At 56.2% G+C, this 45,531-nt stretch carries 39 protein-coding genes and 1 pseudogene; 18 read left to right on the top strand and 22 right to left on the bottom strand.

The features are described from left to right. Positions 1-104: 104 nt before the first annotated feature. Positions 105-794: a hypothetical protein gene (locus AABZ39_12140; GenBank protein MEK6795523.1), complete on the top strand. Its 690-nt coding sequence runs from the start codon at positions 105-107 to the stop codon at positions 792-794. Here AABZ39_12140 and AABZ39_12135 read toward each other — a convergent pair whose 3' ends face one another. Both AABZ39_12135 and mtaB read right to left on the bottom strand, forming a co-directional pair. Then, a complete protein-coding gene (locus AABZ39_12135) occupies positions 795-1,511 on the bottom strand; it encodes an MBL fold metallo-hydrolase (GenBank protein ID MEK6795522.1) in 717 nt (238 codons plus the stop codon). A 68-nt stretch (positions 1,512-1,579) separates the two neighbouring features. Next, positions 1,580-2,833, bottom strand: a complete 1,254-nt coding sequence (gene mtaB / locus AABZ39_12130; GenBank protein MEK6795521.1) for a tRNA (N(6)-L-threonylcarbamoyladenosine(37)-C(2))-methylthiotransferase MtaB — start codon at positions 2,831-2,833, stop codon at positions 1,580-1,582. 103 nt (positions 2,834-2,936) lie between these two features. On the opposite strand from mtaB, the gene thrS reads away from it, so the two are divergent. The 6 genes from thrS (at position 2,937) to AABZ39_12100 (ending at position 7,448) form a co-directional block, all read left to right on the top strand. Next, the gene (gene thrS / locus AABZ39_12125) at positions 2,937-4,862 is read left to right on the top strand and encodes a threonine--tRNA ligase (protein ID MEK6795520.1); all 1,926 of its coding nucleotides are present in this window, start codon (positions 2,937-2,939) and stop codon (positions 4,860-4,862) included. Continuing rightward, positions 4,862-5,389: a translation initiation factor IF-3 gene (infC, locus tag AABZ39_12120; protein MEK6795519.1), complete on the top strand. Its 528-nt coding sequence runs from the start codon at positions 4,862-4,864 to the stop codon at positions 5,387-5,389. Before thrS ends, infC begins: the two co-directional genes overlap by 1 nt. 21 nt (positions 5,390-5,410) lie before the next feature. Beyond that, complete coding sequence (gene rpmI, locus AABZ39_12115) at positions 5,411-5,620, top strand: 50S ribosomal protein L35 (protein MEK6795518.1); 210 nt, start codon at positions 5,411-5,413, stop codon at positions 5,618-5,620. A gap of 10 nt (positions 5,621-5,630) precedes the next feature. Next, on the top strand, positions 5,631-5,987 hold the full coding sequence (rplT, locus tag AABZ39_12110) for a 50S ribosomal protein L20 (protein MEK6795517.1): 357 nt from the start codon (positions 5,631-5,633) through the stop codon (positions 5,985-5,987). Positions 5,988-5,993: 6 nt separating this feature from the next. Further along, a complete protein-coding gene (locus tag AABZ39_12105) occupies positions 5,994-7,136 on the top strand; it encodes a hypothetical protein (protein MEK6795516.1) in 1,143 nt (380 codons plus the stop codon). A 117-nt stretch (positions 7,137-7,253) separates the two neighbouring features. Then, positions 7,254-7,448, top strand: a complete 195-nt coding sequence (locus AABZ39_12100) for a hypothetical protein (protein ID MEK6795515.1) — start codon at positions 7,254-7,256, stop codon at positions 7,446-7,448. Here AABZ39_12100 and AABZ39_12095 read toward each other — a convergent pair. The 3 genes from AABZ39_12095 to AABZ39_12085 are packed head-to-tail and all read right to left on the bottom strand — an operon-like array spanning position 7,445 to position 9,773. Next, complete coding sequence (locus AABZ39_12095; protein MEK6795514.1) at positions 7,445-8,203, bottom strand: hypothetical protein; 759 nt, start codon at positions 8,201-8,203, stop codon at positions 7,445-7,447. The two genes, AABZ39_12100 and AABZ39_12095, sit on opposite strands and share 4 nt — an antisense overlap. 1 nt (position 8,204) lies before the next feature. Continuing rightward, positions 8,205-8,870, bottom strand: a complete 666-nt coding sequence (locus tag AABZ39_12090) for an RNA polymerase sigma factor (GenBank protein ID MEK6795513.1) — start codon at positions 8,868-8,870, stop codon at positions 8,205-8,207. A 21-nt stretch (positions 8,871-8,891) separates the two neighbouring features. Next, positions 8,892-9,773 carry a DUF1732 domain-containing protein gene (locus AABZ39_12085; GenBank protein MEK6795512.1) on the bottom strand — a complete coding sequence of 294 codons (882 nt, stop codon included), beginning with the start codon at positions 9,771-9,773 and terminating at the stop codon, positions 8,892-8,894. A gap of 187 nt (positions 9,774-9,960) precedes the next feature. On the opposite strand from AABZ39_12085, the gene gltX reads away from it, so the two are divergent. Then, positions 9,961-11,511, top strand: coding sequence for a glutamate--tRNA ligase (gltX, locus tag AABZ39_12080; protein ID MEK6795511.1), 1,551 nt, complete (start codon positions 9,961-9,963; stop codon positions 11,509-11,511). A 279-nt stretch (positions 11,512-11,790) separates the two neighbouring features. Here the strand turns inward: gltX and AABZ39_12075 are convergent, their stop codons facing one another. The 4 genes from AABZ39_12075 to AABZ39_12060 form a co-directional block, all read right to left on the bottom strand. Then, positions 11,791-11,955 (bottom strand): hypothetical protein, encoded by a 165-nt coding sequence (locus AABZ39_12075; GenBank protein MEK6795510.1) that lies wholly within the window; start codon positions 11,953-11,955, stop codon positions 11,791-11,793. A gap of 27 nt (positions 11,956-11,982) precedes the next feature. After that, positions 11,983-12,255 (bottom strand): carbon storage regulator CsrA, encoded by a 273-nt coding sequence (gene csrA / locus AABZ39_12070; GenBank protein MEK6795509.1) that lies wholly within the window; start codon positions 12,253-12,255, stop codon positions 11,983-11,985. Positions 12,256-12,262: 7 nt separating this feature from the next. Further along, a complete protein-coding gene (gene fliW, locus AABZ39_12065) occupies positions 12,263-12,706 on the bottom strand; it encodes a flagellar assembly protein FliW (protein ID MEK6795508.1) in 444 nt (147 codons plus the stop codon). A gap of 177 nt (positions 12,707-12,883) precedes the next feature. Then, the gene (locus tag AABZ39_12060; GenBank protein MEK6795507.1) at positions 12,884-14,203 is read right to left on the bottom strand and encodes a glycosyltransferase family 39 protein; all 1,320 of its coding nucleotides are present in this window, start codon (positions 14,201-14,203) and stop codon (positions 12,884-12,886) included. Positions 14,204-14,342: 139 nt separating this feature from the next. Between AABZ39_12060 and AABZ39_12055 the strand changes: the two genes are divergently transcribed. Both AABZ39_12055 and AABZ39_12050 read left to right on the top strand, forming a co-directional pair. Next, complete coding sequence (locus tag AABZ39_12055) at positions 14,343-15,764, top strand: HD domain-containing protein (GenBank protein ID MEK6795506.1); 1,422 nt, start codon at positions 14,343-14,345, stop codon at positions 15,762-15,764. A 74-nt stretch (positions 15,765-15,838) separates the two neighbouring features. Then, entirely contained in the window at positions 15,839-16,540 is a 702-nt protein-coding gene (locus AABZ39_12050; protein ID MEK6795505.1) for a carbonic anhydrase, read from the top strand. Positions 16,541-16,546: 6 nt separating this feature from the next. Here AABZ39_12050 and AABZ39_12045 read toward each other — a convergent pair whose 3' ends face one another. Beyond that, a complete protein-coding gene (locus tag AABZ39_12045) occupies positions 16,547-17,077 on the bottom strand; it encodes a cyclic nucleotide-binding domain-containing protein (protein ID MEK6795504.1) in 531 nt (176 codons plus the stop codon). Between the two features lie 187 nt (positions 17,078-17,264). Between AABZ39_12045 and AABZ39_12040 the strand changes: the two genes are divergently transcribed. Next, positions 17,265-18,023: an aldolase/citrate lyase family protein gene (locus tag AABZ39_12040; protein MEK6795503.1), complete on the top strand. Its 759-nt coding sequence runs from the start codon at positions 17,265-17,267 to the stop codon at positions 18,021-18,023. 62 nt (positions 18,024-18,085) lie between these two features. Here the strand turns inward: AABZ39_12040 and AABZ39_12035 are convergent, their stop codons facing one another. The 7 genes from AABZ39_12035 to AABZ39_12005 form a co-directional block, all read right to left on the bottom strand. After that, positions 18,086-19,348 (bottom strand): GDSL-type esterase/lipase family protein, encoded by a 1,263-nt coding sequence (locus tag AABZ39_12035; GenBank protein ID MEK6795502.1) that lies wholly within the window; start codon positions 19,346-19,348, stop codon positions 18,086-18,088. A gap of 19 nt (positions 19,349-19,367) precedes the next feature. Beyond that, on the bottom strand, positions 19,368-21,461 hold the full coding sequence (locus AABZ39_12030; GenBank protein MEK6795501.1) for a beta-agarase: 2,094 nt from the start codon (positions 21,459-21,461) through the stop codon (positions 19,368-19,370). Between the two features lie 100 nt (positions 21,462-21,561). Beyond that, complete coding sequence (locus tag AABZ39_12025; GenBank protein MEK6795500.1) at positions 21,562-24,486, bottom strand: SNF2-related protein; 2,925 nt, start codon at positions 24,484-24,486, stop codon at positions 21,562-21,564. Positions 24,487-24,498: 12 nt separating this feature from the next. Beyond that, positions 24,499-25,383, bottom strand: a complete 885-nt coding sequence (locus AABZ39_12020; protein MEK6795499.1) for an AraC family transcriptional regulator — start codon at positions 25,381-25,383, stop codon at positions 24,499-24,501. A gap of 12 nt (positions 25,384-25,395) precedes the next feature. Continuing rightward, a complete protein-coding gene (locus tag AABZ39_12015; GenBank protein ID MEK6795498.1) occupies positions 25,396-25,545 on the bottom strand; it encodes a hypothetical protein in 150 nt (49 codons plus the stop codon). A 9-nt stretch (positions 25,546-25,554) separates the two neighbouring features. Next, positions 25,555-27,111, bottom strand: coding sequence for a hypothetical protein (locus AABZ39_12010; protein MEK6795497.1), 1,557 nt, complete (start codon positions 27,109-27,111; stop codon positions 25,555-25,557). 24 nt (positions 27,112-27,135) lie between these two features. Next, positions 27,136-27,741, bottom strand: coding sequence for a hypothetical protein (locus tag AABZ39_12005; protein ID MEK6795496.1), 606 nt, complete (start codon positions 27,739-27,741; stop codon positions 27,136-27,138). A gap of 170 nt (positions 27,742-27,911) precedes the next feature. Between AABZ39_12005 and AABZ39_12000 the strand changes: the two genes are divergently transcribed. From AABZ39_12000 to AABZ39_11985, 4 genes are all read left to right on the top strand, one after another. After that, complete coding sequence (locus tag AABZ39_12000; GenBank protein ID MEK6795495.1) at positions 27,912-28,463, top strand: CPBP family glutamic-type intramembrane protease; 552 nt, start codon at positions 27,912-27,914, stop codon at positions 28,461-28,463. A 120-nt stretch (positions 28,464-28,583) separates the two neighbouring features. Next, complete coding sequence (locus tag AABZ39_11995; GenBank protein ID MEK6795494.1) at positions 28,584-29,930, top strand: trypsin-like peptidase domain-containing protein; 1,347 nt, start codon at positions 28,584-28,586, stop codon at positions 29,928-29,930. Between the two features lie 10 nt (positions 29,931-29,940). Then, positions 29,941-30,714 carry a hypothetical protein gene (locus tag AABZ39_11990; protein MEK6795493.1) on the top strand — a complete coding sequence of 258 codons (774 nt, stop codon included), beginning with the start codon at positions 29,941-29,943 and terminating at the stop codon, positions 30,712-30,714. A 91-nt stretch (positions 30,715-30,805) separates the two neighbouring features. Next, positions 30,806-31,414, top strand: a complete 609-nt coding sequence (locus tag AABZ39_11985) for a response regulator (protein MEK6795492.1) — start codon at positions 30,806-30,808, stop codon at positions 31,412-31,414. 4 nt (positions 31,415-31,418) lie between these two features. Here the strand turns inward: AABZ39_11985 and AABZ39_11980 are convergent, their stop codons facing one another. Then, entirely contained in the window at positions 31,419-32,537 is a 1,119-nt protein-coding gene (locus AABZ39_11980) for a hypothetical protein (protein ID MEK6795491.1), read from the bottom strand. Between the two features lie 64 nt (positions 32,538-32,601). Here AABZ39_11980 and AABZ39_11975 point away from each other — a divergent pair, with 64 nt between their 5' ends. After that, positions 32,602-33,495 carry a FecR family protein gene (locus AABZ39_11975; GenBank protein ID MEK6795490.1) on the top strand — a complete coding sequence of 298 codons (894 nt, stop codon included), beginning with the start codon at positions 32,602-32,604 and terminating at the stop codon, positions 33,493-33,495. 141 nt (positions 33,496-33,636) lie between these two features. Continuing rightward, positions 33,637-34,431: a flagellar basal-body rod protein FlgG gene (gene flgG, locus AABZ39_11970; GenBank protein MEK6795489.1), complete on the top strand. Its 795-nt coding sequence runs from the start codon at positions 33,637-33,639 to the stop codon at positions 34,429-34,431. 59 nt (positions 34,432-34,490) lie between these two features. Here the strand turns inward: flgG and AABZ39_11965 are convergent, their stop codons facing one another. The 4 genes from AABZ39_11965 to AABZ39_11950 form a co-directional block, all read right to left on the bottom strand. Next, on the bottom strand, positions 34,491-35,651 hold the full coding sequence (locus tag AABZ39_11965; GenBank protein MEK6795488.1) for a hypothetical protein: 1,161 nt from the start codon (positions 35,649-35,651) through the stop codon (positions 34,491-34,493). 10 nt (positions 35,652-35,661) lie between these two features. After that, a complete protein-coding gene (locus AABZ39_11960; protein ID MEK6795487.1) occupies positions 35,662-36,984 on the bottom strand; it encodes a CsgG/HfaB family protein in 1,323 nt (440 codons plus the stop codon). 190 nt (positions 36,985-37,174) lie between these two features. After that, complete coding sequence (pbpC, locus tag AABZ39_11955) at positions 37,175-39,184, bottom strand: penicillin-binding protein 1C (protein ID MEK6795486.1); 2,010 nt, start codon at positions 39,182-39,184, stop codon at positions 37,175-37,177. Between the two features lie 183 nt (positions 39,185-39,367). Beyond that, positions 39,368-45,070: an alpha-2-macroglobulin family protein gene (locus AABZ39_11950; GenBank protein ID MEK6795485.1), complete on the bottom strand. Its 5,703-nt coding sequence runs from the start codon at positions 45,068-45,070 to the stop codon at positions 39,368-39,370. Between the two features lie 354 nt (positions 45,071-45,424). Between AABZ39_11950 and AABZ39_11945 the strand changes: the two are divergent. Further along, positions 45,425-45,511: pseudogene (locus AABZ39_11945) on the top strand (type II toxin-antitoxin system HicB family antitoxin). Positions 45,512-45,531: the final 20 nt, after the last annotated feature.

The raw sequence follows: 45,531 nt of genomic DNA, 5'->3' as shown, positions 1-45,531 counted from the left end.
GAATGCGGCATAACTACGTGTTTGTACCGCGCTTGATTTTATCATAGAAGGGGTGAGTTCACCATCACTTTGACAATTTTCCGCATCTCCTGTTATATACAGTCATGAAAAACATACTACTTCTCGTCCTTCCATTCTCACTCTGCGCGCAGACGTTCAACATCACGAACATAACCGTCCCCGCATACGAGCGCTATCTTCTCCGCGATCTGAACGGCGGACAGACTATGGCGCTCGAGATCAACTCGGTGAACGATAAACGCTTCGGACCGTCATGGTCGGTGAACGCGGTGACGACATTCCCGGAGATGAAAAACGAGGCGTCCATGATCATACGCCATGCCGATCTGCAGGTCGTAAGCGCCGCCGAAACGCGTACGTTCAAGGACGGCACGGTACGCGAAACGTTCGAACTCAAGTCACTCACCGCGACGAACGACGATAAGGGTTTTCTTGTGAGCAATCCACAGTCCATCGGGTATATCATGCGCACATTCCCGTTCACATCCGGTGAGCGGCAGATAACGCTCCGTTTCCTCGGGAGCCGCGGCGGCGGGATGAGCTTCTATGTCAAGAACAACGGATTGAAACGTATCGATCTTAAAACACTCGGGCGTATCGATGCGTATGAGCTTGAGCTCGGTGTCGATGCCTCGCTCCTATCCGCGTTCATCCCGAAGACGTTCTACTATTTCAGGAACGACGTGCAGAAAACATTCGTGCGTTTCAAGGGATCGTTCATGCCCGGCGCAAAAGAGAACGATCTTGAGCTTGTGGAATACACGAACCGATAGTTACTGCATTTCGCGTATGCGCACTTCGGTATACGTCTCGCTCTTCGCCGCTTCCTGAAATTTCCTGATATCCGTGTTCCCATAATGATACGGATACGTTATCTTCGGGCGTATCATGCGCATGGCATTGACCGCCTGCGGTATCGTCATCGTGTACGGCTGATTCATCGGAAGGAACGCTATCTCGATGTCCTTGAGGTCCTTCATCTCCGGGATATCCTCGGTATCGCCGCCGATGTAGATATGCGTACCGCCGATAGTGAGCACATAGCCATTATCGCGGCCCTTGGGGTGGAATATCGAACGTCCCGGCGTCGTATTGTATGCCGGCACCGCGCGTATGGTAATACCCTTCACCGCGAGCGACTGCCCGTTCGACAATGCCTGTCCGGTCTTAAGTTTCGCAACCGCGCCTGCATTGCCGATGACGGCGGTATCCTTCTTCATGATGAGGGCAAGCGCGTTCGCATCGCAATGGTCGCCATGCTCATGCGTCACGAGCACGATGTCGGCCTTCGGCTGCTTTTTATAATCGGTGTACTGCTGCGCGGGATCGACGTGTATGACGAGCGCCCCATGCTCGATGACGAGCGTCGCATGCTTGATGAAATGGACCTTGATGTTCCCGCCGGATGCCGGCAGCATATCGACGGTGATTTCGCCGGTATATACGGTAAAACTGAGAATGGCGAAAAGGGAGATGAAATATCGGATCATGGGAAACCTCCGCACTATCGGATGATTTATAATAGTATTACGTCGGGAAATTGCAAGGGATTGTATAATTACAACGGTTCGCACATCATCGTCTCACCATTAACGCGGACATAACGCACCGGCACGAGCGAGCGTTCCGGATGGTCCTCCGCTGTCAGTACCGTGCAGTGCATGTATTCGCTTGCAAGGCCTTCGAAATACCCCTGCCCCTTCGTCTCGACAGCGACCGCTGTCTCGCGTCCGATGAGCGACTCGCGGAAATTCCTCCTGAGCTCGATATCGAGCGCGGCAAGCGTACGCGCGCGTTCGCTCTTCTCCCGATCAGGGAGCTGCGGCATCTGCGCCGACGGCGTTCCCTCGCGGACGGAATAGCGGAACACATGGAGTTTCGCAAAACGCATTTCTTTACAGAAGTCGTATGTCGCCTTCGCATCTCCCCCGCTTTCGAACGGATGCCCCGCCATCACGTCGGTGGTGATGGAAAGATGCCCATCGATGCGATAGAGCTTTTCGATGACAGCACGATATTCCGCCGCGGTATACCGCCGCTTCATACGCATGAGCACGCTGTCGCAGGCACTTTGGAGCGGTATATGCAGATGCCGGCATATCGACGGATGCGCCATGAGCTTGATGAAGCCCTCGTCGATGGAAAGCGGTTCTATCGATGATATACGAAGCCTTGATGGCCCGAGTACGGGCAGCACGCGCTCGATGAGCGCAGTGAGCGTCACGTCTCCGTGCTTATAGGCGCCGATATTGATGCCGGTGAACACGATCTCGCCGAAGCCATCATCGACAAGACGCCTGACCATATCGAGAACAGCCTCGTGCGGTGTGGACCGCGGAACGCCGCGGGCATGCGCCACGATGCAGTAGTTGCAGAACGCGTCGCAGCCGTCCTGTATCTTGAGAAAAGCGCGGCTGTGGAATTGATAATCATCAGCGGTGATGCTCTCGTACGTATCATCGGCGGCATCGGGCAGCACGCCGTGCTTCGAAAAATGATCGATATATACGGGAATGGCATCCTTCTGCTCATTGGGGATGATAAGCGCATCGCCCATCGATTCGTCCCGGTGTATCGAGGCATAACATCCCGTGACAATGATGAGCCGATATGACCGCGCCAACCGCGCATTGTTCATGTACTGGCGGAGCTTCGCATCGCTTTTCTTCGTCACCGTGCAGCTGTTGACGATGAGCACGTCCGCATCATCGCCCTCTGCAACAGCATGCCCGAGCGCGACAAGACGCGAGATGAGCGCTTCGCTTTCGTACTGATTGAGCTTGCACCCGAATGTTTTTATCGCTACTGTCATCGATATTCCCAGCCAAGTATACAATAAACGGCCGCTTCGGCAATCGATGCGCGGCTTGCCTTTTCACCGCCCCGTGATACAATCCCCGCAAAGGTACACACCCATGAATATCACTATTGATGGAAAGCAGTATTCTATCGCCTCAGGCGAAAAACTCTTTGCCGCGCTCAAAGCGGCGGGAGAGAAGACGTCATCCGTACTCGCCGCGTTATACAACGGGACCGCGGTCGATCTCTCGTATGAGCCGACGGCCGACGGCGTTGTTTCCTGGATACGCATCGGCACCCCGGAAGGGCTTGACCTTCTCAGGCATTCGGTGTCGCATATCATGGCTTTGGCGGTAAAGCGTGTTCGCAAAGACGTGAAGGTGACCATCGGGCCATCCGTGAAGGACGGCTTTTACTACGACTTCGATACAACACCGGCGTTCACCGCCGAAGACCTTGTCGGCATAGAAGCGGCAATGAAAGCGATCGTGAAAGAAAGCCTGAAATTCGTCCGCAAAGAGATGTCAAGGAACGATGCCATCGACTATTTCACGAAACTCGGCGAACCATACAAGGTCGAGATAATCCGCGACATCGATGCCCCCACCGTGTCGCTCTATGAGCTCGGCGAGTTCACCGATCTCTGCCGCGGACCGCATATACCGCATGCAGGGCTCGTCAAGGCATATAAGCTCCAGTCGGTAGCCGGCGCCTATTGGCGCGGGAGCGAGAAGAACAAGATGCTTTCGCGCATCTACGGCACCGCCTTCCCCGCACGCGAGGATCTCGACGCATATCTGAAACGCATCGAAGCGGCGAAAGAGCGCGACCATCGCCGCATCGGTAAGGAAATGGACATCTTCTCGTTTCACGATGAAGGGCAGGGCTTCCCCTTCCTTCACAGCAAGGGGATGATAATATGGAACGAGCTTATCACCTACTGGCGCGAGGAGCATGCGAAAGCGGGCTATCAGGAAGTGAAGACACCCGTCATCCTCAACCGTGCGCTCTGGACAACGAGCGGCCACTGGGATAATTACCGCGAGAACATGTACACCACCGTCATCGACGAGGAAGAACATGCGATAAAACCGATGAACTGCCCCGGCGGGATGTTATTGTTCAAGCAGGGCATGCACTCCTACCGCGATCTGCCGCTGCGAGTGGGCGAGATAGGTCTCGTACACCGGCATGAGAAATCCGGCGTGCTTTCGGGGCTATTCCGTGTCCGGGCCTTTCACCAGGACGATGCGCACATCTTCATGCGCGAGGAACATATCACCTCCGAAATACTCGGCGTGCTTACGCTCATCGCCGCGATGTACGGCACCTTCGGGCTTACCTTTCACCTCGAGCTTTCCACCCGCCCGGCAAAATCCATCGGTTCCGATGAAGCATGGGCCATGTCCGAAAAGGCGCTCACCGAGGCGCTTAAGGCCTCCGGGCGCGAATATAAGGTGAACCCCGGCGACGGCGCCTTCTATGGGCCGAAGATAGACGTCCATATCGAGGATGCCATCGGCAGGACATGGCAATGCGGTACGATACAGCTCGACATGAACCTTCCCGAACGATTCGACCTGTCCTATATCGCCGAAGATGCGAAAAAACACCGCCCGGTGATGATACATCGCGTCATTTACGGCTCGATGGAACGATTCCTGGGCATACTTATCGAGCATTTTAACGGTAAATTCCCCTTATGGCTCGCCCCGGAACAGCTCGTGGTCATGACCGTAGGCAATACCGATGCGCAGAAAGCCTTCGGGGATGAGCTCTTCCGCGAGCTTTTCGCGCTTGGCATACGCGTCCGGCGCGATGAGAGCAATGATACGCTCGGGGCAAAAATACGCAATGCTCGCTTGCAAAGAATACCGTATATGGTTATAATAGGCGACCGTGAAGCGCAGACCGGAACGGTCACGCTTCGCAAACGCGCCGGCGATGAGATAAAGGATCTTACCCCCGAAGGGCTCATCGACGGCCTACGCAAGGAGATACGCGAACGAATGAAAGATTCAAACTTTGAAGGTGTGCGCTGATGGCGTTTGGCGGCGGTCGTGACATCAGTGAACGGATGAACGAGGAAATCACTGCGAAGGAAGTTCGGGTGATAGACGAGAATCGGGTGCAGGTGGGCGTGCTTGCCACCGCACAGGCGCTCTCCATGGCGCGTGAACGCGGCATGGACCTCATCGAGATATCGCCCGATGCAAGCCCCCCGGTATGCCGTATCATTGACCACGGTAAATACCGCTTTGAGCTGCAGAAGCGTCTCAAGGAGACGAGGAAAAAGCAGAAGGTCGTGCATCTGAAAGAGATAAAGATGCGCCCGAAGATCGATGTCCATGATTACTCGTTCAAGCTGAACCACATCAAGGAATTCCTCGCCGAGGGCGACAAGGTGAAGTTCACCATCATGTTCCGCGGGCGGGAGATGAGCCACACGCAGATAGGCTTTGAGGTCATGAAGCGTGCGCTTGAGGACCTGAAGGATTTCGCCGTCGTGGAAAAAGAGCCGAAGCTCGAGGGGCGCAATATCACCGCCGTCCTCGGTCATAAGAAATAGATACCGAAAAGGAATGGACCAATGGGCTACAAAATGAAGACCAACAGCGCTGCCAAGAAGCGCTTCAAGGTGACCGCAAGCGGCAAGGTGAAATACCGCCGCGCATTCGGACGACATAATCTTGGAAAGGTCAAAAAGCCGAGCACGAAGCGAAAATACAGGAAGCTCGCCATCATCCATAAGACGAACCATTATGAGATGATCCGCCTTCTCCCCTACATGAACAAATAAGGAGTCATCTATGCCACGGGCACGAAACGGCTCGGTCAGGAAGAACCGGGTAAAAAAAGTACTCTTCCGCGCGAAAGGACATCGCGGCAACCGTTCCACGCAGATACGCACGGCAAAACCGTCGGTCATGCACGGACTCGCCTATGCCTATCGCGATCGGCGCGATAAAAAGTCGATGTTCCGCCGTTTGTGGAACATACGCATCAATGCCGGCGCACGCGCGCACGGGCTTTCCTACAGCCAGCTCATCCACGGACTCAAGAAGGCGAACGTCATCCTTGACCGGAAGATGCTCTCCAATCTCGCCGCCGAGGACGATGCTGCGTTCAAGGAGATCGTCGCGCTCGCCCAGAAGAATCTCGCGTAGTTCAGCATGCACCGCGGTGCGATAGTCCTCGGGCTGTGTGCCGCATTCCTTACCGCAAGCGACCTTATCGATGTAAAATCGGCACGCATCCTTGAAGAGAACCGCCTCGTCATTTCCGCGGACCTTCACCACTACAGCTATGCAAAATCGGTCGATGTCATCTATGTCACCGGCTATTACGCCGGCGACTTCGTCATAACGAACACGAACGCCGTCGTCCACTCCCCGCATGTGACCTATGAGTACCTCTATCTGCCGTTCAAGCTGCAGTACGGGCTCGCCAATCTCTTCGAATTCGATGTCACGTTCCCCATCGTCGCGTACCGCGATTCGGCCCGCGCGAACATGCCGGGCGCAACGGGTCCCGAGGTCATACGCGGATTCTTTTTCTGCGATACGACGCTCGAGGCGAGGATGCGCTTCAACGATTACGACAACCGTGCGGTGTTCAATCTCGCCGTCTCCGTACAGCTCCCGACCGGCGCATCGCACCCGCGTGCGGACGCCGCGCTCCCCTCGCACGCCGTCATCGTCGCGACGAACGCAGCCGTCGGCTCCATCGACCCGAATACCATCGGCGAAAGCGATTATTCGCTCTCCCCGTTCTCACGCGGCGTCGGGGAATTCGCCATCTCCTGCTACTACACAAAGGAGTGGATCGATGACCTTCTCATGCACATCAACTTCAGTTACATCTATGAACTTGAACCCGGCGAGGTGTTCTGGCAGCCGGAGGATTTCGTCACCATGCCGCCTGCGGGGAGCACCGAGCCGCCGGTATTCAAATTCTTCGGCATCGAGAAGCTCCTCAAGAAGCTCTTCTGGACATGGTCGCGCACCGACCCCTGGATGTTCCGGCGCAATGACGCGATAAAAGCGGCCATCGCGTTCGAATACCAGCTCGATACGCCGCTCACCATCGGCGACGCCGCCATCGACATGTCCTATAAATTCTTCCTGGAAATATCGGGTACGCTCATGTGGGACCAGTCATCGTCGCGCCGCAATGAGCTCACGATAACACCCGGCGCATGGATAAAGCTCACCCGCTATGCGCGCCTCCTCGTCGGGTATACCTTCGTCATTCTTGACCGGGAGGACAGGTATTACAATCAGCGTTTCTCGGCGGGCATACGGGTCATACTCTGATCAAGCACTTGTGCATCGCTTGCGCATTATTTGTGCATCACTTGTGCAAGCGCTTGCGCATTCGATTGACAACGGCGTCCATTTCATTACTATACACATAAGGACATGGAGTTCACTATGAAGAAGAACGACGGCATACGGATGCTCGATAAGGGCCACGAGGATCATCTGTGCTATCTGCGCCATATGGGTCTCATTGCGCATGATACCGAAGAGTACAAGAAGCTCGTACGCGGTTCGAAATATCTCTGCGCCACCTGCGGGCGTACGGCGAAGGATAAAAAGAACCTCTGCCGGCCTGTAGCGCTTTAACGCCGCCCCATGCGGATAGTGCCGCTCTCGCACACGATGCGTTCCTCATTCCCCTCGCGCCGCACCGAGAACCGGTAGCCGCGCTCCGCGTATATCCTCTGCCGCGTCGTCGTGATAACGAGCGTATGCCGCGGGCTGTCGGGGAGTTCGTACACCGTGAGCGATCCGCGCATGAGCTCGATAGATGCCTCTGCCGCGGCGCCGCGAATGCGGGACTCGTGCATCACCATACGCGTATTCCTGCCTAAGAGTACCGCCGCACTCCCGATAATAACAGCCCCGGTACCGTTCTCATCGGTAAAGACGGTCTCATCATGCATGAGCGGCCGGCCCGCACGGGTGATGAGCGAAACGTTCCCGGCGGCGTCCTCAACGGCGATGCGCCGCTCCACGAAACCGATGCGGGCATCCGAGGTCGGTGCGAGTATGTCGGTACGCCCTTGTATGGGGAAAAGATAATAGCCGAGCGCAAGCACCACCGCCGCGGCGACCGCGAGCACCGCGAATGCGATGGCACTCATCTTTGCGTATCGGGCGGCTTTCCTCCGCCGATAGGCGCTTTTCACCGCGTCGAACGGGATGCGTTTTTTCCGGTAGCGATCGGTGCCGAGTATGGACGATATCGCGGAGAAGCTCTGTGCAAGCATCTCGTACTCGTTGCGATGCACGGGGTCAGCGAGATATGCATCGACCGTACGCCGCTCCTCATCGCTGAGGAGTCCCCAGTAGTAATAATAGAGCTTCGATTTTTCCATATTACCCACCGCCTGAGAGGATATCTTTGGTGATATTGCGTTTCCCGAGCTCGTCTTCGAGTATCGCGAGCGCGCGCGCCATGCGTGTCTTCACGTGCCGGGACGAACAGCCGACGATGTCGGCGATATCGTCGAATGTGAGCTGGCGGTTCTGCCGGAGGAGGAACACCTCGCGTATCTCGCGGGGCATGGCGGCGACGACGTCCTCGACCGCCTTCATCGCATCGCTTATCGCCATCGATTCCTCGATGTGCTCGTCCTGCCCCTGTATCGTCTCGATGATCTCCTTCTTCCTGCCGTCGGTCTTTGCGTTCATATTGAGCAGGAGCTTCTCGCGGTAACGGAACGATTTTATGTAATTGATGCCCACGTTCGTTGCGATGCGGTACACCCACGCCTTGAACGAGGTCTTCACCACAAAGCGGTGTATGTTCGTATACACGCGGATGATGACCTCGTGGAAGATATCATCGATCATTTCCTTGTCGAATATCATCTTGCCGATATAGTTGTGCAGCGGCACCTCGTAGCGGTCATAGAGCACCTCGAAAAGCGCATTCACCGAATCGGTGGCATCGATGAGCGGGTCCTTGATGCTCCCGCCCTTAAGTTCGGCCTTGATCCGTTCTATTATCTCTTCGTCGCTCAATGCGCTCGTATCTTCCATGCGGTATCTCGCGCGACGCCGTCACTCGACGTTGCGCAGCTGCTCCTTCATCTCTTCGATGGAATTTTTTATGACAAGTGTGGCGCGTATTATCCCGATGTCCTGCGCCTTGCTCGCTATTGTGTTCGTCTCGCGAAGGAGTTCCTGGGCGAGGAATTCGAGCTCTTTCGCCATTGGTCCGTCCCCGGCGAGCATTCCCGATATCTGCGCGAAATGGCTTTCAAGCCGTTTTATCTCCTCGTTGATGTTCACCTTCGACGCGATAAGCCCCGCCTCGAATATCATGCGCTCTTCGTCGTAGGACCGCCCGGCAAGGAGCGAGGCGAGGTTCTCCTTGAGCACGGCGAGCTGACGTTCCGTGTTCTCCGCGGCGCGCCCCCGAATGGTGCCGAGCGCATCGTTCATGACACCGACAATACGGAGTATATCGCGTCTGGTGTTCTCTCCCTCAACGGTACGCATACGATCGGCATCGACGAGCGTTTCGCGGACAAGCGCAAGCACCAGGGCGACCGTTCCCTCGTCAAGCGTTTCGGGTATGATGCTGAAAAGGAGATTGAACGGTATCATCGAGAGCGCCGCTGACAGATCGGCAACACCGGCACGTGCGAGCGAATTGCGCACACCGGCGAGTATCCCTTCGTCCACGGATACCGACACCGGCTGCTCCCCGGATGACACGGCGATAGTGCAGTATATCTTCCCGCGTTTCCTGTGCTCGGCGATGAGCGATCGTATGGCGCCCTCATGCGGAGAAAAAAGCGCCGGGAGCGCAACGGAATATTCCCCATGGCGGTTATTGAAGGACTTTATCTCACAGCGGAGCGTGAGCGGATACTCTTTCGCACCGGCACGGGCGATAATAGCCTTTTCCCTCGCCGCATAGGATGTCATGCTTTTCATCTGCGTTCACCTGATATGCTCATGCATCAATACTATCACGATTATCGGCAAACGCAAGGAAACCGTGCTATCGAAGGCCCGATCGATAGGCCGTCAATACCGCGTGATTGCGACATATCCATTTCCAATATATAACAGCTGCATGAACAATACCGAGCTTGCAGATATCCTCCTGCCGGATAGTACAATGACACCGGCACAGTATGAAACCAAATACCCGCCGCGAAAAGCAGGCATCATCACCCGCTTCGCACCGAGCCCGACGGGGTATCTCCATATCGGGGGGCTGCTCGCGGCGCTTGTCGAGGAACGCATCGCCCATCAGGACGGGGGTATATTTTATCTCCGCATCGAGGACACCGATAAAAAGCGAGAGGTGGAGAACGGCGTCAGCGCGATCATCGAGGCGTTCAGCGGATTCCCTATCGTGTTCGATGAAGGCCCTGTCGATGAGACGAACGAAAAAGGCGCCTATGGTCCGTACGTGCAAAGCAGACGAAAAGCGATATACCAGGCATATTGCAAGGAATTGCTTCGTCAGGGGAAAGCGTACACCTGTTTCCTTTCAGAGGCCGAGCTTGAGGGCATGAAAAAAGATCAGGAAAAGAGCGGCGTAAAGACCGGCTGCTATGGACGCTGGGCACGCCACCGCGATATAACCCCTGATGATGCGAAAGCGCGCATCGAGCGCGGGGAGCCGTACGTGTTCCGTCTCAGATCATCGGGAAGCGACATACGCCGCATCGAATTCACCGATGCCATTCGCGGGCGCATCGAAATGCCTGAGAACGATTTCGACATCGTACTGCTGAAGACCGATGGTCTGCCGACGTATCACTTTGCGCATGCGGTTGACGATCACCTCATGCGGACAACGCATGTCATCCGCGGCGAAGAATGGCTTTCTTCCGTACCCGTGCATCTCGAGCTTTTCGCCTCGCTCGGGTTCAACGCACCCGTCTACGCGCACATTTCCCCCATCATGAAAGAGGACGGCACATCGCGCAGGAAGCTCTCCAAACGGCATGACCCTGAGGCGGCAGTGCATTTCTATCACGAAGCAGGATACCCCGTGTCATCCGTGATCGAATACCTCATGAATTTCATCGATACCGGATACGAGGAATGGCGTGCGAAAAACCCGCTTCTCCCCGTGAACGATTTTCGCATCGACCTTTCCCGCATGAGCGTGAGCGGAGGCCTCTTCGATATGCAGAAGCTCGCATCGGTAAGCCAGGATGTGATCTCGCGCACGACGGCCGAAGATGTATACGAAAGTGCGCTCACTTGGGCGAAGCGCTATGATTCACCGCTCGCCGACATCCTCACACAGCGCCGCGAGCTCATGCTGTCGATATTCGCGAGCGGACGCGGCGGCCCCAAGGCGCGCAAAGACATCGCGAAGTGGTCCGATATACCCTCGCTTTACGATCATTTCATAACGGACGATCTGAACATGCCCTCGCCGATGCACGAGGTGCTTGTCTCCGCGGAATGCAGACGGCTCCTGTCATTCATCCATGAACGCGTTGCGAACACCGCGACGATAGACAGCGCTTTCGTGCAGGGGATCTTAAAGGATGCGCAGAAGGAGATCGGCGTCAAAGGGAAAGCGCTGTACCATCCGATACGCTACGCGCTCACCGCGCGAGAGAGCGGTCTCGATCTCGATGCCATATTCATGATCCTCGGCAAAGAACGCACGCTTTCGCGTCTGAAAAATGCACTCGAGGGATGATCCATTCGATAGCCAATAAACGAGAACGGGGCGGAACCGTTACCGGCACCGCCCCGCGAGATCCTTTTCGGATCTTCGCAACTAGCGTTTTTTCCGCTTCGTCGTCTTTTTTGCTTTTTTCTTTTTCTTGGTCGCCATTGGCGTCCCTCCTCAAATTATGTTAACCCCAGTATACACCCTTTTCGCTGATTTGTAAAGGGGCAAACGCTTTTTTTTACGTTTTTTTTCGGGAAGGACGGTCGGCATGCTGGTTGCGGCGCACGGATATTTTTTCTGCGATCAGCGCCCGGTATATTTTTTCACGAAGTCGACGAACTTGTTCACATCGACGGCTCCCATTTCGACAAGGATCTCTCCGAGCGTACCGCCGCGCTGACGCTGTATCAGCTTCGCGCGTTCAAGATGATCTCGCGTGATGATCCCATTGCTTACGAGCTCCTGCATACGTGTCTCCTTGTATCTGTTGATACATCAATCTATTTTTTTCCCAGTGCCGTCCGACGGATTTTTCTTTTCTCCCGTCTTCAGCAGCGTATTGAGCGCCGATATATCACCGATGTTCTTGACCGCTGCATCGCGGTTCGCACGCACGATATCGTCATACACTTCCTTGCGGAACACCTTCACCGACTTCGGGGCGAGGATGCCGACCTTTATCTGATCGCCCTTGATGTCGACGACCATCACTTCGATGGAATCACCGATGACGATGCTTTGATTCAGTTTTCGTGAGAGTACCAGCATGCCGCGCTCACGTAACCGGAGCCGTTTCGGCCATCGGATGCTTTGTAGAATGTTTTTCGTTGAGCGATATGCACTGCTTCGCCGTTCGCGTTGTCTTGTTGATGACGATAGGCCCCTGGAGGTTCACGGTCATCTCCTGCATGCGCTCGGGGACCGTGACGATGAGGAACACGAACATATCGTTGAGATCGGTTATGCCGAGCTCGGCAAGGTCGTTCGCATGTATGTCGAGGTTGTACCAGGAAAAAATGAGCCCGGGGGCGATGATGATGAAAGCGAGGTCCGCATCGTCGGCCGACTGCAGGATATGGAACATGCCGTCCTTATCCATGTCAAGGAGATAGAATTCGTGGTAGTTCTCGAACCCGAAAAGGCCGAGCGGGAACACGACACGGCGCGATTCGTCTGTCTCCACGACGCCGAGTATCCGGGAACGTATCGATATGACCATGACGGCTTGCTCTCCTTATGCACGAGCGAGGCACTCTGTACCTCGTACTGGAGCCATCGAAAAACCCGTTTTTCGATGGCATCCTTCAGGCACAAATCAAGGTACATACACGAATTTGAAATACAAATTCGTGTATGTCGAGGTGCCCTTTAGATTGTCGGCGTTTCCCGGGGGAGCTTAAGCCATTTTCCCGGGGCGCGTCACTCGCGAAAGGAGGGCAGCCAGGCAGATGAACAATATCGGGAGTATCGGAACGGCGAATCGCGTAGCCCCGAGGGGGCCGGTCGCGAATGCCACATAGAAGATAATGCCGACGGCGAATATCCTGAATTCAAGGCGTACCCGGGGGGAAAAGAGGAATACGCCCGCCCCCGCGATCTTCAGCACATTCCCGAGCATTACCACGATGATGGACACGATGAGCGCCGGCGGCTGCCGGGACAGATAGAGCGCCGCTGCGCGGAAACCGCCGCGCGAAAAATGATAGAGGAGCCCCGTATTGTCCGAGCTCATCCCGAAAAAATTATGGAAATCAAAGCGTCCCGGGTCAAGAAAGAACGTCATCATCCCGCGGGCATGGAACAAGGCATAACCGACGGCCTCAGAACGCAAGAGGGCACCGCATGTACGATGAATGAGCTTCGTCCTGTCGGCATAGCTCTTTTCCCGCGCTGCGGCCGTCTCTATATCCGCGATGGCCGTTTTCGCGTACGCATCGCCTTTTGTTTTTATCAGGAAGTAATAGGTGTTGTAATAGAAAAGACCGAGCGTTTGTATGCTCGAATACTGCGCATACCCGGTCCTCGAATAGTTCCATCCGGTAACGAGAATGACCGCAAGGACAGGGATGATCGCGGCCGTAAGCGGCCGAGCGGTGCGTATCCTGAGCGAAAGCCACGCCCAGTAGAGCAGGCTGGGGATGACAAAAAGATAGAATACCGGCTTGGTGAGCATGGCAGCCACGAGCAGGCATTGATAGCCGATGAGATACCGCATATGTCCGCGGGAAAGAAAAAGGAACACCATGAGTGTCATGCCGAGCACGATCGCCTGCAGCACCGTCTCGGTCATGATGAAATTCGCGTACATGAAATGCGACGGCGTCGCCGCGAGGCACGCGAACAGGATGAGCACGCCCCTGCGGCTCGGGATAATATCGAGCTCTCGCATGAACCGTATCGCGAGGAATGCCGTGCCGATGGCGATGAGCATCTGCAGAAGTATCACGGCGACCTCGGAATGATGGATACGGAACACGCCGGCGAGGATGAGCGGATAGAGTATCGGACGCTTCGTATACAGATCGGTATCGATGGGCTGCGCGCGGTCGCCGCTGTACAGCACCCCCGATGGAAGATTCTCGGCTGCATGGATATATTCGAACGAGTCGGGGCCGAGGAAGAAATGGCGGTGGGACACCTGATATCCGGTATACACCGCATGCATGGCGGCTATCACGGCAATGGCTATGATGATACGGATTCTATCCTGCGACATGACACGCGCTCCTCGGTTGCCGAACGATACATCATCCAAATCACTTTTGCAAGTCCCGCTGCGGGATGCGGATAATGGAGCGGATCGCTTTGCAAAACATCCGTTTTTGTTATACTATCTCAGCGTTCCCCATACCCCAATGCAAACGACATACGAAAAGATAGACATCGCCGTCCCCGCGGCCCTCACCGGAATCGCCCGTGTGTTCGATTCGCACGGCAAGAAGTGCTATCTCGTCGGCGGCGCCGTACGCGACACCTTCCTCGGACGCCCCGTGAGTGAATATGATGTGGCTACCGATGCCCGCCCCGACGAGGTGATGCGCATGTTCCCGCGCACTGCGCCCACCGGCATCGACCACGGCACCGTCCTCGTCATCGAAGGGGGCATGGAGGTTGAAGTGACCACGTTCCGCGCGGACGGGAAATACACCGACGGCCGACATCCCGACGATATACGCTTCGCATCGTCCATCGAAGAGGATGTGTCCCGCCGTGATTTCACCGTGAACGCGCTCGCCTTCGATCTCATCACCCGCGATTTCATCGATCTCTTCGGCGGGATACAGGACCTCCGCCGTCATGTGATACGCACGGTCGGCGACCCGCACGAGCGTTTCGGAGAGGACGGGCTTCGCATCATGCGGGCGATACGCTTCGCATCCGTGCTGCATTTCGTCATCGAAGAAGAGACCTTCGCCGCCATCGGCGGAGCGCTTGCGGTATTCTCGAAAGTGGCCGCCGAACGCATACGCGAGGAATTGAACCGAATACTCGAAAGCGATGACCCGTTCTCCGGCATCGAGCTCATGCGCAAGAGCGGCATATTGAAACTGGTCCTGCCCGAACTCGAAGAGGGCTACGGCGTACGCCAGAACCGTTTCCATGCCTATGACGTGTACTATCACAATCTCAATTCCTGCAAGGCCGTGCCGACCGGCAAGCCGGAAGAGACGCGGCTCATCAGACTTGCGGCGCTCCTCCACGACATCGCAAAGCCGCGGACACAGAAGAAGATCGATAAACAGGAAGAGCTCGTCTACTATAATCACGAAATAGTCGGCGCAGCGATGGCGCGGCGCATCATGAAGCGTCTTAAATATTCCCGCGCGGAAACGGAATTCGTGGAGCATCTGATACGCAATCATATGTTCTATTATCAGGACGAGTGGACGGACGCCGCGGTCAGGCGTTTCATGAACAAGGTCGGTCTCGAGCACATACGCTCGCTCCTTACGCTCCGCGAAGCGGACCGCATCGGCAACGGGAAACGCAAGCGCGGTGAAAGCGGCGCGATACCGAAGCTCCTCCGCCGCATCGACATCATCATCGAAGAGGCGAATGCGATCACCGTGAAGGACCTCGTCATCAACGGCACCGATATCATGACGCTCTTCGCGCTCCCCCCGGGACCGATCGTCGGGAAGATACTCGATCACTGCCTCGAGCTCATTCTCGATGAGCCAAAGCTCAATGAACGCGAGGCGCTTCTCGCTGAAGTGAGGAAGTATCTCGATTCGCTCTCGCCGGAAGAGCGCGAGCGAATGATGCGCCGGCGCTGAGGGAACGCAATTGACAGCGCACTCCCTCGGCATATAATCTGAAACAAGGAAACGATATCCGTACGGGAGCGCCCATGCGATCTATCCAATTATTCCTGCTGTTCTGTGCTTCAGCGATACTTTTCCCGTCGACGACGGGGAAAGGCATATCCGCTCACGATGCACGCGAACGTCTTACCGCAGGCAATAAACGATTCACTACCGGCACCATGCAGCATGGCCATATGACGAGCGCACGCCGCATGGCGACGGCAAAGGACGGCCAAAGACCGTTCGCCACCGTGCTCACCTGTTCGGACTCGCGTGTTCCGCCGGAAGTACTTTTTGACACCGGTCTCGGCGATGTGTTCGTGGTGCGCGTAGCGGGCAACGTATGTGCCGCGAACGAAGCAGGATCGATAGAATACGGTGCTGGACATGTAGGCACACGCCTTGTCGTTGTGCTCGGACATACGAAATGCGGGGCGGTCACCGCGGTGGTCAAGGGAGAACATGTCAGCCCGGTCATCGCGAAACTCGTAAAGCCGATAACACCGGCAGCGTATCGTGCGCATATCATGAACGGACCATGCTGCGTTGAAAAAGAGATCCGCACCGCCATTGCGCTGAATATCTTCAATGCTATAACAGACCTCTTTCGACAGAGCGCCGAACTCCGGTCGCTTGTACGCGAGGGAAAGGCCGAGGTCGTCGGCGCGCTCTATGACATCGAGAGCGGGAAGGTGCACTGGCTGGGGAAGCACACGGAAGAGCGGTCGCTTATCCGCACGCGCTGACGGCGACTATTTCGTATCGAGATAATCCTTGAGAAGATCGTCGATATCGCCCTGCGCCATGTCGTCCTTTCGTTCGAACGCAAGCTCGAGGTTCGCCTCGCGCAATTTTGCGAGCAGACTGTAGATTATCATGAAGAGCACTTTTATCCCCGCCGCAGGATGTTCGCGTATGAACCGCATGAAATCGGCACGATTGATGCGGAGCACCGTCATGCCCGTATCAGTGGCGGCCACGTTCGCCGTACGCTTCAGATTGATGAAGAGCGCCGCTTCACCGAACACATCGCCTGCGCCGAGCGTGCAGATATACACATCGCGTCCGTTCTCATCGACGGTCACGCGTACGCTCCCGGAGACGATGAGGTAGAGGCAGTCGCTCGTTTCCCGCTCCGTGATAATGCGCTCATCCTTCTCGTACACGAGCTCCGCGCATGCACCGAGCATAACGGTTATCTCAGGCTCGGTAAGGTAGCGGAACATACGCGATGATTTGACGATAGGGAGCATCGCCTTCTGATCGACGGGGATGTTCTTCATTCCGTATCTCCTGCACACGGTTTTTTCCGGGCAGCGTAAGTATATCACGGAATGAATTATTTTGTCAAAATATGATCTCCTTCATTCCGATTTCTCCATCCTTTTTCCATTTCGTCTATAGACATCCGTGTACGAGTCGGTTATACTTTCTTCTATAAGTGAGAACCCCCATCGACGGAGAAACGATATGACGAGCATTCGCAAGGCCCTTCTTGAACGAAAAGTGACTCTCGGAAGCTGGATACAGATAGGCCATGCGGTGTCCGGCGAAGTGCTCGCCCGCGCCGGTTTCGACTGGCTCGCGGTGGATATGGAACACACCGACATCGGTTACGAAGCATTCACGTCGATAGCGCGGGGCATCAAGCCGCTTCCGGTGCTGGCGCGCGTGGAACAGAACGAAACGCTCGCGATACGCCGTGTGCTCGATGCAGGCGCTTCGGGCGTCATCGTACCGCTCGTGAACACGAAAGAAGAAGCGGAGCGCGCTGTCGCTTCGGCGAAGTACCCGCCCAAGGGCATACGCGGTTTCGCGTACATCCGCCCCAACAATTACGGCGTCGATTTCGATGCATATGTGAAAACGGCGAACGATGATATTGCCGTTGTCGTCATGATAGAATCGAAACAGGGCGTGGAGAACATCGATGAGATACTGTCGGTGGATGGTGTGGATGGCGTGTTCATTGGACCCTACGACATGAGCGGCTCGTACGGCGTACCGGGAGAAACGGCACACCCGTCGGTAGTGAAGGCCTGTGCCGATGTTGTCGCCGCATGCACACGCGCGAAGAAGTCCGCGGGGCTCCATGTCGTCGTGCCGGAAGAAGCGAACGTGAAACGCGCGTTCTCGCAGGGGTTCACCTTCATCGCGCTCGGCGTGGACACGTATTTTATTGCGAGCGCTGCTGCACTGGCGCTTGCGCGTGCGCGATCGAGCCGGTAGCTCTTTTTCGCGCCAATTCGTTACGCGGTCACGATGCGTATCTGGTGAAAGAACGGCACTTGTTACGGCAGCGCGGCTCCCACAACAAGGATCTGCCCCGCATAACTGGAAACGCCATCCGGTAATTCCTTGATACGCACTACCGCAGTATGTTCACCGGGCGACTGCTCCGGCAGATAGAAGATGCGGGCATATCGCTTTATCTTTTCCGTCTGCGTCCGCTTGATGATTAGCGGTGCTGCGTCATCGATGATCACTTCCACTTCCATGCCGGTCCCCTGGGGAATATCGCTGAAGCCGATGGTCGTTCCTTTCCATCGCATCGTAACGGTCTCGCCGACCGCGCTGCATTTCATCGCACCGCGCAGCATCGCATGCGTTCGCCCGAAGTCTTCTCGGTATATCGGGTCTTTATTCGTATCGACGAGCGACCATCCTGCGCTTAAGGATGCGTTCTGTATCGGGACGAGACCCGCGGTTTCCCAGCATTTCGCATCGAGCGGAGCGATGAGCAGATGTTCCCCGGTATTTCCTTCGGCTTTCATGGCGAGCATCGAACGAGCGATGACATCGCGGTATACATCATGCCCTTCGTTCCCGGGATGCGTGCCGTCCGCAGAGAACACGATTTTGCCCTCCACGGGGGCGGAGGCTTTGAATATGAGTTCCCCTGCCTTTTCGCGTTTGGCTATCTCGACGCCCAGATCGATCGAGGGGATGCCATACGCGTTCGCCATCGTCTCCATGATCGCGCCGAACCGCGGTGTTTTCCCCGATTGCATGTCATTGAGCATGGGGAGGTTTATCGTATATATCAGACAAATATCCGTGCGCGGATCTTTCTTCCACACCTGACGGACTATGCCTTCGACCGATCTCGATTCATATCCGCCGCCGCCGTTCACTCGGTGTTCCATGAAAACGAGATCGGGGGCCTTGGAAAGCACATCCCCGGCGATACGGCATGCGCCGTAGTCCGAGCCGGTGCCGGATATGGCAGCATTGATCTCCACGAATTCCGTTGCGGGATATTGTGACTTGAACCACGCAACACTCTTCGGACGCCAGCCGTTCGCCGCGGTGATACTGCCGCCGAGATAGGCGATACGAACCGTACCTCCCGCTTGCATCTTCGCGAAGAAATTCGGGAGGCCATCACGGATGCGAAGCTCCTCGGGGACTTTCGGGTCGTATGTGCCCGTTGCGCCGCCCGTTATCTTCCCCTGCGTACGGCCCATGACCCCTCCCGTCGTCTCATCGGCATGCATGATCGCCACGAAGAACAGCAGTGTTGTGCAGAGCGATCGTACGCCGAATATTCTCATATCGATCCTGTGCTCTGTCTTATTTTCCCGCGCGCATGCGGTACATGTTCGCGCCAAGTTTTCTCGAGGCGGCTATTATCTCCGCGTACGGCGTATCGACATTGTCGAGGAAACCGATCTGATAGTTCTCGCCGTCGAGCGAGCGGCCGGTCACCGGTGAATCCATGTATTGGAACCAGTGGCAGCCGACGATGTTCGAATCGTTGAGGCAGTCGGTCACGTACTGCGTATACGTGGCCGCACGCTCCTTCTGGTCCTTCACCGCAATGAGCCCGGTGTGGAACATGCCGCGGTCGAGCGCACCGAAATGGAATTCGCCGATGATGTAGGGTTTATCACCGGCCTGTTTCATCATGTCCATCTTCGCCTTGGGCGTCTTCGCGTAGATATTGTAGCTCACCACATCGCAGTACCGTGCGGACACCTGTATCGATACCTCATTGCCCCAGGCGAAACGGCAGCCGAGATACAGCTGGTTCGGTGCAGCTTCCTTGAGCACATCACGTATCGTACGGAAATACATCGATGCGACCGTATCGTAGAAATTCGTCAGATCGGCGTACGCCTTATCCTGTGCGGGCACATTCGTCGATGCGATCATCGCCTCCCACGAGCCATGGGTCATACCCCACGCTTCATTGAGCGCGGCGATATCGCCGTATTTCTTCTTAAGCTCATCGATGAACACGATCTTCGCCGGCTGTTTTGCGGGGGACTTGAGCGCGCCGACGGCAAGCGAAACGGCATCGCCCCAGCTCAGCTCATTATCAACGAAGTAGCCGATGCACCATGGATCGTGTATCGTGTTCGTAAACCAAACCTCCGCCGTTCTCTTCTTCAGATTTTCCTTGAAGTCTGGATGGAACACGTCTTTGAATTTCCCCCAGTACCCGACCGAACCTGCAATGTCCGGCGCGTAGGTATTGACCGTCGCCGTGTAGGGCACCTTCCGCTTGAGATAGAATTCCGGGCGTGACCAATTGGCGATGGTGTTGATGCCCCAGCTCGGGAGCCGGTGAAGGGAAACATCCGCGAATTTCGTTTTCCAGTCATCGCCGTATTTGCGCATGGCATTGTATGCCTTGAAATTGAACGTACGGGTATCCTTACCGCCGTAATAGTAGGTCATCATATGCGATTTATATTTCCCGTAGAAATCGCGGGACGCATCGTCGTCCGCCGGCAGGGCTTCGAACCAATGCTCCCGGTTCAAGAGCGATGTCGTATCGCCGAAATGGAGACAGTCGATGCCCTGCGAGAAGAAAAGCTTTCCCTCCGGATCGACGAGATACCACTTGCCGTTATACTTCTCGGTGCGGAAGAAACCCGTTGCCTTAAGCGTCGGCCCGTCCTTCCATCCGCCGTACCGGTCCCACGATGCGGGCCGCGGGTTCGCAAGAAGCTCTTTCGCTTCCTCGTCGCGGCGCTGTATCATTTCATCGAGCGAATGCGTCTTGCCCGGCCAATCCTTATGTTTATACTGCCCGAACTCATCGATCATGGGGAAGGGTTTATCGGGCAAACGCCCAGCCGCATCCGGCGTACCCGTCAGTACGATATTACCCACTTCGAATCGGTGCGGTTTCTTGTCCTGGTCCACATAGATGATTATCTGCGTAATATTATCAAGGTACATCGAATCCCCGCCGAGCGGTGTGCCGCGCATGCCGAAAAAATCCTTCATCGTCACTTTGGAGGACTTTGCCATCGGTTTGAGCGTTATGCGGAACGTGTTCTCGCGTTCACCCTCGATATAGATCCGATACGTGCTCATCTGCACAAGCTTGGGGTCGGTATTCCCCTTCGGGGCATTGTCTATGCGGCATACGACGGTCACCGGTTCGATGTCAATGTTCTTCACGGCGCACGTGAATTCGCCGTACGCCGAGATATCCCAGCCCTCGGGGTTCTTCATATAGACCGACGGCCAGTTGTATTCGGTACCGGTGACCATGCGCATCGCCGGTCCGTTCTCGTTCTTCACAAGCGACGTCTCAACATCCTTCCATGTCGCCCGCGAAAGCTCGTCCGCTCTCCCGAAATCAAACAGCGTCATATCCGCCGACAGCGTTGCCGCCATAATGATGCTCCCGAAGATCGCTTTTGTTCTCATATCATTACTCCCCCTTCAGTATAGGCAATTCCCGCTGTCCGTGCAATGGATAGAACGCACCCGTTGATGGACAATATTGACCGAGGGGCGGGCACCCCCCTCAGTCATTCCCAAGGAGCATGGCGATATCATCTTCCGTCAATGTACTTTTCGAGAACGACTCCTCGTCGATGAGCGAGTCGGCGAGCGCCGCCTTCTTCGCCTGCAAGGCAAGGATGCGTTCCTCTATGGTGCCACGCGCGATGAGCCGGTAGATGTTCACCGTCTTCGTCTGCCCGATGCGGTGCGCACGGTCCGCCGCCTGCCGTTCCACCGCCGGGTTCCACCAGAGATCGTAGAGAATGACCGTATCGGCCGCGGTGAGCGTAAGCCCCGTTCCGCCGGCACGCAGGCTGATGAGAAAGAACGGCGGACCGTCATCACGCTGAAAAGCAGCCACTACATCCCCGCGGTCCTTCGTGCTTCCGTCCAGACGCAGATGCGCGTAGCCGCGTTCGTCCAGTGCTTTCGACAGGATATCAAGCATCGATGTATACTGACTGAACACGAGCGCGCGCCGACCGCTCCTCGATAATTCATCGGCAAGCTCGAGGAACAGATCGGTCTTAGCGCTCTCTGCACAGGGCACGCCGTCAGCACTTACTGCATCAAGCGGTGCAACAAGTGATGCGACAAGCGATGCAACAAGTGCTGGATGGCATACCACCTGTTTCAATTTCGTGAGGGCAGCGAATATCGACAGATACGACCGTGTCTTCCCGCGTTCGGCGAACACCTTTTTCACATCGGATACCGCCTGCTCGCGCACGGCGAGGTAGAGCTTTTTCTGCTCCTCGTACAGGTCACAGACAAGCGTTGTTTCGATACGCGGCGGAAGTTCCGGCGCCACCTCGGTCTTGGTACGCCTCAAAACGAACGTCTTTAACTGTGCACGGAGCATATCGAGACCGGCATCCCCCGCGGCGAGCGATCCGTAGCGCTTTTCGAACGATGCGCGCTCACCGAATATCCCCGGCATGAGAAAATCCCCGATGGACCAGAGCTCGAGTATCCGGTTCTCGATGGGCGTACCGGTGAGCGCGAGCCTGACATCGGCGGTAAGCTCCCGAACGAGCCTTGCGCGCTGGCTCTCGTGATTCTTTATCTGCTGTGCCTCGTCGAGCACCACGGCGGCGTACGTTCGTTCGCGGTGCATCGCGATGTCGTTCACCATTGAAGCATAGCTCGTGATATACAGGTCGGCATCCGATGCAAAGGATGACGCACGGCTTTCCGGGCTTCCCGAAAGCGCGGCAATGCGCAGGCCTGATACGAATCGTTTCGCCTCGTTCTCCCAGTTGAATACCAGCGATGATGGACAGACAACGAGCAGCGGACGCTTGTTTTTCCTGTGCAGATGCGCAAGGAACGCGAGCGCCATGAGCGTTTTGCCCAGGCCCATATCGTCGGCGAGAATGCAGTTGAGCCCGAGCGATGACCGATGCGCAAGGAACGCCACGCCCTCGCTCTGATAATGTCTGAGTATATCCTCAAGTCCGTTCCCGGCAGCGACGGGCGGCGGCGCTTCTGAGAACGATGCAAGCACGTGCAGCGCTCCCTTCCCGAGGGCGATGTTCTCCGGGTGCGATGCAAGCGCCATGATGAGCGGTATATGCGAGCGTTCAATGCGCGCCGCATCACCATCTATGACCACACCGAGCCCATCAATGAGCGATGTCATACGGCGGTTCCCGTCGGACGCAATGCCCGCAAGCGTGCCGTCGGACAGCCGTATCGAGGTGCGCCCAACGCGTATCGCCTTCATGACCGCACGCACATCCTCGGGAGATATACCGTCGATGGCAAAACGCACGGAGAACCAGTCGCCAGCGTCATCCACGGATGCCGTGAGCGTCAGCTCGCGTATCGAAGAGAAACGCGTGAACGATCGCGAAACACATGTTTCAAATCCGCGCAGTGTAAGCAATGGATATATCTCACGGACGAATCTGAGCGCCGATCTGTCATCCGTAAGCGAGAACGATATGCCGAACGGCGTATTCGTCTCCTCCATGCCGTCGGCGCCGAAGAGCGTCGCACCGCCGAAGAGCGAGCGGAACATATCTATCGCCTTCGCCTCGACCCTCTCGTCGCGATGTGAGGATGGCAGCTCCCTGCACGTAACGTTCTCAGGGAGTATATATCGCTCGCCGACGCCGGGAACGGCACAAGCCTCACCCCCGTAGCGGAACGACAGATGTCCGCGGACATGACCGTCCTCATCGAGATAGATGACCGGCACGGCGCTGGGCACATCGCCGCCGAAGTCCTCCGGCAGCGCTATCGAAGCAATGCGCGCGAGAACGGGATGTATCTTCCTCATGAACGAAGGGAACGAATCGCGCGTAACGATCATCGGCTTCGCACGCGGGTCCTTCGACGATACGCCGAACAGTTGTGCAAGCGAACGCACATCGCACGACGGCGTGTACACGGTGCGCCCGGCGAAGAGATGCCGCCCGTACCAGAAAAGCTCGGCATGCGGGTATGTCTTCCCGTCCGCGCTGAACACCGGCGTTATCGAGAACGTATCGGCATGAGCGCTCACGGCGAACGAAATATCCCCGCCGGCTGCGAAGGTGAGCACCGGACTCTGCTTCACCGCATCGACGAACGGATAATCGGCGATGAAATTCATGAAATCATGCGCCGTCTCGCCCTCAAAAAAGAGCCTGTCATCGATGCTGCCGCGGAAGACCGGCGTGAACCCGAAGAGATCATCTTTGCCGCCGCATTCGGCATACTGCGCAATACGCCCGATGAGCTCCCGCGACCCATCGCTTATCCGTTCACGGCCGCCCCCGTATCGGGCGTAGAAAGCATCCTGCAAAGCGGCGTCCTTCCCCGTGAATGCACGCATCGTATCGCGAATGCCGGAAATATAATCCGCCCTCCCGTCGTTGTGGAGCACCTCGAGCTTTACGGTATAGGTGAGTCCGCTCGCCGACGCGAGGGAAAGAGAACTGATATCAACACCGATGTTCACGATGACCGAACATCACGCGGGGCGTGCGATGCGCTTGACGGCATGCGCACGCTGGAACTGCCGGGGACTTACGCCGACATTCCTTCTGAATATGCGCTCGAAATGGCTCAGGTCGTTGAAACCGGAATCGAAGCAGACCTCGGTAACGGAGAGCGAGGCCGAGGTAAGGAGCTTCTTCGCATGCTCAAGGCGGAGGTCCGTGAGGTGCTGCACGAAGGTCTTGCCTGTAGCCCGTTTGAAGAGCACGCAGAAATATTCCTTCGTCATGTCGGTATGCTCGCTCACGATGGATTCGAGCGTCAGATGCTGGCGGAAGTTGCCCGTTACGAACGAGATGACATCGACGATGGCATGCGACTTCCGCGTATCGGCGTTCCGCGAGCGGACAGTCACATCCGCATCGTAGGCGCGCACTATCGTCACAAGAAGGTCCGTGAGCTTTGCGCGCAGCGCGACGCGGAAACCGTTCGGGCGTTTCTCGTACTCATCGATCATCTCCGCAAGGAGCGAGCGCACCTTCACCTCGGCGGTGCCGGAGAAGCGCATTTTCTCGAACCCAAAGGACGAGAACGGACGGAGGAATATATCAGCGATGACGGAATCGAGCGATGCATCGGCGTCGGAAAGGAATGCGGGGGTGAACACGCACACGGTGATATCGAAATGCTCGCCCTCGACGACGGAAAAGCTGTGCTCATGTTCGGGACTCAGGATGACCATATCGCCGGGCGTAAGCGCGTACGAATTGTCATCGAGGCGATGCACCGCGCTCCCGGCGTTCACATAGAAGAATTCGAGGAATTCATGCCGATGGGGCGGATATCCCTTTTCCTGATACCGCTTTATCATGAACGGCATTTCGCGGGAAAGGAATTGCGCCGCCGTCAATACTTTCATTGCACGCCCGTATCAGCGATTGGTGAAATTTATCGTATTCGTCCAACCCGTCATCTCGAACGGGGAATTGAACTCGCCGCGGTCCGGCGCACATCCGACGGCAACGAACAGCGCTGACGCCAGAACAAGGCATATGACCAGTATCGTTTTCATCACTTTCATGGCTTCCTCCTAATCGAACAGAATAGCTGCGCCGATACTTACCTGCAGTCCGAACGGATCGTACACGAAAGTCGCGCCATTCTTATCAACTGCAGTTCCCATATTAAAGACCGGAATCGGTATGATCGTCCCATACTTTCCTTCCGCGTAAACAACTATGTCCTCCAGGAGCTGAAAGCCGACGCCGCCGCCGGCTTCCCATCCGAGACCCATATACCAATTCCCCTCGTCTTCCGAACCGGAATCGTTGTGTATCTTGACTGCCTCCCGTATGGTAAGGAGATTGACGCCGCCGAGCAGATAAATATTAAGCATCCAAAGATTTATATTGATCCTGAGTCCGCCGCTGTAGACGCCCATGAACATATACGCTTTATCGACATTGGTCCCCATACGTCTGAATTCGGGGTGCGCGGAATAATTCACCCATTCCGAAGTACCCCACATGTCTTCGCGGTCTGCAGTGGCGTTGAACATGAATAGACCGTCCAGATAGTAACTGAACAATCCCATGCCGAAAACACCGCCGTTGAACTGATAGTTGACCGGATAGAGCGTGCCGAAATACTCGCGATCGGACGGGACGAACACGCCCATACCGAAGCGCATGCCGTTGGGCTTGAACCCGCCGTTACGCCCTGCCGATGATGATGAACCGGAGCGGCGCCGTTCGGCGGCGATGCGCTCTTCCTCCGCCTCACGCTCGCGGGCGATGCGCTGACGCTCGGCCTCGCGCCGTTTCTCCTCATCGACCTTGCGCTGCTCCTCTTCCATTTTCCGTTTAAGCTCGTTCACTTTCTGATCGACGTTCTCAATGAGCACGACGACGTCGTTCACACCGACGGCATCGCGTCCCTCGATGATGTCGCACTTGGATGCGCCCTCTTCCGCCTGAATGACGTTCAGTTTACCGATGCGGCTCCTGTCATTGAACGTTTTCCCGCTGGCGAGCTTGACCTGTTTGATGCGGTACACGTCGAATTGACTCCCCCGGTCGATCTTGTTCTTCGTCCCGAGATTGATGTATACGATATTCCCCTCTCGCTGCTCGACGGCGCCCTGAATGCGTATCTTCGCTACCATCTCGATCGCGGCGAAACGCGCTGCAAGGAGCACGCCGTCCTCGGTGGCCTCCTTCTGCTGCGTATCGATGACCGTACCCCGCTCCCCCTCGCGCATGGAGAGGATATTGATCGTTATCGCATAGCGTCCGCCGAAGCGGTTTATCGTCCCGTAAATGAGATATGATATCTGCAGAGCGCCCGCCATCTGCTGAAGGCAGGATACATTATCGCAGGCATCGCCGCCGTACTCGAGCTTTTTCGCCGTCGCCCGCTCCATGCGTTTCATCTCGGCTTCTATCGTATCGCGGTCCTTCACGCGGAATTTCCCGGCGGCGGTTATCACCGATTGTATCGCCTCGCTCACGGCGATGCCGAGCCCATCGCTTGCCCCGCCCTTGACGGCGAAACGCTGCACGGTGGCGGTAAGCTCCTCCTGTTCTTCCTGAGCCGATGCTATGGCAACAGCGCACAGCAGGAGCAGCAGTGTTCGAAGAAAACGCATGGGATCCTCCCCCGGCAATGCCGGTTATCGTGTTATCGCGAGCGACGCAAGGGCATTGGTCACCGCGGCTTCAAGCTCTTTTTTTCCGGCGGCTTCATTCTCGAACCATCCGGCATGATCGTATACGATCGACGACGACGCATCGATGACGACGACATGCGGTGTAGCGATGGTGCGTTTTGTCCTGAACTCCGGGATGTATTTTGCATAGACAATGGGCGATCTCTCGAGCATATTCCAATCAAGTACGACGGTAAGCGTTTTCCAATCGACCTTTTCCCTGCGCCCCTCGAACATGGCGTCTATTTTTTTCGCACTGAATTTCGACCCGAACTGATAATCATCACCGAAATCTCCGAGCCCCTCGACGCCGACATGGAGGAACGCCGCACGAAGTCCTTTTTCCTGATACGTATTAAGGAGGCCGATGACGAACGGTATCTCTTTCACGCAGTTCTTGCAGTCCCATGTGAAAAAGCTCATGATGAGCACTTTCCCGGAATGCTCGGACAGGGAGAATCGCTTTCCCGTGCTCACATTGCCGTAGGGAACGGTGAACGACGGCGCCCGGCGCTCGGTCGACGCGGCCATGAGCATACCAGCGGCCACAAACACCATGAGAAATTTCATTGTGGAACACTCCGCGGGGCTCAATTCGATTGATCACAACGATACAGTGAAACGCAACAAAAAGCAAGAACACGGCGGCCACGGTCATATCGCATCAGTTGACATGCCGAGGACATCGGGTATCGTATCCGTACTGCATCGCGGTCATGCCGGTGCATGCGGACGCACGTATGCTTTCAGTACTCAAGCGATTGCCCTCCTCGATCACTACGCTTCCGGCAGCGGACGCATATCCTCTCCTGGCATTGATCACGATATCGGCCGTTCTGGGAATACTCATCGTCGGGCGGATGTCCCGTTTTTTCATCGTACGCCCCGTACGCGATGCCCGCATCATCATTCCGCTCGTTCTCATATCATTCATCTTTCCCGCAATGTTCGAAGAACTGCTGTTCCGCGCGCTCATCATGCCTGCCGCCGGGGAGGCATCATCCCATCGATGGGCATGGGCGCTTCTCAGTACCGCGGTCTTCGTCGTCTATCATCCGTTGAACGGCCGTTTTCTTTTCCGGCCCGGACGCACCGTGTTCACGGACGCGCGCTTTCTCACGCTCTCAGCATTGCTCGGCGCCGCTTGTTCCGTGCTCTACCTCGTGAGCGGATCGATATGGCCGTCCATCCTTGTGCACTGGCTCTTCGTCTCCGCATGGCTTCTCATCCTCGGCGGCTATGACCGGATGTACCGGGGTCGACAATGGAATGCTCCGGCTCTTGACGGTTGACAGGGATATGGTACAGTATCGTTCACGATCATTCGAAACAGGTACGGATGTTCTTTCATTTCGATCGAACCGCCGGGGTGAGACGTCCGTCGTGTACGACGACGTTTCGGGGAGTTGCGTATGAAAGTGAACGGGTTCATGATCGGCATCGTATTCCTCGGTAGCGTTGTCACCGGCCAGGAAAACATTTTTAACGGCGGTGATGCCGCGATGCAGAAAGTGCGCAGCGCCGTTGTTCAGATCTACACAAAGGGAAAACACAAGGTCACTACGTTCCACGGCTGGAAGGAGATCGGTTCGGGTTCGGGGACGGGGTTCTTCATCAGTAAAAGCGGCGAGATAGCGACCGCATACCATGTCGTGAAGGGCGCCGCACGTATTTTCGTGACAACGGCAAAGAAGAAGGAGTATGAAGCGACCGTCGTCGGCGTCGATGCGTTGACCGATGTCGCGCTGCTTAAAGTGAATATCCCCGCCGATCTCGAAGTGCTCACGTTCGGGGACTCGGATGCGCTCAAGCAGGGCATGAAGATCATTGCCGTGGGGAACCCCGCGGGGCTTGACATGACCTTCACCTCGGGCATTGTAAGCGCCGTCAAACGGGCGGATATCGGATTATGGCCGATCGAATCGTTCGTCCAAGTCGATGCGGCGATAAATCCGGGGAATTCCGGGGGGCCGCTTCTCGACCAGAACGGATCGGTGGTCGGCATCAATGACGCGGGTATAGTGAGCCGCCCTGGTCTTAATTTCGCCATACCCTCGAAGCTCGCCGGCAGCGTCATCGATATCCTTCGCCAGGGATCGAAACCGAATCACCCGTTCCTCGGGGTCACCGTTCTCGCGCTCGATCAGAAAACGAAGGACGCGTATGGTATCGACTCTCCCGTTACTGAAGGTGCACTCGTAATGGGTGTGGCATCGGGGTCGGGGGCTGTGTCCGGAATTCGCTTTCGCGACATCATCACCCATGTAGCGGGAAAAGCCGTGATCGAGCCTCAGGACCTGCGCGCCATTTTGGCCGATAAAACGGCCGGCGATACGGTCGCTGTAGAACTTATCCGCGGCGGCGAGCGAAGCAGCATATCCGTAACGGCGGGAACGCATCCGGGCATCCCCCTGTTCGATCCAGCGACATTCTGCCGTGTGTATCTGGGATTCGATATTGCAAAAACAAATCTGAACGGGATCGACCGATTCGTCGTCGGCAGGATATATCGCTCCGAAAACGCACAGTCGGGCTCCAGTATAAAGACCGATGCGGTCATCTGGAAGGTCGCGCCGGGGTCGCCCTCGGGTATTTTCGAGGATGTTATCGATGAAGAACAACTTGCCTATGCGTTCTCCGAGTCGATTTTTGAGAACGACAGGATTGTATCGCTCGAATTCATCTTTAAGCGGGCACCGGACGACGCCGGCGGCGTCCGTGTGCGCGTTTCTGGGCCGACTGTCCGCAATTCGTTCTAGGGGTGTTTTTATGAAATATTACGCGGTTTGTATCATACTGTTCTGGGCCGCAGCGCAGGGGGCTGGTCTCGACGAGATCATGTCGCTTCCGGACGGAAAGGATAAATTTCGCTCTCTCGGAAAGTATTATTCAGAAAAGAAATTCCTCAATCGCAGCATCGGCATGTACGAAAGATTCTTTGCGGCGGGCGGAACGGCAGGGGAACTGGGAACGGTGAGCGTCCCTCTCGAGATCGTGTACGACAAGCTCGGTTCTGTCACGGTCCCGGAGTACTGGACCGTCTCCGAAGTACGATCGTCAACCGCAAGCTCGGGCGGGCAGTCAAGTTACTCATGGAACGCGTATTCGGTGTACGGCATCTCATATAGTTTCGTACACTTCCGAAAATCCGGCTCCCGCGTCTGGAATATTCCGTCATTGCAGACATCCGCTCAATCCATGTTCGAGAAGGCGTACGATACGAAATACTATTCCCGCAGCCAGCTCTACGGCCATATCCCGCGGTCGGCAGGCGATTTCTCATTTTCGCAGATAATGAACGGCGCAATAGAAAAAAACACATCGCTTGACGGCCCGGTCATGTACGGTTTTGCCGATAATAAGACCTCCCGACGGAAGGGTGCTTTTTTCGTATTGATCGAAGGGTATACTTTAAAATACTCCATCGAGGCGATGAACGACAGCTTCACCATTCTTCAGATCAATTATCCGTACTTCGATTCTGCCGAGGATACGTTCGCGCGTACGGAAATATCTTCATTCCTCGACTCCCTCCTCAAATAGGGCGTCTGATCGTCATTCGGTCCCGTCCTTGCATTTTTCTCCCATAATGATACTGTACGCCGACCCGATACGCAAGCGGATATGATGCCCCATGAGCGGTAAAGAGCACACGGATTACAAGCCTGACGATATTCTGTCGCCGATCGATGCTGCAAAGCTTCTCGGCATCGCGCGTACGACGATAAATTACTGGATACGCAAGTACGGCCTTAAGGTATCGCGCTCGCCGGGCGGGAGATACAAGATACGCTTCAGCGATCTTGAGAATTTCCTGACGCTCCACGGTGTCGGCAGCCGCAAGCGCATCAAGCGTCATGAAGGGAAATATGTCGTCGCCGTCGTCGATGCGACAAAAGCGAGCTGCGAACAGTACCGAAAGCAGCTCGCGCGCGATTTTCAGATATCCGTAGTAAAGCGGGTGACCGATCCCATTGATGAGCTTATCGAGATGCGCCCGGCGATGATAATCTTCGACCCGATGATGGGCGGCGTGGACGGCTTTTCCGTGCTCCGCCGCATGCGCGCGGCGCCCTCGCTCGCATCCACCCTCGTCATGATAATCACCAACCGAACGAACGAGGACGATGTCGTGCGCGGCTTCGACCTCGGGGCGAACGACTATGTGAAGAAACCGCAGGGCGAGAAGGAATTGAAGGCGCGGCTGCGCAATCTCCTTCGCTTCATCATCGATCTTCGATGAACGCTCAGCGCATTTCCCGCACGAACGCCCGAATGCTTTCCAGATTGAGCTCCGCAAGCCGAAGCTCGTTGAATTCCGAATCATAGAACAGCACCGAGATGTAGGGATAATACGTGATGCCGAGCGACAACGCCCCGCGGGCACGGCCGAGCATGGACAGCGTCCGCGGCTTGAACGATGTCGTTCCCGGGTCGGAAATGAATATCGATATGCCCTCGTCGCGTGTGGTAATGGCCGCATGCGGTGTATCAAGACGCTCCGTAATGATCGCCATGCCCTCGAGAACACTTTTCGATGCAACGATCGTCTTTATCTGAAAGGTAGAATCGACCGCATAGTAAAAATATTTGACCGATCTGTCATCATCGGTAAAGAGGATATGCGAGCGTCCGCGTGAATCAAAAAAAGCGGTGTATCGCCGCACCGCGGCCGGCCCGGGCAGAAGATATGACTTATAACGCCGCCGCTCATCGCGAAGCAGATAGAGAAGCTCGCCCTTCTCCGTCCGACAGATGAATCGCATCCCCTGCTCGGGGATAAACAGCCGTATATCCGAAAGCGGACGCTCACGGTATACGATGCGCGAGCGGAACATGCCGTTCGTATTGACCGCATGCCAGAGTTGGCCTTTTCCGTCAAGGAAGAACACATGAATACCGCCGTTCGTTTCGACGATGGCCTGCGGCGAACGGTAGCGCATTCCTTCGGCACGGTCCACTACATACGCATTGAACGACGAACTGCCGAGATTATCCGCATATTTCAGGGCATTGACGGGGGCATCGTAATAGACGCAGTGCGCCGATGAAAGTCGGTTATCATAATACAGCGAAAGGAGCCTTCCCGTGTTCCACCCGCTGTCGATCACCGTCGTACTTACCATGCCGCCCTTTTTCTGCAGCAGATAGGGTATTTTCTGGGCACCATCCACATAGGCACAGATAAGTTCGCCGCGGGCGTTGATGAACATATCGCTGTACTCCGTCCTCGCATCGAGCGTGGCAAGCGAATACACCTTTGCCCGAGTAAGCGTATCGATACGCAGATAACGGTAATTCTCCTTTACCGCCCCGAAAATGGCGACCGCCGCACAGAACGCTGCGGGGCAAAAAAACTTGTTCACTTTTTCTCCTCCATGCTGTTATACTACAACGTACGTTTTGGTCAATACGTTCCGGAGGTCCCCGATGAAACGCTTGGCACTTTTAAGCGCCCTTTGTGCGCTCACCATGTCTTTTTTTGCGTGTAATCGTACGGCCGATGCCGGAGCAGCGAACGATGCGCCTGCGGTAGCCGTTGCGGACACCTCGGCTACCGGCACCGTGAACGAGATAGTCGGTAAAGCCTATCTCGTGAAAGAGGGTGTCACAGCCCCCGCGGCTATCGGCGATATCGTGGCAAAAGGCACGACGATACGCACCGCGGCCGGTGCAAAGCTCACGTTCAAAGTAGAATCGGTGGGTGTGTTCAATATCAAGGAATCGAGTGAGGTCCTCGTCGACGGGCTCATCGGCGCCCCGGACAAGAACGTGCGCCTGAAGGTCACCAAGGGCAAGCTCCTCGTCGGCATACGGAAACTCGTCAAGGATGAATCGGCGATAATAGAAACGCCGTCCTCCATCGCCGCCGTACGCGGGACATCGTTCGTCGTCGATTCATCCTCTCAAGACACGAAGATAAGCGTTCTGACCGGCATGGTGAACGTAAAAAGCGACAAGGGCAACGTGGACGTCAACGAGCTTAAGGAAGTGACCGCCACCGCTGACGGCAAGATAGAGCTTGTGGCCATCACCAAGGAATCGCTTTCGGACGTGAAAGAGATAGTCACCATGAAAGATCTCGGCAGCATCCGGGACGTCGGGGCGCTTAAGGACAATCTCAAGAAACTGTCGCTCATGCTCGAAGCGAAGGATGACGGCGCGGTCGGCAAGGCCGATGTCCGTATCGACGCGGCGGATATCAAAGCGCGCGAAGCGATGCAGAAGGGCGACATGGAAGCGACAACCGAGGTCGATGCCAAGACACGGAAGAAATTCGACGAAAGCAAAGAGCTCATGATCAAGGACAAAAAAGAATACTAGAGGGCTTTACCCTCTGCACTGCCCCTCCCCGGCTTGTGAACGGGAGGGGCTTTTTTTATATGGGAAAAGGGCATTCTTTTCGCTCAAGCATTTTAACGATCGCTCGATAATTATAGTAGTATTTCCCCCGAGGAGCACCCTATGCTGCGATCATTATGGACGGCCGCGACAGGCATGAACGGCATGCAGTTCAAGGTCGACACTATCGCCAATAACCTTGCGAACGTGAACACGACCGGCTTCAAGAAATCGCGTGCCGATTTCGAGGACCTCCTCTATCAAACGCTGAAGATCGCGGGCACGCCAGCGACGGAAGACACGGTAGTACCTACCGGTATACAGGTCGGTCTCGGCGTAAAAACGGCCGCTACGCAGAAGATGTTCCATCAGGGCTCGCTCCAGGCAACCGGCAATAAGCTCGATCTCGCCATCGAGGGCGAGGGCTTTCTCCGCGTGCAATTACCCGACGGAACGGTCGCGTACACCCGCGACGGCTCGTTCAAGATAGATTCGAACGGCCAGCTCGTCAATTCCAACGGATACAAGCTGTCCCCCGATATCGTCATGCCCGAGGGATTCGAATTCGATAAGATCACGATATCGCAGGAAGGCACGGTGGAAGTGACCGTCGCCGGGAGCGATGAGATACTTGACGTCGGGAACATCAATCTGTACCGCTTCGTCAATCCGGCAGGGCTGACCGCGCTCGGCGGCAATCTCTACAAAGAGAGCGTGGGCTCCGGTGAGGCGATAGAGGGCCAGGCGGGCACTGAAGGCCAGGGCAAGGTGCATCAGGGCTTTCTGGAAATGTCCAACGTCAAGGTCGTCGACGAAATGGTCGATATGATCGTGGCTCAGCGCGCCTATGAGATGAATTCAAAATCGATATTGACGAGCGATAATCTGCTCAATACCGTCGTCAATCTCAAACGCTAGACCGCGCTGTAATGCTCAAGCGCTGACCGGTTCTCCGGGATAGCGCGCACCGTTCTCCATCAGAATAACCGGTATTCGAAACCGGCCCATGCTGAAATGCCGCCGCGCCAGTACTGCGTGACGGTGACACCGTAAAATTCGGGAGCGGTAAGCGTGAACGACGGCATATAATTCACACCCGCCATTGCGCGTATGCCCGGCGCTATTTTCAGATCGAGTGCCGCCTGTATGAGAGGGATTATCATCATAGTGTCCATTACCATGTGGTTCTGATCAAATACGTTCGGCACATTGCGTATCCTGTTTTGTCCGTCGCCGGAACCGCCCATGAAGGCGAATTCGCTCCCGATCCGAAGGCGAAGAATGTCTTTCACATCGCCGAAAAGACCGGTTATAGGCAGCGATACGCCGACGTAGGGAAAGATCGGAATGCCGCGAAAGCCCTGCACCATCATGGAATTCGTTGTGAGCGTTTCATTTATATACATATTGGTGAACGCCGTGGTCTCAAGACCGATCGTGGCATCACCTGAGAATTTCGCCCCGATGATGAATCCGATATCGATGTTCGGTATCGTGAAGTCGACAATAATGCCCGCCATGCCCGCACTGAATGCCGGTCTGCGCAAGGCATAATTCGAACTTGTACAGATGGCGTTGCTGATATTCACGTTCGCGCCGATGCTGTATCCTTTGTAGTATTCGGCGGCAAAGGTGATCGAAACCCCTGCTATCAGTTTATCTTCATAGGTATACCGCTCGACGAAGACGACGGCGCCGGAAGCAACATCAACGGCCTTTATCATGATGGCAATGCGTTCTCCGAATATGCCTGAAAGCTGGGGATATACGAAGAAGAACGCATCAACCCCGGCCATACGCCCCATCTGTTTCACGCTTGCAACATCGATAGCGCCGGACGCGGATAGTTCAAGCTCTTTCAGCACACCGCCGTCGGGGGTGCCCGCCTCGTCGCGGTCGACGATAGTGAGCTTCGCCTTTCTGAGCGCGGCGATGACGAGACGTTTGACCATCTTATCGCTGTAGCGGTTGTTTGCGTCCTTCATGACGCCGTATACCGCGACATTGCGCATCTTTTCCGGCAATGCCCTTTTTGCATCGATGGAGAACGGCACGAGCGACTTCTCTATGCCCTGTTCCGAAATGCCGAACGCCGCGGAGGCGATGGCGAATGCGATAAGTATCGTTGTGTATTTCATGATCGCCCCCTTATTTGAAGAGATAGTAGATGATGCCGGCGCGCATACGCATATTCTGTATGAACACCCTGTCGTCGGCTGTTTCGCCTGCGCTTATCGGGAACGGAAGATAGATGACCTCGGCAAAGAGAGAAATGTCCCGTATCGGGGATACCTCAATACCGCCGACAAGGGCCATGGCCGCACCGCCGAACATGAGTATGCCGTTATCAACACCCTGCATCGGCTGCCAGTTGATGAGGTTCGTCGCCGACGATTCAGATTTGTAAGGCCAGCTGCCGACGTACAGCCCGCCGCCGACGTACAACCGGACAATGTCATACGATGAATTGAAGAATTCGGAGAGATGTACCTTGAGCACGAGCGGGAATACCAGGGATTCCATGGCGGGCTGCGGGGTGAACCGCTTCAGCACGCCGTTGTTCGTAATAACCACCGGTACAGTCGATGGACGGAAAAGATCGATGCCGACCGTGAATATCATGCTGAGCTCAAATGCTCCGAGCGGTTCTGAGAGCATCTGCCCGAGTGTGAAGCCGAGCTCGAAGAAATGCCCCGTCGGTGCGGGGAATGTGACCGTAGTGCCGCCGCCCCAGATATAGGGCTGGCAGATGACATCGTTGGGAAGCCCATACCCGCCGCGGAAGCCGAGCTTGAACGTACCGTAGAGCTCGCCCTTGAATTCATCCTCCCAGATGACAACCGCGCGCTCGACATGCGTCATTTTTACCGATGCGGTGATAAGCCCTTCGGATTGTACTTCAATATCTATTGTTATGAGCGCATCGACACCGATGAGTTTGCCTATCTTCTCTTCGCCGCCGGCTCCGGTGAGCGAGAGCTGCTGCTCCTTGAGGAGAATATCGAGTGCCTGACGCTCAAGGACGACGAAACGCCCGTAGCGGGAAAGCATCTGCATGAACTGCGCTTCGAACGCTTTATCATTGATGTCGAACGCGCCGCTGACATTCACTTTTTGTATCGCGACCGATCGTATGCCGGTCTTATCGATGCCGGCGAGTGAACCGGGGATGAAACGCAGGAGATTCTGCACGAGCTGCGCCTCGGTCGTTATCGTCCTGCCGGTCTTTCGGACGGGGGCGACCTCGTCCTGCTTGGGCTGCACGAGATCGATCATGCGTTTGATGCGCTTTTTCGGTATCGTAAGGACGCCGAAATCGGTCTTCATCTTTATCGTATCCGCATCCACGTCCTTTACGGGACCGCGCGCGACATCGCCGTTGTCGAGCCAGATGATCTTATCGGAGGGCATTCCGTCCTGAGCAAGGCCCAGTGCAGCGAACATGATGCCGAGGAGGATGGCCTTTCTCATAATTCCACTCCTTAATGTAAGAACAATCGATAGCGTCCAACGAAAGGGCGTCACTGAGAACGACATCCCGACGAAGTGCAGTATACTACTGCGATGCGCCCGAGTCAAGTTTTCGAACTGAGCCTCTTGAAATTTTCCGGGACAGCGCATGACAACGGGCCTGCAATGCACATCGCTCGCTATGACACCGCTATTCCCCGGGGTCCGATGCGGCTGCGTCAGAACGGACATGCGCTCTCCAATGATCGTACTCTTTCGGCAACGCAAGCACGCTGCCGGGGAAATGAAAACGGCAGGGGGCACGCTCTGTTCCGCGGAGTATGAGTTCCTCCCGCGTCTGCGGGCATGCGGCAGTTGGTGTCTGCCCGCTCATGGTGCATACCGAACATCTCTCTACAGACTCCGGCATCGGGAATACCGAGGGCACAGCTTTCTCGTTCAACGAAAGGAATGCATCGTAGAGTATCGGGAGCGCCCCGCCGCCGCCGCTTACATGCTCCATGGCACTGCCGTGAAAATCGCCTATCCAGACGGCAACAATATGGTCGGGTGTCAGGCCCACCGCCCACGCATCGCGGAAATTCTTCGACGTCCCGGTCTTGACAGCGATGTCGAACGGAAAGATGATGCCGCGGGGATCGGGGAACGCGCGAAGACGCGCATTGCGGTCGGTAAGTATGTTCACGATCATATATGCCGCTTCCGGTGACACGACCCGACGCTTATTCCCGGCCGGCACCGAGTGTACGGTTCCGCCGCCCGAACGCACTGCTGATACATATGATGGAGGGATGTAATATCCTTCGTTCGCAAATACCGTATACGCGCCGGCAAGATCGGCAAGACGCACCTCGGCGGTACCGAGCGCGAGCGATACGCCGTAGTATGAACCATCGCGGCGTATCGTCGTCAGCCCCGCGCGGATAAGGAGCTGCCGGTATTCCTCCACGCTGTACCGGGCAAGCCATTTGACCGCAGGCACATTGAGCGAGGACGCGAGCGAGTCGCGTATCGATACGGGACCGTGGAATTTCCTGTCGAAATTCTCGGGGCTATACTGCCCCCCGGCCACCGGTATCGATGTGGGAACATCAGCGATGATATCGGCGGGGGAATTGCCCTTGTCAAGAACATAGGCGTACAGGAACGGCTTGAGCGCCGAGCCGGGCTGCCGAAGCGAACGCGCCCCGTTTATCATCCCGGCGTTCTCCTCGTCGAGGTAATCGAGTGAGCCTACCATGGCGCGCACCTGTGCGGTTTTCGCATCGAGCACGATGAGCGCCGCGTTCGCCGCATTGCGCGATGCAACCCGCTTCAACCCGTTGCGGAGCACGGTCTCCATGTTGCCCTGCACAGAAAGATCGAGCGTACTTGTCGCGGAGAGAGCATCCGGAAATCGCGTGCGCATGCTGTCGCGGATATACAATGCGAAATGGGGCGCGGGGAACGCCGTGGAACGCTCTTTCACCGCTATGCCTTCGGCAATGGCCATGCGATGATCTCGCTCGCTCAAGAGTTTTTCCGCTCGCATGCGCACAAGTACGTATCGCCTGCGTTCATCGGCGCGGGAGAAGCGGCGGTAGGGATCGAATTTCATCCCCGACTTCACAATGCCGGCAAGAAAAGCCGCCTCCGACGGCGTGAGCGTTCGTGCGTCCGTACCGAAGAAGCGGCGCGCGGCCGCCTCGGGGCCGTAGGTATTATCACCGAAAAAAACACCGTTCATGTAAGCGATGAATATCTCCTTCTTCGAGAACGACCGCTCATAGCGCAGGGCAAGGAATATTTCCTCTGCTTTACCAAAAAGATTCTTCGGCACGCGGTGTACGCGTCGTACGAGCTGCTGCGTTATCGTGGAGCCGCCGGAAACGACACGCCGGCCGATGATGTTCTGTGTCGCTGCACGGAACAATGAGATGATATCGACGCCATGATGAGAGAAGAACCGTTTATCCTCGACCGCAACGACGGCGTTGATGAGATGGGGGGATAATCCCTCGTACGGGACGGGAATATGCACGCCGCCCTCGCTAGGGAGGAATGTCTTGATGTGCATGCCGTGCCTGTCGTACACGGTGAAGGCATTGCCGAAGCCGTTGGCAAGGAGCGAACGGTCGACGGGAGTGTTGAGATAAGAATTTATTTTGAGAAAGCAGAAAACAAGGAGGATGAAAAGAATAACCCCTATCCCCAGGATCACACACTCACCCCCTCTAACTCCCCCTCTCTCACAGGGAAGTGAGAGAGGGGGAGAACCGGTTCCCCTTTTTCTTCTTCTATTTATGTTCTTTGAAATCATAACAGGCATACGACAATAAAAAACTCTTATATGAGAGCCCCCTCTCTCACATTCCTGTGAGAGAGGGGGCAGGGGGTGAGTGTCCTACTTCACTTCCACGAACGACTGCCCGTGATATCCGAACACATCGGGCGTGTACATCTCCTCCGCTTTCGTCGCCGGGAGCGCGTATGTACCCGGGGTCACCGCCCGCAGGACGTAGCGATAGACATGCTCGCCGGGCGTGAGCGAATCGGCGAAGGCGAGCACGCGGTCATCGTAATTCTCGAAATGATTGAACGATCCCCACCATCGCCCTGTGGTCTTCACATCCTTGTATGCGGTCTGGCTTTCGGTGGCGAAATTGCGATTGAGCACGATGAACCCCGCCGGGATGGGATCATCAAGGACGACGAAATGGCGTTCACGCGGGGCGCGCACGGTCACCACTGCAACATAATCGGTGCCGCGGGTGAACTGTTTCCCGTCGACGACGCGTCCGTCAACGGTCTCATACCGTTTTGCCACCGCAATACCCTCGTCGCGTGATGCAAGGAGTTCGCGCGGCGCGTAGGCGAGCTTCAATCCGTAATAGAGACGCCCTTTCCCCGTGCGTGAAACGGTAAGATCGAACGGTGCGGTACGATCGAATCCCGAGAAGTCGAAGGACTTCGTCACCGCGCTGTCCGTTCTGGACGCGAACGATCCGGTGAAGAGCGTCTTCCCCGCGGCGGCTATCTCTGCGGTAAGCCGCGGGGCATCCTTTTCGTAGACGGAAAGATATGCGTTCATCGCGGCAAAGGCGCTCACATTGTCCTGCGTACTGTCGAAACAACCCTTCTTCTGGCGCGTCATAACGAGATAATTGACGAGCTTCTCGCAGAGCGGGTTCTGTGTCCCCGTCTCCATGAGCGCAGTGAGCACAACGGAGGTGTCGCGCACCGCCGACGAATGTATCCAGTACATCCCCTCGCGCATGCTGTCGTCACAGCGCGCGGTCGTACCCGTCACCTCGATGCCGTTGAAGAGGGACTGCTTCACTTCCTCTATGTACTCGCTCTGATACTTCGCATGATGGAGCGCCATGAGAAGGTTCGCCCTCGCATAGAGCGTCAGGTCCGGTTTCTTCGCGATGAGCGATGTGAGAAGCGCCCGGTCAGGCTTGCCGCCGCGAGCGAGCACATACGCGATATATGCATCGATGGAATCGAGGCAATATGAGGAGAACGGCAGATCGCGTCGATACTCCTTGCTGCGCGCATAATTCGCGAGATACTCGACAGCGCTCTCAAAAAGCGATCCATCGATATCGATATCGGCCGCTTTCGCCGCAAGCATGAAGTGTATGGCGTACGCAGTGAGCCACGGGCTCGTCCATGCGCTTCCCGGCCAGTAGGAGAAGCCGCCGTCCGCGCGCTTGTAATCGTTCATCACCTTTATCACTTCATTGACTATCGCATCAAGCTCATCCGCGCTGTAGGCGGTGAGCTTCATCGATGTGATGAGCTCTTTCGAGAGCACTATCGGCATGACCTTCGATATCTTCTGCTCGAGGCAGCCGTAGGGATACCCGATGAGATAATCGATGCCGCCCTTGAGCCCCGAGAACGCCGAGGGAGAGAGCGTCGCAGTGAACGCGCCGGCGCCCGCGAACACTTCGTTCGCCGCGGGTATCTTCACCGATTCACGCACCGGTGCGTCAAGAACGCTCCCGACAGTGGCGACCGTTTCTGTCATGCGCGGCACCTTCACGGGGAATGTCGTTTCGACGGCATCACTGTTCGCGCCCGCCTTCGCCGCAATGCGTACCTTCACGGTGCCCGGTGTTTCGCATGCTATGGGGAATCGCACATCAGCGGAACCGTTCACCGGCACTTTCACGGTGCGTATCTTGATGCCTTGTATCTCTGCTCCGGTCAGCTCCATCTGCACGGCTATCTCGGCATCCTTCTCGGTGTAATTGTATACCGTGGCTCCCGCCTCGAAACTATCGCCGGTAATGGCGAATCGCGGCATCGTCGGTTTCAGCATGAGATATTTCTTCACGATGACAGCACTCTCGCCCGAACCGAACCGCGACGCAGTGTCAGCGGCTATCACCATAACGCGGAACGTGGTGAGATTATCCGGCACGCTGAAGCGCACACTGCCGTTGCCGTTCTTGTCCGCACTAATGGACGCTTTATAGAACGCCGTTGAGAGGAAATTCTTTCGGAACGAGAACATATCCATACCGAGCTCGCGGCGCCGCCCGACGCCCTCATCCATCTCGCCGCCGCCGCCGGGATTCTCGCCTTTCTTGCCGAAATTGCGCTGCCCGATAATGGCAAGACGCGAGTCGACCGAAAGTACGCCGAGGGGCCGCGGGCCATAGAATGCGTCGAAGAAATCCGGTGTCTTGTAGCCTATGAGGTTGAGCACACCCGCATCGCAGACGGCCACTTCGCATTCCGCGGCGACGGGACGGTTCTGCCTGTCCTTCACGGTGAACGAAACCATGAGCGCTTCGCCGGGCGAACGCGTCGCATGGTCGGTCTTCACGGCTACGGCAAGACGCCGCTCTTCCGGTGCGACATTGATCGATGCATAGCCAATCTTGAACGACGGTTTGCCGAGGTCGGCATCGTTGGTAAGCGTTCGGTTCTCGACGCGGCCCTTCACGAGCGCGGCACCGATGTATACATTGGGAAGATATGACGTTCGTACCGGCACATCGATGACGCATGCCGTCCCCCTGAGGTTCGTGACCCATGAGGTGAGCACATGCTCGCGCTCTACGGTGATAAGCGCCGTGCATTCGTCATACGGCGATTTGATGAGCACGCGCGCCGTTTCCCCGGGCGCGTAATTCTCCTTCTCAATAACAAGATCGATGCGGTCGTCGTTCTTCATCTCCCAGGGGACATAGCCCCCGCCGAACGCATAGAAGTACTCATCGGCGCACACCGTCCGTCCGCGCGCATCCTTCGATGTGAAGCGCATGATATAGAGCCCCGCTAGCTCCGGTGTGAACGAGAATATGCTCCCGCCCTTGCGTACCGTAACGCTCGCGCGCGTGATAAGGTCATCGACCTTCTCGCTTTCCCACTGGGCGCGGCCGTTCACCCCCGCGACGCGCTTGGACTGCCAGTAGCGCCGGTATACGGCGACATCGACCGCATCGTTGTCGCGCCTTGTGCCGTCGGGGTTGGCGGTGATGACCTCTATCGACGAGGGCTTTTTCGTCTCGACGAAATAGTCGCGCCGCTTGACGCCGATATAGTACTCGCTGCCATGCACGAGGATCGCCTTGCGTCCGCTCACGCGCTCTTCGTTCTCGCCGTACACGGTCGCCTCGAAGCTTACGTTCATGGCATGCACGCTCCCGTCAAGTACGAGCTTCACGGGGACCTGCGCCTCGCCTTTCGCGTTGAGCATCGCATCCGCCTCGCCGATGCGTTCGCTCCGTGCCCCGTAGTCGTCGTTCTCGAACCAGTGCATCTTCGCGAAACGGAAACCCGCATTGTTCGGCGGCGAATAATAGGTCTCGTTGGCAGTGACCGTATAATGCGCTTTCTTATCCGCCATCGGCGCGCCGAAAAGATACCAGCCGTTGATATGGAAAAGCGTTTCATCGCCGAAGAAATAATTCCTGTCGTCGACGGCGACGCGCGTTTCGAACGAGAGCGGCTGGAACATCTCCACGCGGAAGCCGCCGTAAATGGAGAACGTCTCTTCCTCTTCCGTCTCTTTCTGTTTGAGCTTGTCGATGATGTTCTGTGCGGCGTTCTTCGGGGCGCGTTTTTTCATCACGGTCATCGAATAGCTCCCGGTGGGGGCGTCCTTCGGTACGGCAACATCGAACGCGAATGTGCCGTGATCGCTCGCGGTGAGCGTTCCGTTCGTGATCTCATTATACCGCGAATCGGTTATCTTATAGGAGAAATGCATGTTCTTCGGCGTCGACCAATCGCTGCCCGAAAGGACGCGTGCGGCGCCTTTGCAATGCACCGTCTCCCCAGGGCGGTAAATGCCGCGCTCGGTATGCACATCGCCCGCATGCGTGGGATATCCTTCATACGAATACGGTATATCGAATTCCCAGGGCGATACGCCGGTCTCCCACGTGCTGTTGATGTACGCTTCGTCCTTCTTCTTGTCGTCGGACGCGAATATCCATTGCCGCGGCGTATTATCGCCCATGGAAAGCGTTGCGAAGCCGGGCAGATGCGCCGTGCCGTCATTGCCGGTCTTGCCGCTCCAGAGCTTCCTGTTCCTATCATCGCGTAGTTCGATATCTATTTTCGGGGCGGGGGCGCCGTTCTTGAGCGAGGTGACGAAAACGAAATTCGAAACACCGGAAAATTTCGTCGTAATGCCGAGATCGGTCATCTGCAGGAACGGCGTGTAATTCATATTCCCCCGTTCATGCTCGCCGGAGACCTTGAGCGCGAGATAGCCGTACTGTCGCTGTCGCGGCACGAGACCGAACGCCTTTTCCATAAGATGCGGCGCAAGATCGAGCGGCACGACATGATATTCATTGCGCGTCACCTCCGGCCTGAACGGGAGCGAGAGCTGATAGGAGAATTTTTTCGCGAACTCGGCGACCATCTTCGACGTCGGCTTATCGTCGGAATCGTATCCGTCGCGCCAGAACGAGTACGGTATGATATCGTCGCGCGCGATGACCTTCGACTCGACCGTTATCCCCGCGGGGTTTATCACGGTCACGGGGATGCGACGCCCCTCATATGCCTCGATGATGCCGCTGCCGTCGGGGAGCGAGAAATACGGGAGATAGGAACCGACGGTGAAGCGCACCGCTACATCGCCCTTCAATGACTGCCCGATATCATCGACAAGGCCGGACTTTATCGTAAGCGCATAGGTCTTTTCGGGCACGCAGGTGAGCGATAGACAGAACTCGCGTGACTTCCATTCCTCATACTCCTCGGCGGCTATGACGATGCTCGGCGAGAACTCAAGATGCTTGATAAGCTCGCGGTATTTCACCGGATTGGAAAAGGTGAGCCTGAGCACATCGCAGTCGCCGTAATTACGCGGGAGTATGTTCTGCATCGTTTTACCGGTATAGGCGAAATCCGCGTACGTGATGAATGATACGCCGGCATCCTCGCGGAGGCCCAGGTCGCCCTCGAGCGCAGGATGTCCTTTCTTCACCGAAACGGCGATGCGCGCGCCCTTTGCGAAACGCTCCATCGGTTCGACGACAAGTATCCCCTGAAGCTCCGTGTCCTTGAGCTTGCGCGCCGTCGATGCGAAGTCTCCCTGCACGGAATAACGCACGGTGAATCTTTTCGCGATGCCGTTCTCAAGGAGTGCGATTGAATTCGCGGAGGCGACAACGGGCATATTGAAATAGAGGAATATCTTCGCATCCGGACGCAGCGGATTATTCCCGTTGGGATCATTATACGGAAATGAATTGAGAAGCCGCGGCCGCGGTGTATCGAAGCTCCATGTATGCTCACGCTGCATCCTCTGCCCGCTCACGGCGGTAAGCGCGCTCAGCACGGCGGTATATCGCGTGTTCTTCGTGAACGGCTTGTCCGGTGTAAAACTTATCGTCGATGTGCCCGTCCAGCGGAACACGCCGCTCGCCGCAGGGGTGAACCGCATCGGGCCGTCAGTGATGGGCGCATTGAGCTTCGCGAGTACCACCATCGGCTCGCTGAACGTCACGCTCACCGTGTTCGCCGTCGTATCGCCGACGGGTATCGTTGCAAGAACGGTCAGCGCCGCGTGCACCGATGCGGACGCAACAATGAACAGAACAGACAGAAGAATGGAAACATGACGACGCATAAGTCCCTCCGGGCCGACGTGGAAGTATACCGTGAAACGGGGAAAAATGTAACCGAGGGGAGGCAGTATATCGCTCAGTGCCTGTCCTCGATCATCGTATACCTGTCAAATACTAATACGTAAGAATACGAAAAATCTTACAGGAATTGTCCGCTGATAGCGCCAGCGCCTCTATGCGGTGTATGCCTGCCTCGCCTCCGCCGCGACTGATGCAAAATTACCAGATACCAGCCAGCAGAACCCCGGAGAACAGCGGGTTGCAACCCGCTGTTCTCTCTATTTTGCGACAGTCTCCTGCTGCTTCTTGCTTTTGTCCCAGAAAGCGGTATAGTTATATTATTGCGGGAGGAACCTATGACGAAGTCATTAAGCGCAATTATACATAAAGAGGGCGTTCTCTACGTTGCAGAATGCCCCGAAGTCGGCACCGTAAGCCAAGGCTAGTCGATAGAAGAAGCAGT

Source organism: Spirochaetota bacterium (assembly GCA_038043445.1).
Lineage (GTDB): Bacteria > Spirochaetota > Brachyspiria > Brachyspirales > JACRPF01 > JBBTBY01.
The sequence above is the reverse complement of the archived record's forward strand: the minus strand, read 5'-3'. Positions and strand labels throughout refer to the sequence as shown.

Coding starts and splice junctions, on each gene's coding strand:
- AABZ39_12140 (MEK6795523.1), top strand. CDS start 105: ATGAAAAACATACTACTTCTCGTCCTTCCATTCTCACTCTGCGCGCAG.
- AABZ39_12135 (MEK6795522.1), bottom strand. CDS start 1,511: ATGATCCGATATTTCATCTCCCTTTTCGCCATTCTCAGTTTTACCGTA.
- mtaB (MEK6795521.1), bottom strand. CDS start 2,833: ATGACAGTAGCGATAAAAACATTCGGGTGCAAGCTCAATCAGTACGAA.
- thrS (MEK6795520.1), top strand. CDS start 2,937: ATGAATATCACTATTGATGGAAAGCAGTATTCTATCGCCTCAGGCGAA.
- infC (MEK6795519.1), top strand. CDS start 4,862: ATGGCGTTTGGCGGCGGTCGTGACATCAGTGAACGGATGAACGAGGAA.
- rpmI (MEK6795518.1), top strand. CDS start 5,411: ATGGGCTACAAAATGAAGACCAACAGCGCTGCCAAGAAGCGCTTCAAG.
- rplT (MEK6795517.1), top strand. CDS start 5,631: ATGCCACGGGCACGAAACGGCTCGGTCAGGAAGAACCGGGTAAAAAAA.
- AABZ39_12105 (MEK6795516.1), top strand. CDS start 5,994: ATGCACCGCGGTGCGATAGTCCTCGGGCTGTGTGCCGCATTCCTTACC.
- AABZ39_12100 (MEK6795515.1), top strand. CDS start 7,254: ATGAAGAAGAACGACGGCATACGGATGCTCGATAAGGGCCACGAGGAT.
- AABZ39_12095 (MEK6795514.1), bottom strand. CDS start 8,203: ATGGAAAAATCGAAGCTCTATTATTACTACTGGGGACTCCTCAGCGAT.
- AABZ39_12090 (MEK6795513.1), bottom strand. CDS start 8,870: ATGGAAGATACGAGCGCATTGAGCGACGAAGAGATAATAGAACGGATC.
- AABZ39_12085 (MEK6795512.1), bottom strand. CDS start 9,773: ATGAAAAGCATGACATCCTATGCGGCGAGGGAAAAGGCTATTATCGCC.
- gltX (MEK6795511.1), top strand. CDS start 9,961: ATGACACCGGCACAGTATGAAACCAAATACCCGCCGCGAAAAGCAGGC.
- AABZ39_12075 (MEK6795510.1), bottom strand. CDS start 11,955: ATGCAGGAGCTCGTAAGCAATGGGATCATCACGCGAGATCATCTTGAA.
- csrA (MEK6795509.1), bottom strand. CDS start 12,255: ATGCTGGTACTCTCACGAAAACTGAATCAAAGCATCGTCATCGGTGAT.
- fliW (MEK6795508.1), bottom strand. CDS start 12,706: ATGGTCATATCGATACGTTCCCGGATACTCGGCGTCGTGGAGACAGAC.
- AABZ39_12060 (MEK6795507.1), bottom strand. CDS start 14,203: ATGTCGCAGGATAGAATCCGTATCATCATAGCCATTGCCGTGATAGCC.
- AABZ39_12055 (MEK6795506.1), top strand. CDS start 14,343: ATGCAAACGACATACGAAAAGATAGACATCGCCGTCCCCGCGGCCCTC.
- AABZ39_12050 (MEK6795505.1), top strand. CDS start 15,839: ATGCGATCTATCCAATTATTCCTGCTGTTCTGTGCTTCAGCGATACTT.
- AABZ39_12045 (MEK6795504.1), bottom strand. CDS start 17,077: ATGAAGAACATCCCCGTCGATCAGAAGGCGATGCTCCCTATCGTCAAA.
- AABZ39_12040 (MEK6795503.1), top strand. CDS start 17,265: ATGACGAGCATTCGCAAGGCCCTTCTTGAACGAAAAGTGACTCTCGGA.
- AABZ39_12035 (MEK6795502.1), bottom strand. CDS start 19,348: ATGAGAATATTCGGCGTACGATCGCTCTGCACAACACTGCTGTTCTTC.
- AABZ39_12030 (MEK6795501.1), bottom strand. CDS start 21,461: ATGAGAACAAAAGCGATCTTCGGGAGCATCATTATGGCGGCAACGCTG.
- AABZ39_12020 (MEK6795499.1), bottom strand. CDS start 25,383: ATGAAAGTATTGACGGCGGCGCAATTCCTTTCCCGCGAAATGCCGTTC.
- AABZ39_12015 (MEK6795498.1), bottom strand. CDS start 25,545: ATGAAAGTGATGAAAACGATACTGGTCATATGCCTTGTTCTGGCGTCA.
- AABZ39_12010 (MEK6795497.1), bottom strand. CDS start 27,111: ATGCGTTTTCTTCGAACACTGCTGCTCCTGCTGTGCGCTGTTGCCATA.
- AABZ39_12005 (MEK6795496.1), bottom strand. CDS start 27,741: ATGAAATTTCTCATGGTGTTTGTGGCCGCTGGTATGCTCATGGCCGCG.
- AABZ39_12000 (MEK6795495.1), top strand. CDS start 27,912: ATGCTTTCAGTACTCAAGCGATTGCCCTCCTCGATCACTACGCTTCCG.
- AABZ39_11995 (MEK6795494.1), top strand. CDS start 28,584: ATGAAAGTGAACGGGTTCATGATCGGCATCGTATTCCTCGGTAGCGTT.
- AABZ39_11990 (MEK6795493.1), top strand. CDS start 29,941: ATGAAATATTACGCGGTTTGTATCATACTGTTCTGGGCCGCAGCGCAG.
- AABZ39_11985 (MEK6795492.1), top strand. CDS start 30,806: ATGAGCGGTAAAGAGCACACGGATTACAAGCCTGACGATATTCTGTCG.
- AABZ39_11975 (MEK6795490.1), top strand. CDS start 32,602: ATGAAACGCTTGGCACTTTTAAGCGCCCTTTGTGCGCTCACCATGTCT.
- flgG (MEK6795489.1), top strand. CDS start 33,637: ATGCTGCGATCATTATGGACGGCCGCGACAGGCATGAACGGCATGCAG.
- AABZ39_11965 (MEK6795488.1), bottom strand. CDS start 35,651: ATGAAATACACAACGATACTTATCGCATTCGCCATCGCCTCCGCGGCG.
- AABZ39_11960 (MEK6795487.1), bottom strand. CDS start 36,984: ATGAGAAAGGCCATCCTCCTCGGCATCATGTTCGCTGCACTGGGCCTT.
- AABZ39_11950 (MEK6795485.1), bottom strand. CDS start 45,070: ATGCGTCGTCATGTTTCCATTCTTCTGTCTGTTCTGTTCATTGTTGCG.